Below are 57671 nucleotides of genomic sequence, written 5' to 3' on the forward strand. Positions count from 1 at the left end.
TCCTGATATTTGGAAAGCGGTATCGCGTCGCGTCCGTTCAGAGACGCGAAGAGGCTTTTTTCGGGCGGCTCCAGTTTATCGAGCGCGTCTAACGCCGATTGCAGCGCGGCTGCATTGTTTTCAAATCTTGATTTTGCCGGGACGGTATCCATCTTGGCAAAAACCGTTTCATCCGCTTTGCGGTCATCGATTTCCACGACGCCGCGCCGCTGGATCAGTTCCAGGATCTGTTTACGACGGTTCTTGAGCGCATAAATGCTGATGCGCTTCATAGGCATTACCGCCATAGGGGGATCCCCTCCTTTCGTGTTGGCGCCGCGTCAGCCGGTGATGGCCTCGCGGATAGCGCGGATTACGTTCGCGCTGTTTTGCTGCGCTTTTTTGCGGATATCCTCCGCCAGTGCGGCAGTTTTCTGCTGCGCTGTGCGTTGTTCGGCCGCAGCGGCCGTCTCTGCGCTTTGTTTTGCGGCTGCAAGGTCCGCTTTTGCTTTCTGCATGCGCTCCGTCTTCAGCTTGTCCGCCTTTTGTGCGGCGTCCTGCCGAATGGCGGTGCAGCGTGCAGCGGCCGTGTCCAGAATGCCGGCGGCCTTCTGCTCCGCATCCTTTACGGCGTCCAGAGCTTCTTTTGCCAAAAAATCACCTCCTGCTTCATTATTTTCAAAGAGCGGCGGCAAAAGGGGTAAAGACCTGCTTTTTGCGCCGTAGGTCATAACATAATACGCTTCCATTATAATATTATTTGCGGAATTTTACAAGAGATTTTACAGGAGTTTTCTCGAAAAAGTGCTTTCATATCGATAATAAAATAGACGTTTTGACGAATTCGTCTGCTTTTTAACATTCCGTCCATAAATGGATCTTTTTCTTTGTGTAACCCGCACGTTCTCTTACAAGTTTCTTACAAAAATTCACATTCTGTTTATGATTTTTTTTGAATCCGTGTTATAATAGAAATAATCACTTAATATGGATAACGGGCCGGTGCGGCCCGCGAACTTACAGGAGGCAGTCAAAATGAAAGCAAAGTCCCTTCACTTTTCCAAGAGCGGCAACGTACAGCCGATCGCATCCGAAATCGGCAGAGTTATGCAGTGCGTATGTGACCAGATCCCCCCGGCATACCCGTGCGAGGGCGAGAAGGTCGTTTTTATCGGCGTTGAAATGAACGGCAAGCTCCCGGGCGCAGTCGATCACTTCTGCAAGGATCTCAACCCCACCAGAGCAAAGGGTGTCGCATTCTATGTTCTGAACAGCAACGGTAACACGGACGGTCTTTCTTCCATCATCGATACGATGAAGAAGAACGGCGTCGAGACCTACGGTGAGCCTCTGGGCATCGCTGTCAAGGGCGGCCTCTTCAAGAAGGGCATGCCGACCGACGCAGACACCAAGAAGGTTCTCGAGTGGGCAGACAAGATTGCAAAGATGTAATTTCTTTGATAAAACAGCCTTTATAATTTTTCATAAAAAAAGGATGGCGCATGCTGTCCTTTTTTCTGTTTTTACGGGATATACAAACCCCGCTTGCGGTGGTAAACTGTATGAGAAATCTTTGAATGTTATTTTTCCCGTAAAGGTGTGAAATTTTCAGTATGACAAAAGAAATGACGAGCGGTTCGCCCATGAAGCTTATCCTCGGGTTCTCCATCCCGCTGCTTTTCGGCAATTTGTTCCAGCAGTTCTATTCCATGGTCGATACCATGATCGTCGGGCGTGTGCTTGGCACGGGGCCGCTTGCAGCCGTTGGCTCCACCGGCTCCATCACGTTCCTCATCATCGGCTTCTGCCTTGGTCTTTGCAGCGGCTTTGCCATCCCGGTGGCGCAGCGCTTCGGCAGCAGGGATTATAAAGAGCTTCGCCGCTTCATCGGCAACGCCGTATGGCTGTGCGTCGGTTTCGGCTTCGTCTTAACGGTGCTCACGGTCATTTTCTGCCGCAATATCTTAGAGCTCATGGGCACGCCGGCGGATATCATCGACGACGCTTACGCGTACCTTGTTGTCATTTTTGCCGGTATCCCCGCAACGTTCCTCTATAATATGCTTGCCGGCATCCAGCGCGCTATCGGCGACAGCCGCACGCCGGTTGTCATCCTCGTCATCGCGTCCATCATCAATATTGTGCTCGATATCGTCCTCGTTGTTTTCATCCCCATGGGCGTCGCAGGCGCGGCGGTCGCAACGGTCGCTTCACAACTCATCGGCGGCGTTGTATGTCTCCTCTATGTGAGCAAGCATTATGAAGTCCTCAAAATGACCCGCGAGGATTTCAAAATCAACGTGCCGTGCATCAAGCGCCTTTTAAGCATGGGTCTGCCCATGGCATTGCAGACGTCTATCACGGCTATTGGCAGCGTTATTTTACAGGCATCCGTTAACTCCCTCGGCTCTACGGTCGTCGCCAGCATCACAGCGGGCAGCAGGCTCTATATGTTCTTCGCCTGCGCTTATGATGCCATGGGCGTTACCATGTCTACATACAGCGGGCAGAACATCGGTGCGCGTAAAATTGACCGTATTGGGCAGGGCGTCAAAGCCTGCAACATCGTCGGCATCATCTATTCCGTTCTGGCACTGCTCATCATCGTGTTCCTCGGCAAATGGATGCTTCTTCTGTTTGTCGATGCCGGTGAGACCGCCATTATCAACTCTGCCTATTGGTATCTTGTGTGCAGTGGCCTTTTTATGATCCCGCTGACATTTGTCAATGTGCTGCGCCTTACCATTCAGGGCATGGGGTACAGCCGCCTCGCGCTCTTTGCCGGCGTGTTCGAGATGATCGCCCGCGGCGGCGTGGGTCTGTTCCTCGTGCCGCTGTTCGGCTTCAACGCCGCCTGCTTCTCCGGCCCGATCGCATGGATCTTAGCCGATAGCTTCCTCATTCCCATGTATTACCACGTCATCCACCGTGCAAAACGCGGCGAGGGTATTTAATAAACAAAACCAAAACCGTCCTGCACGAACAAAATATGCAGCACGAAGAGCTTTTAGCCTGCTACCCGGAGCATTGGTCCCGGCTCGTCAAAGCCATTATCGATTGAATTCCAAAGCAGCTGTTTTCGACAAGCTAAAAATCCCGTTCACCGAAATTGAACCGCACCAGATTATGCGGACAGCACTAAAAGCCCCCATGTAGGATATTGAGTTTTAAGCGGAGTGGCGCAGCGACAGCGGTGCCACTCCCGTTTTTGTTTGGATGCGTTCGTGGTTATAGAAGTAAATATACCTGTCGATCAGTTCGTTTGCTTCTTGGAACGTCTTTGGCTTGTGGCGGTAGATGCACTCTGTTTTCAGAATGGAGAAGAAATTTTCTGCCATGGCATTGTCATAAGGATTTCCTTTCCTTGACATGGACGGCGTTATGCCGTAAGATTGTGTTAGCTTGAAGTATGCTTGCGATGTGTATTGAAAGCCTTGGTCGCTGTGGAGCTGCAACTCCGCAGCGACTTTCTCTTTCTTCATTGCCAGACGAATCGTGTCCAGAACAAGATTCACAGTCTGCCGACTTGCAGTCTTGTAGGCCACAATACTGTTGTCATACAGATCTCGGATCATGGACAGATATAAAATGCCTTCTTTTGTGTGGATGTAAGAAATGTCCGTGACCCATTTCTCGTTTGGCCTGACCGCCCGGAACTGTCTGTTCAACAGATTTTCGTATTTGTGTACCTGCTGACCAAGATTTACCCATTGGCGGCGTCGGCGAACCTCAGACAATAATCCATATTTTTTCATGATTCTGAGCACAGTCTTCGGATCTCTTTGAATATTTCTGCCTTTTAACCACTTCCATACACGTCGATAGCCATAGGTCTTATCTGTCCTGCGCTGACATTCCTCGATTTCCTTTGCCACAACAGCATCGCGATCCGTCTCTCCCAGACGCTTTTTAAAGCAGTAGTAACCACTTCTGGATACCCCGAAGAATTTGCACATAACAGATATTGGGTATTCTCCCCGGTGACGGTGAATGACGGCGTACTTTGCCTTTGGCCTCACTTCCTTTCTGTGGACTGCAGAAAATCCTGCAGTAATTTCACTTCCATCTTGAGCCGCTTATTCTCATACTTATATTCCTGCAGCGTCTTTGCAGGCTTCCTGCCACGAAACTTCGGCGCACCCTTGGCGGCTTTTTTGCGTTGCCGCTTCAGCAGATTGTGAACCGGACGGTCTCCCTCCAAGCCAAGTTCCGCTTCGATTTCCCTGTGGTTCTTCCCTGATTCTAACATCTTTTCTATGGTCGGTAGTAGAACCTGCATATTGGTGTATCTTCGTTTGCTCATAATGAATCCCCCCTGATGTACTTATTATCCTACATCAGGGGGGATTTTGTCTATTGTCCTGTTTTACTGGTTCTGTTCAAAAGTGAACGGGATTTTTAGCTTCCTGTTATTACGCGTTCTCTTTAAGCCACTCCACCGCGCAATGCGCCATGCACGCCGCGCCGATGGGGAGGACGCCCTCGTTGAAGACGACCTTCGGGTTGTGCGCGGTGTACTGTCCGCGCTCGTCCATGTAGCCCGCGCCAAGGTACATCATTGCGCTCGGCACACGTTCGGCCACAAGGGCAAAGTCCTCGGAGCCTGTCGCCGAAATGCCGCCGTACGGCGTAAAGTTCGGAATGTTCAGCGCGCCCATGTAGCGCAGCATGTCGTCCGTCACCGATTTGTCGCACACGAGCGGGCACACTTCGGAAAGCGTCCTGATCTCCACTGTCGCGTTATACACGGCAGCCGTGCGCTCCGCCGTCTCGCGCATGCGGCGTACAAGCAGTGCGCGGGCCTTTTTGTCGTTCGTGCGAATGGTGCCGCGCAGCACGGCCGTGTCCGGGATGATGTTCGCAGCGGTTCCGGCCATAAACTGCCCGATTGTCAAAACGCACGTCTTTGTCGGGTCGCTTTCGCGCGCGATGAGCTCCTGCAAGGCGAGATGAATGTGCACGCCTACGTTGATGGGGTCAATGGCAAGGTTCGGGTTTGCACCGTGCGAGCCGTGCCCGTGAACCGTAATCTCAAATCCGTCTACGGATGCCATCATCACGCCCGAGTCGTTATACATCACAAAGCCTACGGGCGATTTGCCTGCCGCCACGTGGTACGCGAGCGCCGCATCGACCGGCGGGTTTTCAAGCAATCCGTTTTCCAGCATATCGTGCGCGCCTTCGAATGTCTCCTCCGCGGGCTGGAACATCAATTTCACCGTGCCGCAAAGCGCGTCTTCGTTTTCTTTCAGCATTTTCGCCGCCGTCAGCAGCATCGCCGTGTGCATATCGTGTCCGCAGGCATGAGCCGTTTCGCCGGTGGGGCAGGCAAACGGCTCGCCGCTCTCCTCTGGCATCGGCAGCGCGTCCATGTCGGCGCGCAGCAAAAGCGTTTTACCGGGCTTGCCGAGTGTCGCTGTCACGCCATGTCCGCATTCTGTCGGCTTTAGGCCGTATTCGCGCAGCTTTTCCATCACAAACGCCTTTGTGTTCGGTAGGTTCAACCCCACCTCGGCGCTCTGATGAATATGTCTGCGGTTTTGGGTGATCTCGTCTTTCAGTTCCTGTGCCCGTTTCCAAAAGTCCATAGTCTTGTCCCCTTTTAAAAAATTTTGTAAGCAAAAAGGCAGCATGAAGCAATACCCATGCTGCCTTTATTTTGTGATTTACTCAGCGGAAGATTCAGAAGAAGTCTCACTCGTCTCGGAAGAAGTTTCGGAAGATTCCGCACTGCTCTCCTCGGAAGAAGCGCTTTCGTCGCCGCTTTCGGAAGCGACGGAAGACGTGCCGTTCTTCGTGGCATCCGCAAACATAGAGGGCTTGTAGCGGTTCAGTACCTTCTGGTTCCATTCCACGCCCTCAAAGCTCTGTGCAGCCGCACTGACAGCATCGGCGTATTCGGTATTCTTCAGCTCAAGCAAAAGCTGCGAGCGGTTGTCACTGCTCTCCAGCAGCGTGTCTTCGTCCTCCTTGATCGGCAGACGGTGCAGAACGATCATGTACTTTGTCGATTCCACGACCTCCACGTCGCCTTCGTTCATCTCCTTAATCGCAGAGATGAACGCGTCCGGCATGTAGCTTGACTGCATACCGTTTTCGTCCTTGATGCCGGTCTGGTAGGTGGAGTCCTGCTGTACTTTGAGCGCATAGTCCGTTGCAGCGTCGTTTACGGTCATTGCACCGGATTCGATCTTCGTCTTGTATTTTTCCAGTGTCTCCTTGAGGTCGGCCTTTTCCTCGTCGGTCAGGTCAACAGATTTATTGTCATCATCCGTCTTCGTCAGCGGCGCAGAGAAATACTCGTAGTCGTAGTAATCGTCCTCAATGTGCTGGCGCAGCTCGCTTTCCGGCACTTCGTTTTCGCCGCCCTCGCCGTACAGCGCGTTGAAGACCTTAAGGTACATTCTGTTATACTGGGAATACGCAATGTCAAAGGAGGTTTTTGCGATGCCGAACTTTTCAAAGCTCGTGCCGAAGTAGTTCCAGTAGCTCTCGGTGGTCTGGAGGCATGTGCTGTAATCCTCGTCGGTCATTTCAAGGCCCAGACGCTTCATTTCGTTCTGAATATAGAAATACTGGTTCACATACTCATCCGCGCGGTTTTTGATCCACGTCTCGGCCGGCGTGCCGTCGATTTCGCACTTCAAGACCTCGTCTTCGGTAGAGACCTTGGAAGCCGCTTCATTGTACGCAATGGAGAGGTAGTAAATGTATGCGCCGGCAGGCAGCTCGGTGTCGTCGTACTTTGCGGACCAGTTCAGATCCTCATCGTAGCAGCCCGCAAGGCTGAAGCACATGGCAACGGCCAAAAGCAGCGCCACGGTAATCTTTGCGATTCTTTTCATGGTGTTTGTTCCGTACCTTTCTTAAATATTGCGGACAAAATGCCCACAAAGGTTTGCTGTTGTTCATTATACCGCCGATACGGCAAAATGTCCAGTTATTTTGTAGCGGGTTTCGGCGCTTTCGCGTCCTCATCGCCGCAGAGAACTTTCAAAACGTCCTCCAAAACGGTGAGCGGCGCCTTGCCGCCCAGCGCCACGCTGATGTACGGGCGGCTGCCGGCGGAGAGCATCACCTTGTTCGGCATACCTTGAATCAGGCGCTTCACGCGCTCCATGTCAAACTTATCTTTGTAGAGCAGAAGCGCGTTTGCCTGCTGCTTGACTTCCGTAATGCCAAGCTGTGTCGCGCGGTTGCGCAGCAAAGCAATGTCGATAAGCCCATAAACGCTTTCGGGCGGCTCGCCGAAGCGGTCAATGAGCTCATCCACAACATCGCTCGAATCCTCATACGTTTTAATGTCTGCGATGCGGCGGTAAACGTCCAAACGCAGCGCGGTGGAATCGATGTAGCTTTCCGGGATATGCGCCTGCACCTGCATGTCCACGGTGCATTCCTCCACGGGGTTCTCGGGCGCTTCGCCTTTCATCATGGCCACAGCTTCGTTTAAGAGCTTCAAGTACATGTCATAGCCCACGCTTTCCATGTGCCCGTGCTGCTCACCGCCGAGGATATTGCCTGCGCCGCGAATCTCGAGGTCGCGCATCGCAATCTTAAAGCCGGAGCCGAACTCCGTAAATTCGCGTATCGCCGCCAAACGCTTCTGCGAAATCTCACTCAAAACCTTGCCGCGTGTAAACGTAAAGTACGCGTAAGCGCGGCGGGTGCTGCGGCCCACGCGTCCGCGCAGCTGGTGCAGCTGCGAAAGTCCCATGCGGTCGGCGTTGTCGATGATCAGGGTGTTCGCGTTTGGCACGTCCACGCCCGTCTCAATGATCGTCGTGCAGACGAGCACGTCAATTTCATGCTCCATCAAACGCCGCCAGACTTCGGAGAGCTCCTGCTCGCTCATTTTGCCGTGGCCGATGCCGATCCTCGCCTCCGGCACGCGCTCGCGAATACCCGCCGCCACGCGCTCAATCGATGCTACGTCGTTGTGCAGGTAATACACCTGCCCGCCGCGGCGCAGTTCTTTTTTGATGGCGTCGGAGATGACGCCCGGGTCATATTCCATCACGTATGTCTGCACCGGGTGACGGTCGTGCGGCGCTTCTTCAATGACGGACATATCGCGTATACCGGAAAGCGCCATGTTCAAGGTGCGCGGGATCGGCGTTGCGGAAAGCGTCAGAATATCGGCAGATTTACACACGTCTTTCAGCCGTTCTTTCTGCTGCACGCCGAAGCGCTGCTCCTCGTCGATGATGACAAGGCCGAGGTCTTTAAACTGCACGTCTTTCGAGACCAGTCGGTGTGTGCCGACGATGAGGTCAATGCTGCCGCGTCTCAGCTTTCTCAGAATTTCGTCCTGCTGACGCGGCGTGCGGAAGCGGGAGAGCAGCTCCACATCCACGGGGAAGCCCTCCATACGCTTTAAAACGGTCTGGTAGTGCTGCCACGCCAAAATCGTCGTCGGCACCAAGATGGCGCACTGCTTGCCGGCGGTGATGCACTTAAACGCCGCGCGCAAGGCAACTTCCGTCTTGCCGAAGCCCACATCGCCGCACAGCAGTCTGTCCATCGGCGCTTCACGCTCCATGTCGTTTTTAATCTCGTTGATGCAGCGCAGCTGGTCGTCCGTTTCGTTGTATTCAAAGTGCGCCTCAAAATCGTGCTGCCATTCGTTGTCTTCGGGGAACGCAAAGCCCTTCTGCTTCATGCGTTGAGCGTATAAAACAATAAGCTCCTTTGCGATGTCCTTTACGGCGGCGCGTACGCGCGCTTTCGATTTCTGCCATTCCGTGCCGCCAAGGCGGTGCAGCTTTACGCCGGAGTCCTCACGCGGACCGATATATTTCGCAACTAAATCGAGCTGTGTCACCGGCACATATAAGGTGTCGTTTTTTGCGTACCGCAGCTTGATGTAGTCCTTCGTGATGCCCTGCATGTCGATTTTGTGGATGCCCTCAAAAATGCCGATGCCGTGCGTTGCGTGCACTACATAATCGCCGGGGGTCAGCTCGGCAAGGCTGTAAACGGCCTTGCTGTTTTTGTCCTTTTTTTTCGCTTTCGGCTGGCTGCCCGCGCTCATGCGCCCGTGCGTGATGAGCGTAAATTTCGCGTTCGGGTATTCAAAGCCTGCGGAAAGCGTACCCGCCACAACGGCTACCGTGCCCGGCGTGATGGCGGAAAGGCTCTCAAAATAGCCCGCAGGCAGTCCGGCGGCCTTTAAATCTGCCGCCACGTTCATCGCGGCGCGCTCCGTGCCGGCTAAAACAGCACAGGCATGCCGGTTGTGCAGCGCAGCCGTCAGGTCTTCGGCCAAAAGCTGCGTGCTGCCGCCCCAAACGGAAAGCTGCCGCACCGTCATGTTCACAAGCGCCTTTGTCGGCGTGTCGTAAGAGCCGCGTGCAAACGCGTCCATATAAACGCTCGCCGTGTCCTCCGCACGCTTTAAGGCGTATTCATACGTCTCGGTATACATGTCAAGCCCGCGGCACAGCACGCCCTCCGCGAGCAGTCCGCGTACGTCCTCACCCCACTGCCACAGCGTCGTGCGCATGCGTTCCTTTAGTTTCGAGCCTTCGGAGAACACCAGCAGCGCATCCGTGTCAAAATAATCGAACAGCGTTGCGACTGTCTCGTAAACGAACGTGTAATATTTGTCCATGCACCCAATGTGCAGGTCGTTTTTCAGTTTATCCGCCTCGCGCAGCAGCACTTCCTTTGCGGCAGGCGCCGCCTTGCCGCGCAGCGTTTTTGCATGTGCCTCGAGTTTTTTTGCAAGGATACTCATGCTGTCCGGCACGACCTCCACGGCAGGGGAGATGGTCACCTCCGTGATCTGGTCGGTGCGGCGCTGCGTCTCCGCGTCAAAATACGAGATGGTGTCGATCTCGTCGCCCCAGAATTCCACACGCACCGGTGCTTTTCCGCCGGGGGAGTAGAAGTCCACAATGCCGCCGCGGCGCGCAAACTGACCCGTGCCGTCAATCTGATCGGCGCGCACATAGCCACAGCGCACCAGCGCCCGCACAATCTCATCCACCGAAATTTCTTGTCCGGCAGAGAGCTTCACCGTGCGCTCTTTCAGCTTTTTTGGCGGCAGAACATACTGCAATGCCGCGTCGATCGTCGTCACAATGCAGGTGCACTGCCCGGTTTGCAGCAGCGTCAGTGCTTCGATGCGCTGGCGCTCATATTCATGCGAGCTGCCCTCCGTGTCGCGCAGGCTGAAATCGCGCAGGGGGTAAAACGCAGAAGTCACGCCCATCGCGTTCAGGTCTTCCAGCATACGCGTCGCTTCCGCTTCGTCGCCCGCAATAAACAGCGCTTTTTTCGACATGGCAGAAAGCAGCGTGTGCAGAATATTTGCTTTGTGGATGGAAGCCAAACCCGTCACGGCCACCGGCGTCTTGCGCTGCCGCACAGCGTTTTCGATCGCGCGGTATTCCGGCACGCGCCCGAGCGCGTCATTCAAAAAATTCATACGCATAGTAGTGTTCCTTTCGGGGAGCCGCTCAGGAATTATAGCGGTTCATCGCCTTGTCCGGCGCGCCGGAGAGGAGCAGCTCCACGGCGCTCGTTACGTTTTCGGAAACGGTTTTTAGCGTTTTCATCTCGTCATTTGTAAAGCGGGAGAGTACCCAGTCCGCAAGGTCCCAACCTTCGGGCTTGCTGCCTACACCGATCTTCATGCGCGGGAACAGGTCGCTGCCGCTCAGATAAATGATATTCTTCATGCCGTTGTGCCCGCCTGCACTGCCCTTTAAGCGGATGCGCATGCGCCCAACGTCAAGCGAAATGTCGTCGAATACAATCAGCGTGCGCTCCGGCGGAATGTGGAAAAAGCTCATCGCTTCCGTTACGGACTGTCCGCTCAAATTCATAAAGGTGGAGGGCTTTAAAAGTACGGCGCTCTGTCCCGCAATGGTGCCCTTGCCGTAAAGGCCCTTGAATTTCACGCGGCGCACCTCAATGTTAAAGTGCTCCGCGATGGCGTCCAGCATTAAAAAGCCGGCGTTGTGGCGTGTCATCTCATATTTCGGGCCCGGGTTGCCGAGTCCCACGATCAGCCAGTCCGCGCCGCCCGAAGTTTGATCGTTTTTAGAAAAAAGCTTCATGGAATGTTCCTTTTTACATCAATGTTTTTGTCTTCTTTTTCGCACCGCCCGTTTTCGGGAATGCCGAAAGGCACGCAGAAGCCGCACAGCCGCCGAAAGGGGGAGACCCTTCGCCGCTGCGCTTTTCTCTGCGTGTGTGTTTTTGCGGGCATGCCCGCTTTTCAAATATATTATATTATGCCACCCGCAAAAGGGTTTTGCAAGCCTATTTTGTCCGAAAACGCGGGAAAACCCGCCTTAAAAAATCGTTTTGCGGCGCAAAAATCTGTCTAAAAGAAAAATTCTGCGAAAAATTTCCGAAAACAGACGATTTCTCGAAAAAAGGTATGGAAATTCGCAAATATATTTGGTATAATAGAGTGCGGCGAAACAGTGGATAAGTTTTTTACGCCTTTTTCGCTGAAAAAAATCAGTTAATACTCGGTTTAACCGTGTAAATTTTCAAGGAGGTAGTTTCCAATGAGCAAAAAGTATGTCTATTTGTTCACAGAAGGCAACGCGAGCATGCGCGAGCTTCTCGGCGGTAAGGGCGCAAACCTTGCTGAGATGACGAACCTCGGCCTGCCCGTTCCGCAGGGCTTCACCATTTCCACCGAAGCCTGCACCCAGTATTACGAAGACGGCCGCCGCATCAACGATGAGATCCAGGCTGAAATTATGGAGTACATTGAAAAGATGGAGCAGATCACCGGCAAGAAGTTCGGCGATCAGGAGAACCCGCTTCTCGTTTCCGTCCGTTCCGGTGCACGCGCATCCATGCCTGGCATGATGGATACCATCCTCAACCTCGGCCTCAACGAGGACGTTGTTGAAGTTATGGCTAAGAAGTCCGGCAACCCGCGCTGGGCTTATGACTGCTACAGAAGATTTATCCAGATGTATTCCGACGTCGTTATGGAAGTCGGCAAGAAGTACTTCGAGCAGCTCATCGACGCGATGAAGGTTAAGAAGGGCGTAACGCAGGACGTTGAGCTGACCGCTGACGACCTGAAGGAGCTCGCAAATCAGTTTAAGGCTGAGTATAAGGAAAAGATCGGCGAGGACTTCCCGTACGATCCGAAGGAACAGCTCATGGGCGCTATCAAGGCTGTTTTCCGTTCCTGGGACAACCCGCGTGCAAACGTCTACCGCCGCGACAACGATATCCCGTATTCCTGGGGTACCGCTGTTAACGTGCAGATGATGGCATTCGGCAACATGGGCGAGACCTCCGGCACCGGCGTTGCGTTTACCCGTAACCCGTCCACCGGCGAAAAGGTTCTCACCGGTGAGTTCCTCATGAACGCACAGGGCGAAGACGTTGTTGCAGGTGTCCGCACCCCGCAGCACATCGACCAGCTCAAGGAAGTCATGCCGGAAGTTTACGAGCAGTTCGTAGGCATCTGCAACACCCTTGAAAATCATTACAGAGACATGCAGGACATGGAGTTCACCATCGAGGACAAGCACCTCTACATGCTCCAGACCCGTAACGGCAAGAGAACGCCGGCTGCTGCTCTGAAGATCGCTTGCGACCTCATCGACGAAGGCATGATCGACGAGAAGCAGGCTGTTCTCATGATCGAGCCGAGAAACCTCGACGCTCTGCTGCACCCGCAGTTCGACGTTAAGGCTCTTAAGGCTGCTACCCCGGTCGCTAAGGCTCTGGCTGCATCTCCCGGTGCTGCTTGCGGCAAGATCGTCTTCACCGCTGAAGATGCAAAGGTTTGGAACGAGAAGGGCGAAAAGGTCGTCCTCGTTCGCCTTGAGACCTCCCCGGAGGACATCGAAGGCATGAAGGCTGCACAGGGCATCCTCACCGTTCGCGGCGGCATGACCTCCCACGCAGCTGTTGTTGCGCGTGGCATGGGCACCTGCTGTGTTTCCGGTTGCTCCGCTATCACCATGGATGAAGAGAACAAGAAGTTCGAGCTCGCTGGTAAGACCTACCACGAGGGCGACTGCATCTCCATCGATGGCTCCACCGGCAACATCTATGACGGCCTCATCCCGACCGTTCCGGCTTCCGTCGATTCCGGCGACTTCGGCCGCATTATGGGTCTCGCGGACAAGTTCCGTCAGATGAAGGTTCGTACGAATGCCGATACCCCGCAGAACGCTATCGATGCAAAGCGCCTCGGCGCAGAAGGCATCGGCCTCTGCCGTACCGAGCACATGTTCTTCGATCCGGACAGAATCGCAGCTATCCGCGAGATGATCTGCGCTGACACCGTCGAAGGCAGAAAAGCTGCCCTTGCTAAGCTCGAGCCGATGCAGCAGGGCGACTTTGAGAAGCTCTACGAGACCATGGAAGGCGAGCCGGTTAACATCCGTTTCCTCGATCCGCCGCTGCATGAGTTCGTTCCGACCGAAGAAGCTGACATCGAGCTGCTGGCTAAGTCCACCGGCAAGACTGTCGAGCAGGTTAAGGCAATCATCGCCGGCCTCCACGAGTTCAACCCGATGATGGGTCACCGTGGCTGCCGTCTGGCTGTCACCTATCCGGAAATCGCAGAGATGCAGACCTCCGCAGTTATCAAGGCTGCGCTGAATGTCTCCGCTAAGCACCCGGATTGGAACATCGTTCCGGAAATCATGATCCCGCTCGTTGGCGAAGTCAAGGAGCTGGCATACGTTAAGGGCGTTGTCACTGCAACGGCTGATAAGCTCATCGCAGAGGCAGGCTCTTCCATGACCTACAAGGTCGGCACCATGATCGAGATCCCGAGAGCTGCTCTGACGGCTGACGAGATCGCGAAGGAAGCAGAGTACTTCTCCTTCGGTACGAACGACCTTACTCAGATGACCTTCGGCTTCAGCCGTGACGACGCAGGCAAGTTCCTCGGCGCTTACTATGATAAGAAGATCTACGAGAACGATCCGTTCGCAAAGCTCGACCAGATTGGCGTAGGCAAGCTCGTTAAGATGGCTTGCGAGCTCGGTAAGTCCACCCGCCCGGACATCAAGCTTGGTATCTGCGGCGAGCACGGCGGCGACCCGACTTCCGTCGAGTTCTGCCACAACGTTGGCCTCACCTACGTTTCCTGCTCTCCGTTCCGTGTACCGATCGCTCGTCTTGCTGCGGCGCAGGCTGCCATCCGCAATCCGCGCCAGTAAAAAGTTGACGCAGTAGCGTAGGCAAAACAACCGATATAAATACGGTCACACAGTCCATTTGGATTGTGTGACCGTTATTTTTTTGCCCATTTTCAGTTAAATACACCGCAAATCAAGCCGCTGGTTTCACTACGAAATCAGCGGTTTTTTTCATTCCCAAAAAAATTTTTGAAATTTTTTCGTTTAGGGGGTCTATAAATGAGCCTTCTCGCTGCCTACCTATTGAGGGACAAAACGAATTCCCTCGTGAACCTTGAAAACCGAATACACATTCAACAGGTACATTCCTGATTGGGGGCGAAAGCCCCAGCCGGATGAAGGTGCGCCACGAACTTCCTGCCCATAAGGGTTATCACGGAAAGCGTGGATAAGCGTGAAAACGAAATCGTCGGCAATTCGCGAGCTTTTCGAGGAGCTTGGCGTGCACGCGAAAGCGGAAGACTTTGTGTACTGCGGCACGCGCCGCGTGGTGTATGACGGCGAGTTTTGCGGCAAGCTGTTTCACGACCGTCAGGTCTCGAAGGTGTTCTACCTTTGGTTCGACGCAGATGAAAGCGCTTTTAACATCGACCCCGCCGAGGTAGACCATGTTTTATGGATGAATTTAGATGCGTGCATCGACGGTGTGCGGCATAACACGTTTCCGCACTGCATCGAAATGGACGAGCTTGAAATTTTATGCAGCGGCTTAAAGGTCGATTTTGCATAAGTTTTTTACCGCGTAATGACCTGCACCGTGGTATCGGCATAGTCGGAAAGCAGGGAAAAATCCTCTTTCAGTCCGTCCGTAATGTAGACCGTGCCGTCCGCTGCAATGAAAATCGCTTCAAAGTCGCTGCTTTCTGCCCAGAGAGCAGCGGCTTTTTCTAAGCCCATCACAAAAAGCGAGGTGGAAAGCCCGTCGCACACCGCGCCGTCCTCGCCGATGACCGTCACGGCAAGCAGGCCGCTGTCTGCCGGACGTCCGGTCTTCGGATCCATAATGTGCCAATAGGTCTTGCCGCCCTGTTCAAAATAACGTTCGTATCCGCCGGATGTGACAACGGCTTTGTCGCGCACGGAGACCACCATCATGGGCTCTTTATTGTGAGGGTTTTTCACGGCAATTTGCCATGCGCCGCCGTCCGGCTTGCTGCCGATGGTCTGCACGTTGCCTCCGAGATTCAAAAGTGCGGAGGTGACGCCCTTTTCGCGCAGAAGTTCCGCTGCCTGTTGACCGGCATAGCCCTTTGCAATGCTGCCGAGGTCGATTTCCATGCCTGCAGGCAAGATCACTTCGCCGGTGACTTCATCGTACTGCACATTCGTGTAATCGACCAGCGGCAAAAGGGAGGTGAGCTCCTCCTCGCTCGGCACCTTGTAGCTGCCGGTCGTAAAGCCCCATGCGCGCACAATGGGGTAAACGGAAATATCCAGTGTGCCGTTTGTGCGGCTGCACATCGCAAGTGCCTTTCCCATCAGGTCGGCGGTGCTGCCCGTAACGGTACCAGAGCCGTTTTGGTTGATCTGCGCGATCTCGCTTGTGTCTTTCGTCACAGAAAGCTCGTCTTCAAGACTGTTTATCAGCGCCTCCGCGTCGTCAACGAGCGAAGCGCTGCTGTATACGGTAAATTCCATGGTGGTGTTCATGGCGTAGAATGTCTTTTTTTCGGCTTGTGGCGTGCGGGAACACCCCGTGCACAGTGCAAAAATCAGCACAAAACAGCCAAAAACGGATAAAACTTTCTGCATAGTGGTCTCCTTTTGAGAAAAAATCATAGAATATTAAAAATAGATGACAGATATTTAAAAAATGAATACCGTTTCCGGTTGACAACAAAGGAAATTTTTGGTAGCATACTGTGTGGAGGTTAGAGCTATCTAACTCTATATACACCGTAAGAGCAGAGAACGTAATCCTTCGCGTGAGGGATTGAAAGCCTTTTGCGGCGCATAAAGCTTGGGGTGCTAACACTGATTTTTTCAGTGCAAGTTAGATGCATCTAACCCACGCGCAGCATTATACCACGGAAAAGCGCGCCTTTCAACCATTTTAAGAGATTTTGTTGAAAGCTGTCCGTGGAAATATCCGAAGCGGCGGAGAAGCCGCGACAGAAAATGAAGGAGGCAGCATGAGAAACATTTACAAAAAAGCAGCGTCTTTGCTTTTGGTGACAATGATCCTCTTATCCATGGTCGTGACCGGCGCAGTGGCAGAGGCAGCAGCACCGACAGAAGTGAAAAGCTGCGAAAAAAGCGGGTTTTATACAACCGTTTTGAATTTTGAATTCAGCGATACCACATGGCTGAATGCAGTGAACGGCGTTACCGTAAACGGTACAGCGTTCACAGGCCAGACGATCAACAGCTTTTCAAACGATACCGGCATTTGGTGTGTCGGTGATGCAACGGGTGCATACGGCAGCTATAAAGCCTTACAGCTTGCCATTGAGAACGACGCTTCGTTCCCGCTGACCGTTGAAGTTACGGCTGCAGGCTACAATAAGCTGACGATGGAAGTCGCAAAGGCAACGGTCAGCTATAACGATGTCTACACCGCGACCGTAAAGATTTCGGAGACCGAGCCGACCACTCCCCCAACGGAGCCGACCAAGGAGCCGACGCCGGTAGAGGATACGGATCCGCCGACGAGCTTTACGGCAAGTTCTAATTTTGGAAGCGACTTCAATTTAACATTCAGCGGTGCGTATGATTGGTTGAATTCGATCACCGCCGTTCAAGTAAACGGCACTGCATGGGAAAAGGCATCGTCTTCCTTTGGTGTGAGCAGAAATAGCAATTATTATGTCAGACCCGGTAACGAATACGAAGACGGCTATCTTTACATCGGTGAAGGCTTTGATACAAATCCCGCGACCTGCATTATCACCGCAAAGGGATATAAGCCGTTAACGCTTACGTTGGATAAGTCAAACTACAAGGTCACCATCGGTGCAGTGGAAGAAACCACCTACAAGGCTTACGTAGCGAAGGCCGAAAACGGAAGCGTCTCTTTGAGCGCTTCCGAGGTCATCAAAAAGGGCGAGACAGTTACAGTTACCGTCACCCCGAATGTGGACTATGAGCTTGATACACTAACCGTAAAGACGGAAAGCAAAGAAGTGGAGACCAAAAAAGTTTCCGAAACTTCCTACACCTTCGCGATGCCGGCTGCAAACGTAACCGTTACGGCAAAGTTCAAGGCATCCGCACTGAAAGTTGTAGATATCGACAAGGTCACGCTTACGAAAGATACTTTCGGAAACGATTGGCATATCAACTTCTCCGAGCCGAGCGATTATGTGGAAAACGTTACCGGTTTTAAGGTGAATGGCATTTCTTGGGAAGAAAAGTCGTATAACGTTTCCTCCGGCGGCGCATACAGAAAGTATGCGGATGATAACTACATCCAGATTGCGCAAAAGAGCTACTCGGCTTCCGAAAATAAAGTACCTGTCAGAAGCGGCGATGTCATCACCATTTCCGCAAAGGGCTATGAAGATCTGAACCTCAAGTTCGTTGTAGATAAGGACGGCAAGGCGTCTCTCGTGGCAGACGACGGCAAAGGCGACCCGCTTGAACTGCACGTAAAGATCGAGGGCTCGTTTGAAGCCGCCATCGTCGGCCAGAAAGATTATGACGGCGTTTCCGGCGCAAGCACGGGCGGTTCCACATCGAACAACAACAGCAACGTTACCGTTTACGGTGCACTGGTTGAAAAAGACAAAGAGCCGACCGACGACGATTGGCAAAAGCTTGATAATAACTCCGAAATCAATCTCAACGGCAGCAAGTGCAAGGTCAGCATCGTGCCGGATGTCGAAAGCGGCACCGCGGAAGACGCAGACAGTGGTATGAGCGGCGTTTATATGCCCATCAGCAGTGACCTTACGCTAAGCGGCACACCGAAGGACGCAGGCAAATACCTCGTCTCGGTTTCCATCGAAGACAATCAGGGTAGAAAAGCGACCAGCAACACGCTGCCCTTTATGATCTACACCGGCGAAGAAACGCTCGCCGAGCAGATCAAGATCGAAAACCTCAAGCAGTATGCAAACGGCCTGTATGCTTGGGATATCATGGAGCCGTGGGCCATCAAGAACTTCGGCAGCAATGTGGACGGTGAAGAAGAAAGCGTCCGTGTACCGGCTGACCTCGAAGTCTGGTTCGGCTCGCATGAGAGCGGCACATACGGCTACCTCGGCTATGACCTTGCTTGGGACGAGGTAGAAGCGGGCAACATTCCGCAGACACTGTACATCCCGGCCGGCTGCAACTTGACGCTCACCAACATGAAAATTCTCAGCAGCGTGCGCATCGTCGTCGAAGACGGCGGCAAATTAACACTGGACGATTCCGTTGTGCAGGGCATCATCGACGTTCAGGGCGGCGGTACGTTCTCCATGAATTACAGTGCTTACAGCGGCGACTTCAAGACGGGCGCTTCCGTTTGCGGCCAGATCCGCCTTGCAGACGGCGCAATTTTGGAAAACGCAGCGATCTATTCCCATGCTAACTACCTTGCAAACGGCGATTTAACAGGCCGCACCACGTCCGAGCCGGTCGTTGTCACAAACGGCAATGTGGCCGTCAAGGGGCAGGTCTTCATTGAAGGCGATGATGCCGGCAATGAGATTGGCCAGACCGCTCTGCAGGTCAACGGCACCCTGACGCTTGCAGACGGCGCAACGCTCGTTGCATACGGCGGCGGTGGTATGACCTATTTTGCAGGCGGCACTGCAATCGATTTGAACGGTACTATCACCGGCAACGGTAAGCTTGTTGCCATCGGCGGTGCACCGCTCTTCGGTGACGGTGGCACGGCAATTTCCGGCAGCGGCACCATCTCCACAAGCGAAACCTTCCTTCAGGGCGGCACGGCATTTACAAGCCGGGATGCAAAGCCCGGCAAGGCGCTGAACGGCGACATTACGCTCACAAGCCAAAGTCGCCATGTAAAAGACGGCACACTGGAAGAAACCGGTACGGACGATCCGCTCAAGGCGCTCTACTGGAATACCGGCATTGAGCTTATCCCGCCGCTCGATATGTTTACCACCGAGCAGCATACGGATGCCGTAACGGATACAACTGTGTGGAAGTTCGACGAGAACACCCACTGGAACCCGTGCGACGACGTGACCTGCAGCGTACATGTAAACGAAGCGGCACACACCTTCGTTTGGGTCAATGACGAAGCGGAAAGCGACATCAGCACTCGGAGCATAGAAGCCAGAACAAAGCACGAGGAGTGCACCGTTTGCGGCTATACGCGCAATGAAAACACACCCATCACGCCCGATCCGGTCGTGACTCCGGAGCCGTCTGCCAAACCTACGGCGGAACCGACCACGGCACCTACGACAGAGCCATCGGTTACCCCGGCACCCACAACGGAACCCACAGCAACACCGGCACCGACCACAGAGCCGACCACAACGCCTGCGCCTACGGCAGCGCCTACGGCAGCGCCGAGCGCAGCGGCTACCGTTACCCCGGTTCCAAACAATAACAACGGATCAAATACCCCGAAAACCGGCAGCGATTACATTGCCGTCATCTTCAGTATTTCCCTCCTCACCGTTTCCGGCGCAGCCATTGCCGCACTTGTGTTTTTGAGTAAAAAGCGAGGTAAGCACGTCGCAAAGTAAACTCGTTTTTTACGAAACAGAAAATATTTTCTCCCTGATAAACACGCCCCGGTGGACAATTTCCAGTCCGCATGGGCGTGTTGCTCATTCTTTTACAAAAGCAAGACCGAAGCAGCACCTGACGCTGCTGCGCCTGTACTTGATGCGGTCCAGTACTATAAGGATCACAAAGATCTCGGAGCACGTGGATGTGCAGAAAATCTCGGCATCGGATACGAAGCCATTCGTCACAGTAGAACGAAAAACGGTGCCGGGAGTTTGTGTCGGGAATTGGTTTACCATTGACCAGCGCCGCTTTGCACTTGTTCACTTTTTCCTTGGCCTCCCGATAAGTCTTGCCGTAGCAGAAGCCATACTCAATTTTTTCGGAAGCTCGTATCCTTTGATATAGCGCGCTTCCCATCTGCCGTTCTTGCGTTTGAAAATATTTTCACCTTTTGCCATCTTAAGAACCTCCTGATTTTAAAAAAATTGTGTTAACTTACATTCTACCAACAGCACCAAGCTGGTTCAGACTGCGCATTTGACTGCGATAAACCGTCAGCCAAACGTGTCAGCAGCAGGAATCGGGCACATAATTTCAGTTTCACATCCGCGCCCCGATGCGTTCTGAAATGACCCCAAAAAGTCTGGAAAGGGAGACACCGGAGAAATTCGGTGTTTTTCGCATTTTGTGGGAAAATTGTGTAAAGTTTTCTTTACTTCTCTGAGTTAAAGTAGTATACTAATACGTATATATTCGAAAAGTGCGGCAGTTTGGCTTTTTGGGTATAGCAGGTATTTTACGGAGGAGTGTATAGGACTATGGAGAAAAAAACAAGCAATTTTTCCGGGCAGCTCGGCTTTGTGCTGGCGGCGGCCGGCAGCGCGGTGGGCGTGGGCAATTTGTGGCGCTTTCCGTACCTTGCGGCAAAGGACGGCGGCGGACTGTTCCTCATCATTTATCTGGTGTTGGTGCTGACGTTCGGCTTTACGCTGCTGACTTCCGACATTGCGATTGGCAGAAAGACGCAGAAAAGTGCCATCGGCGCATATGAGGAGATGCACCCGAAGTGGAAGTTCCTTGGTGTGCTGACGTTTTTGGTTCCGGTGCTCATCATGACGTATTATGCGGTCATCGGCGGCTGGATCACGAAGTACGCGTGCGTGTATCTGACGGGGCAGGCTTCGAGCGCGGCGCAGGACGACTACTTTACGTCGTTTATCACGTCGCCGGTGTCGCCTGTGGTGTTCGGCCTGCTGTTTATGGCGGTAACAGCGTTCATTGTGTATAAGGGCGTTGAGGGCGGCATTGAGAAGGTATCGAAATTCATGATGCCGGTGCTGCTGGTTCTTGTTGTTATTATTGCGATTTACTCGCTGACGTTAAAGCACGAGGACGCGGACGGCAACGTGCGCACGGGTTTACAGGGCTTCCTCTACTACATCACCCCGCACTTTGAGGGGCTGACCGTGGAGCGCTTTTTGCAGATTTTGCTCGATGCAATGAGCCAGCTGTTCTTCTCGCTGAGCGTTTCGATGGGCATTATGATCACCTACGGCTCGTATGTGAAGCCGGAGGTTGACCTCAACAAATCCGTTTCGCAGGTCGAGTTTTTCGACACCGGCGTGGCGCTGCTTGCAGGCGTGATGATCATTCCGGCGGTATTCGTGTTCTCCGGCACGGACGGCATGGGCGTAGGCCCGAGCCTGATGTTTGTGTCTTTGCCTAAGGTGTTTGACGCGATGGGCCCGGCGGGCACGGTGGTCGGTGTGCTGTTCTTCATCTCCGCAATTTTTGCGACGCTGACTTCCTGCATTTCGGTTTTGGAGTCTATCGTTGCGAACTGTATGGAGATCTTCCACACGGACAGAAAGAAGACGACGCTTGTGCTGGCGCTGATTTACCTCGCAGCTTCCGCGGTGATCGCGCTCGGGTATAGCGTGTTCTACTTCAACGTGACGCTGCCGAACGGCTCGAGCGCGCAGCTTCTGGACATTATGGACTATGTCAGCAACAGCGTTATGATGCCGTTGATCGCGTTGCTTTCCACCATTTTGATCGGCTGGGTGAAATCGCCGAAATATGTGGCGGACGAGATGGAGCGCGGAGGGTATAAGTTCCGCCGCAAGCGTATGTATTACGTGATGATCCGCTACGTAGCGCCTGTGATGATGCTGGTGCTGTTCTTACAGTCTACGGGCTTGCTTTCGATGATATTTAAGTAAATTTATTGGTGAATTTCCGCGTGAGCGGTTTAAGGCAGTGCCGTGCGGAGTTTTGCGGCGCTGCTTTGCTATTTTAAAAATGAAAGGTGATACTTATGAAATTTCCCGAAATGCTGACCGGTGTGCAGCACATCGGCGTGCCGACGAACGATTTGGAAAAGACCGTTGCGTTTTACGAGACCATCGGTTTTCAGCCGGTTTTAGAGACCGTAAACGAGGCGGCGAACGAGCGCGTGACGTTTTTGCAGCTCAAAAATTTAGTCATTGAGACGTATGAGAACCACGCGGCGGTGGGGAAGCCCGGCGCCATCGACCACATTGCGCTCGACACGACAGATGTTGAAGCGGCGTTCGCAGCGGCGAAGGAAGCGGGGCTTACGATGCTCGACGACGAGATTCACGGGCTGCCGTTTTGGGCGAACGGCGTGAAGTTTTTCACCGTGGAAGGTCCGAACGGTGAAAAAGTGGAGTTCTGTCAGAAATTGTAAGCGATAATTAGAATATAGAATTTCGGCGGCTGAATTGCGTTTTCGGATGCAGTTCGGCCGCCTTTTTTGCTGCCCGAAGAGGGTTGCTTTTAAGCGGTATTCCCTTTGAAATATAAAAACGCCCCATTTCTTAAACAGTATACCATACTGTCCAACAAATGGGGTGCAGTTCATTTGAGGCGTGCTTCCTTTTTGATCATTCACTTTTCGGCGGCGAGGATCATTTTTTCGAGCTCTTTGGCGGCGACGCTCAGGGGTTGGCCTTTCCGTTTGATGACGACGACGTTTCTTTCCGGTATTTTCTCTTCCAAATCGATGCGACAGACATTTGACCATTTTTCCAAGAATTCTTCCGGCACGAACCCGATGCCGAGGTCGGCTTCGACCATGGGCAAAATTTGGTCGGCAGTGAACGCTTCGATATCCGGGTGGTACGGCAAACCGTGCGCGGCGAAGAACCCGGAATAGAACTCGAACGATTTGGTATCGGCGCCGAGCGAGATGAGCGGGAATTCTAAGAGCTCCTCAAGCTTTACTTGGCGGTTTGTGAGCGTTTTGAAAAACGGTGAACATACGGCATACTCGTGGATGGGTCGGACAGGGGTTTCGGCGAGCGAGGCGGACGGTGCGGTGGGGGTGGTGACGACGGCAATATCGGCTGTGCCCTCTTTTAACGCGGCGATAGCCTGCGGCGTGGAGTGGTTGCTGATGCGGATATGGATGCCGGGGTGGAGAAGGCGGAATTTTTTGAGCACGGGCAGCAGCAGGCAGCGCAGCGCGACCTCGCTTGCGGCGACGTACACGGTGCCGGTTTGCAGCGTGCGGCTCTCGGTAATCTCCGCTTCGCCGGCTTCGATATGCTCGAACGCGATGCGCACGTGGGCGTACAAGCGCTCGCCCTCCGGCGTCAATTTCATGCCGCGGTTTGTGCGCAGAAACAGTGGGCACCCGAGTTCGGCTTCCAGGTTTTTGATGGCGCGCGTCATGTTCGGCTGGTTATTTAAAAGCTGCTTTGCAGCCTGCGAGAGGTTACCGTATTTTGCAACGTAATAAAAAATTCGATAGTAATCATAACTGATGTACATGTTGGCCCTGTTCCCCTTGCTATATCATAACGATATTTTAGATATATGGATTATAGATTTTACACATGAATATAAGAGTATTATAATGGTAATGCTGTGGGAAGTCAAGATGATTTCGCGCAGATTTTGTGCTGAAAAGCGTAGATAAAAAGCGGCGTTTCAAGGTTTTGTGCGCCAAACGAAGAAGGTATAAAATGGAAGCGGTAGTTTTTGAAATCATTATGGGTATTTTCTTTGACGCAGGTATGCTGGCAATGGTGGTGCATGCAGCGCAGCACATCGGCGAGGATACCGGTCGCGTTCGCTTTACGGCGGCTGTATTTGCGATTGGCTTTTTCCTTGGGATGATTGCAAAATGCGTTGTGGGCGGCAGCTACATTGCGCTCGCCCTGTATGCGCTAGGCTTTGTGCTCTCGTACACGGCGGTCGTTTTCACTGTGCCGGAAAAGGAGCACGCCTATGAAGGTCGCTGAGCCGTTTCATCTGCACGGACAGATGTCCGACAGCTTCCGCGCGGCAGTGTTCATCATTCTCTCCGGCGGATTTCAGGACGCATATACCTACTTTTGTCGCGGCGAGGTTTTTGCCAACGCGCAGACGGGCAACATTGTTTTTTTGAGCACGGCGCTGTTCCAGAAGGACTGGCCGAACGTGGTGAAGTACCTTATCCCGGTGGTATCGTTTTTGATCGGTACAGCGGCCGCGGAGCTGATACACATTCGTTTTAAGACGTATGAGAAAATCCACTGGCGGCAGATCATTTTGTTCTGCGAGATCGTGTTTTTGCTTGTCGTCGGCTTTTTGCCGGCATACTTTGAACCGCTTGCGAACGCGATGGTCTCGTTTGTATGTGCCATGCAGGTGCAGACGTTCCACAAGGTGCGCGGCCACGCGTATGCGAGCACGATGTGCATCGGCAACATGCGCTCCGGCACCGAGGCACTGTGCGCGTATTTCAGAACGCGGGATAAAGAGATTTTGCAGAAATCGCTGACGTATTTCGGTGTTATTTTTGTGTTCGGCATCGGCGCCGGCCTTGGCAGCCTGATGAGCGGCCTGCTTGGGACAAAAGCCATTTGGTGCTGCTGTGTGTCTTTGCTCGTTAGTTTTGTAATGATGTTTGTCCCCGAAAAAAACGGATAACCCATCTTCTGCGTTTTCCCCTTGCAGAGAAGTTATAACCCCACCGTGCTATACGGGCCCTGAAAGCTCCCGTGTGGTGCGGTGGGATTTTTATAAGTAAAAATCTTGTTAGGTCGTGTATGATTTGGTAGGATGCAGTGAATCGCGGAAACGGTTCGGGGATTTGTCAAGCGGTGGATTGGAATCGAGCATAGCAAAAGAGCTGTCTCTTTAGAGACAGCTCTTTTTTGGTGGAAACGCGCGGGCTCGAACCGCGGACCTCCTGCGTGTGAAGCAGGCGTGCTATATAGTGTAGATAAGGAGCAACCGAAAGGTTGCTCTCTTTCATATCTCAATTTCATATTTCTGACGGAAACCGGCAATGTTGCCGGTTTTTTATATTTCCCCGGTTTCGGGAGTTTTAGGAGGCTCATTATGAGACAAATCAAGAAAATCGCAATTACAAACGAAAAGGGCGGCGTTGGCAAAACGATGACGGCAGTCAATCTCTCCGCGTGCTTGGCACAGCGCGGCTACCGTGTGCTGTTGATCGATGCAGACCCGCAGGGCTATGCTACGCTCAATTATGATGTGGCCGTATCTCCGTCCTTACTTGAGGTGCTGCGTGGGCAGGCGACTTGCACAGAGACCGTACAGACAACATGCTTTGGCGTAGATGTGCTGCCGTCTGACCGAACGCTGAGCATAATTGAAGAAGATTTGATTCGTCAGAAAATGAATGGTGCGCCTTATCTGAACACGTTGGAAAAAGCACTGGAAGATCTTGCGGATTATGATTTCGTCATCATCGACTGCCCTCCGCAGGGTGGCAGGCTGATGGATATTGTACACTATTATGCGGATGCGATCATCATGCCGATGTTTGCCGAAGACTATGGCATCCATGCGCTGACGCTCAAAGCGGAGGCTATCGCGGATATTCGCCGCACGATAAATCCGAATTTGAAAATTCTTGGCGGGCTTATTACGATGGATGAGCGGCGCGGTTTGCGTAGTGTATTCCGCGAAGTCCTTTTGGGACAGGATTTGCTGCCGATGTTCAACACGACGATCCGTCGTAATGTGGCACTGATCCGTGCGGTAAATGCACGTGAGCCGATTTGCGTTTTTGATAAGCGGAGCAACGGAAATATGGATTATCAGAATTTGACCGATGAGTTTCTCGGAAAGGTTGGTGCGTAAGCATGAAAAAGCTAAATTTAGGTAATATCAACGCCGGGTTAAATAGTTTGAAAGCAGCAACAGATAACGCCGCACAGAACGGCAGATTTGAGCTGATCGATACGGCGCTGATCGATTTTGCGGCGAAGAACTCTTACGCAGCCGATGACAATGAGGAATCCTACAAAGAGCTTGCGGCGAATATCGATGAAGTCGGTTTGCTCACACCGTTGGGCGTAATCGTAAACGGAAACCGTTACACACTGTTCTCCGGTGAACGTCGTTTTAGGGCAATCACTACGTATCTGCATTGGACGAAAGTGCCGTGCTATGTGTTTGAGACAAAATCTGTACGAAAGGCGCAACTGATGCTGCATCAGGCCAATGCAAGCCGCGAATACACACCGCAGCGCAAATTGCAGCTTTACGAAGAATATCGAGAACTGCTTGAAGAAATGAAAGAAGCCGGTGAGATAAAAGGCGGTATGCAGGAGCATCTTGCAAAGCTGATGGGCGTTTCTGAACGCTCTGTGCGCTATTATAAGCAAATGTCTGAGCAGCTTACACCGGAAGAAAAAGACGACGTGGCAGAGGGACGCTTAGACATTAAAGAAGCCCGTGAACGTGCTGTGGAGCGCGGACGGGAAACCGGCAATATTGCCGGTTCTGGCGAGAAAGAAGAAAAGAGTGAAAAGTCGGAAAAGCCGAAGCAGGACAAGCTTGAACAGGCAATTTTAAAAGTTCTCAAGCTTGCGGATAAGGAAGACCCTGAAAAAGTCACGGCTTTACTGAATCGGTATTTGAGAGGGTACATGGGATGAAATTCAGAAAGATCAATGTACACCCGCTGCGCGGTTCTGACCCAAGGCTCCGCGCAGTCGCAAATATCTTGACGGCAGACGGATATGCGATAAACGGCATCCGCGTCTATGAGGATAAAGGCAAAATGTATGTGCGCTTTCCGATTGTCCATTCAGAAGCACGTGCGTGGAAAGCCGGGCGTGCAGCAAATTTTGCATTTACGCCCTGTACACATGCTGCTCGCAGAGAAATTGAAGGAGCAATATTAGAAGCGTACAAAATGAAAACCGGCAATGTTGCCGGTTTTGAACAAAGGAGCGTGCAGTAATGGTGTTAATTAGAACATCAACAGAAACATGGAGCGCAGAATATACCGTACAAGGTAACAGAGACGCACAAATTGTGCGTATTAAATCGCGTTCAAGTATTACAGTTGTTATTGCAAAAATCATGGAAAACCTACCCTTAGTCGGTACAACGGTTACGTATTACATATCCGTGCCGAATTACGGCATAGCCCTCCCGGAAATCGAGAGCTTGAATGAGTCAGCATGGATCGTTGATAAACTTCTCGTGCGAAATATGCCGCGTGCGGATGCAGTTACGATTGCTCAGGTGCTGAGAGATGTTTTGAAAAACGAGGTGAAACAAAATGACAACGAAATACAGAGTTTATAATGAGTTATCGGAGGATGAGAAGGCCCAAATCGCCACTGAGAAACAGTGGCATAAGCGAGGATATTGTCCCGTAGAGAACGAGGGCGAACTCATGTACTGCAATCGCTCTTGGTCTAAGGCGGTATATTTTCGAGCTGACCAAGTGCGGAGAATGTCCGAAACGGAACTCGCATTGATCCGCGCCGAGAGAAGTGCCAAAGACGCGGCAAAGCGTGCAAAGGAAAGGGCGGTTGCATTGGCTGAACAAGAAGCACAGCGTAAACGGGAAAATCTAAATATCTATCGGCAAAAATGCGCTGCTATTTGTGCGGCTGTGTCTAAGCGTCCGACAAACCTCAAACTCGTTTTTGATTTGGAAACAACCGGCTTGAATTTTGCTGAGGATGAAATCCTTGAAGCTGCGATTACGACGGTAGACGGTGAGGTACTTTTTGAATCTCGATTTAAGCCTGCATATACCAAAGAGTGGTCGGGTGCGCAGCGCGTGAATGGTATTTCACCAGAGGACGTTGAGGATGCGCCGGGAATCATCGATAAAATCGGCGAAATGGCGGCGCTGCTGCAAAACGCCGAAACGGTTATTGCCTACAACGGCAAGCAGTTTGATATTCCATTTCTCGAGCGTTACGGTATTCGACTCCGACCAGATGCCGTGATTGATGATCCGATGCTTTACGGTGCGGTCGTATACGGAGAACTGCGTGGTGAAGGTGAGGACGTGAACTATAAATGGAAAAAGCTTGCGGTATTGGCGGACTATCTCGGGTACAAAGGTGCGAATTGGCACAGCGCGGCTGCCGACTGCATTGCCACGGCTTATGTGTGGCGACAGTTGCAGGAGTCGGACATGATCGAAAAGTACAATGAGAATTTGGCAAAGCTTAATGAGGTGTCGGAAGAAACCGACACCTCATTTTAGACCTATTGCAATTTTGCAGAGCACAAAATATAATGAGATACACAAGAGAATCAGAAACATGAAAAGGAGCGGTGCAGAATGAAGGCAATGTACGGAGTTGTGTTGTACACAGAAGGTATGGCGATTTGCGAGGACGACTGGGAAGATCTCTGGTGCGCCGAGATGCCGGAAGAGTTTGTGACAGAAGGAGACGGTATTGAAATCGACGGATTGACACCATTAGAAGATCTTCCGATAGAGCAGCAGACACGGATTAAAAATGAGCTGGACGCACTACCAGAAGAATATCTGGATGTTCTGCGTAATTACGGAGGAAAAGAAAAATTTAACCTGTCTTGAAATACAGGAACCGGCAATATTGCCGGTTTTCTTGCTTTTCAACTTAATAGGAATTATAATGAAACCAATGAGGAGTGAACGACTATGAAGAAAAAGATCACAGCAATATTGATGGCGGCGGCGCTTACGGTATCGCTTGCGGCGTGTGCGGGCAGCAATACCGAAAGCGCCGTAACGGAAAGCTCCACATCCAGTGCGGTAAGCAGTACGGTATCGGAAAAGAACGATGCGAGCAGCAAACCGGCTGCAAGCTCGAGCACCGCGAGTGCAAAACCCACGGCGACACCGGGTGCAAAAACAGAAAGCAGCAAAACCGAGAGCTCAAAGGGAAGCAGCTCGTCTGCCTCGTCTAAAACGGAGAACAGCACAACGAGCAAGCCGTCGTCCTCGAGTTCTTCCGGCAGCACAGTATCGAAGCCGAGTGCAACCGCAAAACCGTCTGCCACAACGAAGCCCAGCTCCGGCAACAATGCTGTGAGCAAACCGTCTTCCGGCAGCAGCGCGACGGCCAAACCCTCGGCCACTGCAACGCCGAAGCCTACCGTAAAGCCGACCGCTGCACCGACAGCAAAGCCTACTTCTAAACCGTCTGCAACTGCGACGCCGAAGCCTGCTGCAACAGCCAAACCGACCACCGCTCCGACGGCTAAGCCTACGGCAGTTCCTACATCCAAGCCGACTGCTGCGCCGACGGCAACTCCTGAACCCCAGAAAGTTTGGGTTGTAGATGTTCCGGCAAAAGAAGAGGTTGGTCATTGGGAAGAAGATGGGTATTGGTGGAGTGATGTAGTGTATAGATGTAATGAGTGTAAAGAGACTTTTTCGACAACAGATGCCTTCTATGAACATGTAATCCCTCTTGTCGAAGCAGGAAAGCATTCAATGGGAAGTTATACAGAAGTTCCGGGAGAATCTTATTGGGTAAAAACAGGTCAGCATTGGGTTGTTGATGAGCCTGCGCAAGAAGAACAAGGTCACTGGGAATACAAATAAAAAATTGAATATTGCAGCATGAAGCATCCGTTTTATCGGGTGCTTTTTTACTGCAAAAATTCAAGCCGTACTTTTTGAGTGCGGCTTTTTTCATATAAAAATCTAACGAAAGGAATGGCAAAAAATGAAGAAAGCAAAACGGATTTTGGCTGGAGCGCTTGCGGCGTTGATCCTTACGATGTCACTGCCGTTAAGTGCTCTGGCGGATGAAGCCGATGTGCCTGTGGAAAGTCCGAGCTTTGAAGTTTCGTTTGATGTAGATACCGGGCAGGAAGAAATTTCGGAAGATCTTCCGACCGAGGTTGAAGCGACACCGGAGCCTACCCCGGAATCTACCACAGAGCCAACGCAGGAGCCAACACCTACGCCGGAAAGCACCGCTACACCGACCCCGACGGCAGAACCTACCGCAGCGCCCACGGCTGCACCCGAAGTTACCGCAACGCCGACGAGCACGCCGGAGCCGAGTGCTGCCGCATCTCCTACGCCCGCTTTACCGAGCGCATCCCCTACTGTAACGCCGACGCCTACGCCGTCACCGCAGCCGGTTACAAACCCAATAAAGCTTGAGCACGAGGTCTTAACGGACTATGAGACCGGCGGACTTTACCTGTTCCCAGTTCCCGACGGCGACGAAATTACGCAGGAATACAGTGAGCAACACAAAGCTTGGGATATAGCTGCTGTTACTGGTTCTGCTGTGGTGGCAGCCGAAGAAGGCACTGTAACTTATGTGCAGATTTGGGACGGATCGTATGACACCACCGGCATGATGAGCTACGGGCACATGATTCAGATTGAACATCCAGATGGAAATACCACACTGTATGCACATCTATCTGAAATTAACGTGCAGCAAGGCGAAAAAGTCGTGCGTGGGCAGCGCATCGGGCGCGTCGGCAGCACTGGCAATTCTACTGGCCCACATTTGCACTTTGAGGTCATGAGTGAGACTGGTAAAAAGGAAAACCCTGAACCGGTATTAGAATACGGAGTATCCACGCTACTGGATGATTACACATGGAGTTGGGTCAATCAGTATCTTAATCGACCTAATGGGACGAAAACAATATCTGATTACGGAGTAACAAGAGACAAAGTTGTAGCTGAACTTACTTCGCATCAAAGTGATAACTACTATTTGGGTACTACATATGTAGGCGGGGATAGCCAGTCTCCTAAAGGAGATACAAGCTACAATGGCAGCGTGGGTATGAACTGTGCTGGCTTTGTCAGCTATGTGCTTTGTAAATTGGGGTTAAATGCGGGTACGTCTGACTTGAATAATCATACTGCGTTGCCTGCGAGCTCGGTTCAGGGGCTTATGACTAAGGCGGTCGGTGGTCGTTCTGCAGATTGGTACAGCTCGTATAAAAGCCGAAACCTTTTGGCAGGTGCATCAAACTATTGCTTCTGGATTGCAAACGGTGATCTTAAGTCATATGCATTCCAGTCAAAGAGCGATATGCTTTCGTCTGGTGTGCTTGAAAAAGGTGACATTATTTTAATGTTGCCGACAACAGCATCGGCCAGTGACCGAGATACGCATATTGGCTTTTTCTGGGGAAACTCCTCCAGCGAAGATAATATGTGGCATAGTTTTGGTTCCAATAACCATATTTCGACCATAACACCTAAGACCAGCCCTTCTTATTACGTGGTTATTAAGTACGCACCGTCTGAATATACACTGACGCTCAATAAGACAAGCTCTAATCCCTCGTTGACAAACAATAACAGCAATTACAGCTTGTCTGGTGCAGTGTACGAAGTTTACGGTAACAAAACCACTTATACAACCTCAACAGTCACGTATTACACCGTAAATGCAAGTGGTGGCCTTAATTTGCGTAGCTCTGCCAATACAAGCAGTTCTGTGTTGATAACCATGACCAATGGAGCAAGCGTAAAGTATCTTAGCACATCAGGATCGTGGTATAGGGTTGAATATACCCATTCAAACGGTACGACCTATACAGGATATGCTTCATCGACATATCTTACGAATAAAACCACGCAAACTATTTATACTCCAACAGTAACATCGAATGCATTACTTGGTACGCTTACAACTAACTCGTCAGGATCGGCGAGTCTTGTTGTGCCTGCGGGAACAGTGAGCGTAAAGGAGAAGACCGCACCGAAAGGATTCTCCGTTGATAATGAAACTCATACAGTAACGATGGACGGTAATAAGACACTCAATGTCTCCGATACACCGATTATCTATGAGTACAATATCAACCTCACAAAGACGAGTGCCAATGTCTCAATCACAAACGGCGACAGTGGGTATAGCCTCGCCGGAGCAGTGTATAAAATCTATAACAGTTCAGGCACGGAAGTTGCATCCATCACCACAGATTCGTCTGGCAAGGGCACTTCAAATGTGAAACTCAAAAACGGCACATATACCGCCGTGGAATCCAAGGCTCCTCCGGGGTATGCTTTGGACACGACAAGGCATACCGTTAGGATCAACAATGCTGACGCGACTCTGAATGTCAGCGATGTGCCTTTGATTAAGACGGTGACACTAACCAAAACGAGTGCTAACACGTCGATCACGGCAGGTAACAGCAATTACAGTCTTGCCGGAGCTGTGTACGATGTGTACGAAGGTAATTCTGCTACGGGTACGCCGGTTGCATCGTTCACAACTAACTCGGCGGGCGTTGCGACGTTAAGCCGCAAATTATACCCAAATAGAACATATACAATTTTAGAACGAACTCCGCCTCCCGGATATGTAAAAGATACGACGCCACATTCGTTCTATCTTGCTTACAACTCGGCAACAATGGATGTTGTGGATGACCCACAATATGTCAAGATCATGGTAAAAAAGAAAGATTCTGGAACTAACACAAATGTAGCTGTTGGTAACGCATCACTTGCGGGTGCTGTATACGCAATTACGTATAAAGAAAACGGTGTAGATAAAACCGTTCAAAAAACGACCAATAGTTCAGGAATTCTCTATTTTACCAACGTGCCTTTGGGCGAGATAAAAATTCAGGAAATCTCAGCTCCGGTCGGCTACAAGCTTGATTCAACGGTGCATACGTACAATGTTACGTCGGACAAAGTAACTTCTGCCGTATACGAAATGGAACCCGAAGATTTCACCGAAGATGTCTTTAAAGGACGCATCCGGATTACCAAACAGATTGAAATGCTCGGCGCGGAAACACAGCTTGAGCAAGGCGCTGAATATCAGGTGTATCTCAAGAGCGCAGGCAGCTACGATGCCGCAAAGGATACAGAACGAGATTATCTTGTAACCGGGGCGGACGGCAAGTCTATCACCAAAGACCTGCCCTACGGCACATATACGCTGCATCAGGTCAAAGGCGTCCCGGGGCGAGAATTTAAAGACATGGATGTTGACGTCCACGAAAACGGCAAAACGTATGAGGTGACGCTCACAAACGAGCTCAAGTATGCTTCTTTGAAGATCGTGAAGACCTCCGAAGACGGCAATGTTGCCGGTTTTACGTTTAAGGTCACGAGGCTTGCGGATGGCGCATCAGCAACATATACCACCAATGCAGCCGGTGAGATCATTACGTCTCAGTTCCCGGTGTATGTCGATGCAAATGCCACCCAGAAATTCGAGTACAAGATTGAAGAAATCAATGTGCCGGATAAATATCGCACGCCGGATGCACAGACGGTAACACTTACCTATGGGCAGACGGCAGAGGTTAGCTTCTATAACCAAATTGCACGTGGCTCTTTGGAAATCCTCAAAGTGGACCACGACGGTGTGACGCCGCTTGAAGGCGCGAAGTTTGAGGTTACAGACGATAACGGCAATGTAATTGCAACCGAAATTTCCGGGCCGGACGGAAAAATCAAGGTAGAATCGATCCTTTACGGACAATACCACTGGTCAGAAGTGGAAGCGCCGAAAGGCTATGACCTTGATGATACCGTGCATGATTTTGCAATCGAGCACGATGAGCAGGTAATTGAGATCACGCAGGAAAACACTCCGAGTGTGGGCTCCATTACAGCTAAAAAGATCGATGCCGATGGCAACGTCATGCCGGGCGTAGAGTTTACGCTCGAGTACAGCACTGACGATGGCGCGACTTGGGCCCCGGTGGAAGCCCGCGCAGAAGACAGCAAGCCTTCCATCGGGGGCTGCACAAGTGCAGTCGTTGACGGCGCTTTGGAGACCGATGAAAACGGCGTCGCTACCTTTAATGGGCTTCAGATCAATAATCAGACTGTGACGATCCTTTACCGACTGACAGAAACCGCCACTAAGTCCGGCAACACTCTGCTCGCAGCGCCGATGTTTATCGGCAGCTTACCGCAGGTGCTCGACGACGGAACAGAAATCGTCGATGTGACTGTAACGGCGGTCAACAATCAAAACTACACGCTGCCGTCTTCTGGCGACAACGGCATGACGAGCGTGCCGATTGGCATTGCTCTCGCACTGATTTCCGCATCTTGCCTTGCAACATGGCTGCGGAAGAAAAAGTTATTTTAAGAGAGCATCTACACTCTCTCAAAATAAAACAAAATAAAATGAAAGGAATGTAGAAAAATGGCAAAATCCAAATTACTCTCTCGCATTGGTGCTTTGGCTTTAGCAACAGCTCTGGCCTGCACCTCTCTGATCTCGGCCTCGGCGGCTACTATCGATAAAGCTACTATCGATATGGACGCAAAGGCACAGCTGTCCATTTATAAGTATGACTTTACGAACGCCAAAAAAGATGGCGTGTGGAACGAAGGCAGCTACGTTTCTACCGGCCAGTACGACGCAAAAGTAAATCAAGTTCTTGGCGGTACAACGCGCACCGGCGCGAACAGCGCATCTTCCGCCCTCGGTAATGGACAGGCAAGCAACGGTTACGCGATCAAAGGCGTCGAGTATACTTACCTCAAAATTGCGGACATCACGCAGTTTTCGGAGTCTGCAAAGGACGGCGGTCGTACCGACAGCCACATTGAGGTGCTGTATGCAATCGATAAAGTCAAAGGTGCAGACATGCTCGCTGCTATCGGCCTTGCAGACGGTGCACAGAGCTACGATAATGCAAATGCACTTGATGCAAACAACTGGTATTACCAGTCGGATAAGCTTAATGCAGCACTTAAAGCTGCTCTTGAAGCCAATTCCACGACCGTAAAAAACTCTCTCGAATCCTACGTTAAAAACAACGGCGGTACGGCAATGCCCGAGACTAATGAGGACGGCTACAGCAATGTAACGGGCCTCCCCGTAGGTCTCTACCTGCTGGTTGAAACCCGCACGCCGGAAATGGTGACAGGCACGACAAATCCGTGCTTCGTCTCGCTGCCCATGACCACGGTTGATGGTGGTATGGCAGACGGTTCGGGCAACCAGATCACGACCGGCGGTCACGATTGGAACTATAATGTTGTGCTTTACCCCAAAAACGAGACTGGCATTGTCACATTGGAAAAAACCGTACGTGAAGCTGTTAAGGATACCGGCAAAAATAACGCGTCCGATGTTATCACCGATGGCTTTAAGCACAATGCAACGGCATCCGCAGGCGATACGATTGAGTATCAGATCATCTCCACACTGCCGACGATCACGTCTGCAGCAACCAACATCAGCGAATATACTTTCCGTGATGTTCTCGCTCGCGGCCTCTCTTATGTAGGCGGTACGAACAGCGTTACACTCGAATTCTTCACCGATGAAGCCTGCACCAACAAGGTAACTACATGGAAACAGGCAGACGGCAAATTTAAGGTCACACGCGAAGAAAACAACGACGGTACGCATACGATGACGATCTCCATGACTGCTGACGGCCTTGCTGAGATCAACACGGCCAACACAGCTTACGACAACGACAACGGCGAGCTCTATGCCGGTTATTCCAACTATACCCTTCGCATCCGTTATGACGCAAAGCTCAATTCCGACGAAAGCCTTGTTTACGGCGACAACGGAAACGAGAACGAAGTCGTATTGACTTGGAAGCGTACCAATGACACCTACTACGACACGCTCATCGACGACGCGCATGTTTATACATACGCGATTGACATCACGAAGACCTTTAGTGATGGCAAAGAAGAACAGACGATGTTCGATAACGTCCTCTTTAAGGCGCAGAACGCATCCGATGGCTACTATGTAATTGCACAGCTTAATGAGGCTGAGGGCATCTGGTATGTGACCGGCCATACGACCAGTGAAACCGCCGCAACAGCAATGCACCCTGTCGATTGGAATGGCAAAAAGGGCCAGCTTATCCTCAAGGGCGTCGAAGACGACCAGTACATCTGGACGGAGCTCGAGACGGCTAACGGTTATACGCTCCTCAAAAATAACATCGACGTAACGATTACGTCCGTCGATGATGCAAACCGTCCGTGCGACATTTACAATCAGGATACACTCGGCGTCGTGCAGAATGACCCGCGCTATGGTTTTGACAGTAATCTCGATCTGCACCTCGCGAACATCCCGCAGACGCAGCTCGCTCATAACTACCAGACTGCATCTGCAACGGTTGACGGCAACGACGTCACAATGCTCGACGATGAGATGGATACTGATTCTACCAACGCAATTGCGCCATTGACAGTTGTGAACACAAGAGTTTTCATTACTCCGATGACCGGTGATAGAGGTACGCAGGCGCTTGCTATCGGCGGCGTACTGGTTGCTTGCCTCGGCACTTCTGCATTTATTTTCTTCTTGGTTTTCAAGAGAAGAAAAGAGCAGGAAGATAAGTAAGAGTACACCAAAATTTTGAATTAGGTTTACCTCGCAGGGAGGGCTCAGTGACAGCACTGAGCCCCACCCAAAGCCTGCAACATTGTGTGTAGGCTTTGGGTGAAAAGGAAAAATTGAAGAAGGTGAAAACATGCCCCAAAAGCGAACGTACAAAGGTGCGCAGGTCATAGCCATCATCATCGCGATTTTACTGCTGTGCGTCGCGGGATTTTGCGCGTATCTGCTTATTGATAACCAACAGCAAAAAGCAGAGCAAAAGGAACTGTTTGCAACCATAGCCGAAAAAGTAGACGCAGCGGAAAACGAATTGGGAGACTTAGAGCAAATTAGCACGGTGGAAGATAAACGGGTGGCGCAGCTGCTTGAAGTTTATGGGGAACTGCACAACTACAATTCCGATTTTGTAGGCTGGATACGCGTGCCGGGCACAGAGATCAATTACCCGGTGATGCAGTCGCCGGATAGCCCTAATTATTATTTGCGTCGAAATTTTGAGAAAGCGTACAGCAACCTCGGCACGCCGTATTTACAGGAAAACTGCGATATACGCACGTGCGATAACTTGATAATTTACGGCCACCACATGCTTGATGGCGGGATGTTCAGCGATCTTGAGCTCTATAAAAAGAGAAAATTCTTTCAGCAGCACAAATACGTGCGTTTTGACACATTAGACGAGCTGGGACTATATGAGGTCATGGCGGTTGTCATCACAACGGCCTACCAGTCGGATAGCTTTCAATACTACAACTACGTGGAGAACAACGAGCTGATTTTTAACACATACGTACAGGAGTGTAAGCAGCGTGCCTTATATGATACGGGCATGGATGCTGAATACGGAGATAAATTAGTTACTCTATCGACGTGCGAATACAGCAGCGATAACGGCAGGCTGATCGTCGTTGCCAAAAAGATTGGAGGGATCAAAAAATGAGCAAACGCAAAAACACCATCATCATTATCTGTTTTATCCTTGTGATCCTGCTCGGTGCGGGTGCGGCTGCGTACCCGTTAATTGCATCGATTAACAACGAGCACACGCAATCGCTCGTACAGACGGAATACGAAGAAAAGCTTCAGCAGCTTGACACTTCGGAAATAGACGCCGCGTTGGAGGCAGCACGGGAGTATAACAAAACAATCTCTACTGTGCAAATCGAGGACATTGATAAAATCAAAGCTGACCTGCCTCCATACGAAGATCTTCTGAACCTTGCCAATAACGGCATCATGGGGTATATCGAGATACCGGCTATTAACATAGACCTGCCTATATATCACGGCACGACCGGTACGGCGATGGAAAAGGGCGCGGGTCACATGGAAGGTACGTCGCTGCCGGTGGGCGGTATCGGCACACACGCCGTGATCTCTGCACACTCCGGCATGGCAAGCGCAAAGCTTTTTACCGACCTCGATAAGCTTAAGTTTGGAGATATGTTCTTCATCACGGTATGCAACCAGAAATTAGCTTACGAAGTGGACAACATCGCAGTGGTGGAGCCCACAGACATTGATTTGATCCGTATCGATACGCAGCAAGATTACGTCACATTGCTCACCTGCACACCGTATGGCGTCAACACGCATCGGCTGCTTGTGCGCGGCCACAGAGTGGAAATGGCCGAAGAAGCGATAGCAGAAGTCGAAGAAAAGGCAAAACCAGAGGGCAGCACGTGGATAGAAAAATATGCGGAAGGGCTTGTGATCGGCCTCATAACTTCCTTTGCGGCGATGCTGTTGCTGCTGTTGATCTTGCTAATCCGCCGCAGACAAAAAAAGAAAACCGGCAACATTGCCGGTTCTGAAAGGAAATGATAGAATGCCAAACACTTATATAGAGCTGATTGATAGCCTGATTTTGCGGCGGCGTGCGCTTAAAATATCGCAGCGCGAATTAGCTTCTACCGCCGGAGTTTCGTGGACGGAGGTTGCACTCATGGAGCAGAAAAAGCACATGGTGCAGCTCCGGGCACTGCTGCGGATAGCAGCCGCGCTAAACTGCAAACTGGTGGCCGTGAGTGTCGAATAAAAATCTTGCCATATAATGCCAAATTTGGTAGAATAAAAACGAACTGCAATATGCGGTTCGGGTGCTGCCATAACGGTGGACGGTTCAGCCCTCAGATACACTTCGGTGTACCGTACGAGGGAACATTTCTTGGATATGAAAATATCCCTCAATCCAGTACGGAGAGAGGGATGACGCTTATGAAGCTCGAGCTGAACTTTAGTGATCTGTGTCAGTTGGCACTCGTCATTATCGCACTCATCGAACTATTTTGTAAACGCGAACATAAAAAGAAGTGAGCCGCCCTCGCCTAAGGATGCGGCTCATTTCTTTGAGTAACACTGAGGGCTAACCGTTCATCGGCAGCACTCTTTCTATTTCTAATTATAGACGCTTTTGAAGTTTTGTCAAGCGCGAAAAGCGGCAATGTTGCCGGTTTTGCACTTGATTTATTTTTTCTCATTTATTATAATCAAACTAAACAGGGAGTGAAGACTATGAAAAGAAAAATCACAGCTATTTTAATGGCGGCAGCGCTTACGTTATCGCTTGCAGCGTGTGCAGGCAGCAACACGGCCGAAAACACTGCTGCGGAAAGCTCTGCATCCAGCGCAGTGAGCAGCACGATTTCTGAAAACGCTAAAGAGAACAGCACGTCAGGAGCAAGCAGCAAGCCGAGTTCTGCCACAAGCTCCACGGCCGCAAGCAGCGCCAAGCCGAGTGCATCGGCGAAGCCTACGGCTACTCCCTCTGCCGGTGCTGCGGCAACGGTCAAGCCTACCGCAACGCCGAAGCCGGAGAGTAAAACCGAAAGCAGCACGGCAGGTAAAGCGAGCGCGACGGCTACACCGAAACCGGCAGCAACCGCAAAACCGAGCAGCTCCCATACTTCTAACAGCAAGCCTTCCGGCAGTGCGGCCAGACCTACGCCCGCACCGACTGCGAAGCCGACAGCTGCACCCACCGCAGCTCCCACAGCCAAGCCTACGGCAGCTCCTACCGCAGCGCCAACAGCCGTGCCCACTGCGACGCCGAAGCCCAAAGAAAAGGTCTGGGTCGTGGACGTACCTGCTCAAGAAGAAGTCGGGCATTGGGAAGACGTCTACTGGATGGGCAGCGACTGGGTGTATCAATGCAATGGATGCAAAACTATTTTTTCAACAGAAGATGAAGCCGCAGATCACAATATAAATGAGTGTATAAATGGAAATCTTACATGTGGCAGTTACACCATGATAGGCGGAGAACCGTACAAGCATTATACAGGAGAGAAATATTGGGTCGTAGATACTCCTGCGCAAGATGAAGTCGGCCATTGGGAATATAGATAAGGATCAAATAAAGTGAATATTGCAGAATGAAGCACTCGATTTTACATTGAGTGCTTTTTTACTGCTCAAATTCAAGCCGTGTCATTTTATATGCGGCTTTTTTCATATAGAAAAATCTTTGAAAGGAAGCAAAAAAATGAAAAAGAAGCTCAAAAAGTCACTTGCGTGTCTGCTTGCAACGCTGCTGATTTTCAGCGCCGTACCGATGAGCGCTCTTGCCGATGAGGCCGATACACCCGTATCGGTTACGGTCGAAACAAACGCTGAAAAAGCAGTGCAGGACACGGAGCCGGATGCAGAACCTAAACCGGAAATCACGGCAGAACCGACCGCGACGCCGGAGGCGAGCACAACCCCCTCGGCTGAACCGACCGCAGAGCCCTCACCGGAGGCAACAGAGGAACCGACTGAATCGGAGGTCAGTGCAGAGCCGGAAGCAACGGCTGAACCCACTGCTTCCCCCACGCCAAACCCGGAGGATGAAATCAGTTTACTGGCGCTCGGCGATGAGGCAATTACGCGTTACCGCACGGTAGGCATCAACGGTAATTTCAGTTCAAATTATCTTTATGACCTTGGCGAATTTCCACTGTATGACATCTACCGAAACGGTGTAAGTTACCCGGCCTACTGTTTGCAGCACGGTAAGGGTCGTGTGAACAACGGAGCATACGTGCAAAGAGACAATTATGGCATGACTGAAGCTATGCGCCGCATTATCGCTTATGGCTACAACACGACAAACTCTCTCGGTAAAAATGATTGGTACAGCGATGCGACCGCAAAGACGATGGTCACACAGCATCTTGTTTGGCTGGCGTCCGAAGGCTATATTACCGTAGACGGTACAAACTGGTCTTGGGGTACTGGCATCGATACCGATGTTGAGCGCATGGCAAATCTGGCGTATAACGGTTCTGTTGTACGCAGTTACTACGCAGAGCTTAAAGATCGTCTTTTGCGGTCGGAAATCGTCCCGTCCTTTGCAGGCAAAAGCAGCGACGGCAGCGATGCACAGGAAATCGCTTTGCAGCTTGTGAATGGCAAATATACGGCCACCGTTACCGATACCAACGGCGTGCTGGATTTATTTGATTTTCAAAAAGCAGGCTTTGATATTTCTCGTAACGGTAATACGCTGACAATATCTACGAGCACGCTGCCGGAGCAAGAGACCACGATTATCGGTGCAGGCTACACCGTCGGCGATAAAAACAGCATCGCCGTTTGGGAGGATAGAGACCAGCAGGCCAATATTCAGCACCAAGCAACCTGCCCGGGTACAACGCAGACCATGGCGTATATCAAAATAAAGGTCGAAAAGCCTTCGTATACAATCACGCTCAACAAGACAAGCGCTGATTTGACGATTACTAACGGCAACCCCAATTACAGCCTCAAGGGTGCGGTGTACTATGTTTATAAAGATGTCAATATACCAGATTATCCGTATTGGGATCATGAGCCGTATGCGACCTTTACCACAGACGCAAACGGACATGCTGAGCTTAGCAAGAAATTGCAGCCAGGCAACTATGTAACTTTTGAAGCCGTAGCGCCGAAGGGCTACTGCGCAGACAGCAAAATCCATAAATTCACCATTACAGGAGAAACAACGCTGAATGTTGTGGACGACCCGGGCGTGATTGTTTTAACTGTGAGAAAAAAGGACCGTGATACAAACACCGGCACACCCACCGGTAACGCTTCACTTGAAGGTGCAGTTTATCGCGTATTCTACACACAAAACGGACAGGAAGTATATAAAGATATTACGACGAACAGCAATGGTGTTGCTGCGTTAGCACGTATTCCTCTTGGCTTAGTGAAAGTGCAGGAAATCAAGTCTCCGGTCGGCTACAAGCTCGATGAGCGCGTCCGTACCTACAACATCACAACCGTCGGCAGCGAAGACGTTTTTGAGCTTGAACCCGCCGACTTTACGGAAGAAGTCATGAAAGGCCAGATTGCGCTGCATAAGCAATATGAAACCCTTGATGACCTCGCAGAAGAACAGGGCGCAGAGTTTGACGTTTACCTCAAATCTGCGGGCAGCTTCGATGCAGCCAAAGAGACCGAGCGCGACCATATCACCACCGGCGCGGATGGCATGGCAACCACAAAGGATTTACCTTACGGCACATACGTCGTGCATCAAACAAAGGGTGGCAACGGCCGTCAGCTTGTAGCCGATTTTGATGTTTCAATCTCCGAGGATGGCAAGGTTTACAGCTATGATCTTGTCAACGTACAGAAAAATGCACAGCTCAAGATCGTAAAGGCTTCCGAAGACGGCGTAATCGAAGGCATTCACTTCCGCGTGACGCGCCTTGAGGATAACTATTCCGCAGAGTATGTAACGAATGCCGCAGGCGAAATCCTTACGGAAACACTCCCGATTTACGCGGACAAAGACGGCGCGACCAAGTATCAGTACCGCGTGGAAGAACTCGATACAGAGAAAACCTACGGTTATCAGTTGCCTGACTCGCAGACCGTAGAACTCAGCGAAGGCGAAATTGCTTCTGTAAGCTTCCATAATGTGCCGATTGAAATCGGTACGAAGGCCACCGTTGAGGGAGAAAAAGAAGTTGATCCGCTCGATAAAGTTACGCTGACCGATACGGTATCATACACTGGCCTTGTTCCCGGTAAAGAGTACAAAGTAACCGGCGTACTGATGGATAAAAAAACCGGTGAAAAATTACTTGTGAATGGGAAAGAGATCACCGCTGAAACTACCTTTATCGCAGAAACAAAGAATGGCAGCGTAGACGTTACCTTTATCTTTGATGCAACGGGCTTGCATGGCAAAGAGATCGTCGTTTTCGAGGATTTGTACCGTGAGAACGTGCTGCTTGCTACCCATGCGGACATCAACGATGAAGGGCAGACGGTAAAGATTAAGAATCCTGAAATCGGAACAAAGGCAACAGCAGACGGCAAAAAGGAAATTACAGCGGATAAGATCACGATTACCGATGTTGTGAGCTATAAGGATTTGACCCCCGGTAAAGAATATAAGCTTACCGGTGTGCTGATGAACAAAGCCACGAACGATAAGCTGCTTATCGATGGTAAAGAAATCACGGCAGAAGCTACCTTTACGCCAAAAGCTACCACCGGCGAAGTTGAGATGACCTTTAGTTTCGACGCGCGTGAGCTGACAGCCGAAACTGAGGTCGTAGTTTTTGAAACGCTTTATCGCGATGACCTTGAGTTTGCGGCACATGCTGATATTTCCGATGCTGATCAGACCGTTAAGATTTTGCCGCTGCACGGCTCCATCAGCACGATTAAGGTCGATGCAGGAGACTCGCAGCACCGTCTTTCCGGCGCTGTGTTCGGCATCTATCGCGATGTAAACGGCGATGGACGTTATACCGAAGGTGTAGATACCTTTGTCGGTCGGATGGTAGAGAAAGACACAGGTTTCCATGAATTGGATGGACTGCTTTATGGCAAGTATCTGATTCATGAAGAACAGTCTCCGTCCGGCTACTCACAGGATAAAAACTATTACAGTTTCGAGATCACAAGAGACGGAGAAAAGGTGCAGTTTGGGGTTAAGCCTGGCATGAATTTCCCGAACAGCGCATTTCCAAAGACCGGCAGCAGTAATCACGGTGTTTATGCAGCACTGCTCGCTCTTGCGGTTTCCGGCCTCGGTTTAGGTGCTGTGATTTTTCACAAAGTCAAAAAAGCAAGTAAATAAGTAAAACCGGCAATGTTGCCGATTCCTAAGCTGCCCGTGCAGAGTGAGAAAGCTCATTACCGTTTGGTGATGGGCTTTTGTAATGCAGAGCGCCGGTCACAATCCCGGCGGGGCCTGTAAATAAAAGGAAAGGAGCAAGAAGCTGCGCCGGAGTTCCGGCAAACAAAACTGTAAACTTATATTTTCGGCAAAGGAGAAAGGCAAAATGAAAGAAATGTATGGTGTTGTGCTGCTGTACACAGAAGGCATGGCAATTTGTGAAGATGACTGGGAGAACCTTTGGTGCGCTGAGATGCCAGAAGAATTTGTAACAGCAGGAGATGGCATTGAAATCGACGGATTGACGCCATTAGAAGATCTTCCGATGGAGCAGCAAGTGCGTATTAAAAATGAGCTGGCTGCACTGCCGGAAGAATATCTGGACGTGCTGCGTAATTATGGTGGAGGTGAGGAGTGATGCCCGGTTACGGAAAATATCGTTCACCAGAGGAAAAAGAAGAATTTGTAAAGCAACTGGGTGCAGACGCCAAGCAGCGCGTTATTGACCTTGCGGAAAACTGGGAAGCAGATGCAAAAGATGTTGCGGAATTTTTGATTTTTTCAAGTCGGTTCCCAGATTACAGCGTCCGCAACCAGATGCTGATCTACAAGCAAAATCCGTATGCTATGTTTACTGCGGGATATAATCAATTTGAAAAAATGGGCTATACCGTACAAAAGGGCGAAAAAGGTATGCGTATATGGGTACCCCATAATATTACCTATTATCGTGGCAAAGAAAGTGAACCATGGAAGAGGCTGACGAAAAGCACACCAAAAGCAGTACGGGACATGATAAAAGTCGGAATGCTTGAGACACGTGAAGAATTGCAGTTCTATCGTTATGGAGTGGTCTTTGATATTGCACAAACGAATTGCCCTGCGGAAGATTACCCTAAATTAGTCGGTCTCGGCTGCGCAGATGAGCTGCACGCAGCGGCGTTTGACATTATCAGCGAATACAGCAACCGCTGCGGAATGCCGGTGCGGACGATTGATTTAAAGAGCGTTGCGCTGCGCGGATATTACGAATCAGAGACATGCAACATTACGATTAACAGCCGCCTTGCTGATACACAACGATTATCGACGCTGCTGCATGAGATGGCGCACGGCATGTTGCAACACGGTATGGATACCGGCAAAAGCCGTGCACAGCGTGAGTTTGAAGCAGACGCTTTATCCGTTATGCTTGAATCCGCCATGGGTCTGCCAATCACTGACACACGTAAGGAGCACATGAGCGTGGAGTATAAGAACTACATAACCGAGCTTAAAACGGGCAAAACGGATGAAGAAAAAGCGGAAATCAATGAGCAGATCGATAAGGTTTTTAAACCAATCGGTGATCTATATAAGCGCCATGCGCCGCAGATTTTGGCAGCACTGCGCTTATCAGGCATTCAGCCGCAGCCGATAAAAACAGCGCAGGCAGCACCTGAACAGGAAGAAAAGACGCCGGAGCACATTATGGACAAGCCGAAAAGAAAAATGAATCGTTCACTGTAAAGAGAAATGAACGTAGAAAGGAGTGAATTTTTTGGCAATATCGAGAGATCAGGTTGATGAGATCAAAAGCCGCGTGAGCATTATAGATGTTGCAGCAGAACGTGTGAATCTATCGCGGCACGGTTCAACCATGTCGTGCTGTTGTCCGTTCCATCAGGAAAAAACACCGTCATGCGTATTGTATGAGAAGACCAATTCCTTTTACTGCTTCGGCTGCGGCACGAGCGGCGACGTCATATCTTTTATTCGCGGTACGGATAATCTCAGTTACGTGGAGGCGGTGCAGCAGCTCGCCCAGCGTGCCGGAATAACGATTGATGCCAAAGGCGCACAGCTCAATCAGCGTGAGCAGGAGCTCAGAGATCGTATTCGTGCGTGCAACCGAGAGGCGGCACGTTACTTCTTCCGTTCGCTTACACAGGACGATGAAGGCAGTGTCGGGCGAACTTATTTGCTGAATGAACGCGGTTTGAGCATGGCCGCTGTACGACATTTTGGTTTAGGTTATGCGAAGCCGGAAAGCTTTGGGCTTGTGAATTATCTGCGCGATAAAGGCTTTACGGATGATGAGATGATAACCGCAAATCTTGCGTACCAAAGTAAAACCGGGCACGTTATGGATCGGTTCCGAGACCGAATCATGTACCCGATTTTTGATACAGTCGGCAATGTAATTGCGTTTGGTGGACGCGCCCTGAACAAAGAGGACAAGGCAAAATACATAAACACCAACACCACGCCGGTATTCAGAAAGTCCAATAATCTGTACGGATATAACTTCGCACGCAAGGCGCACAGCGACCATTTGATACTCGCAGAAGGGTACATGGACGTGATCGCGCTGCAAACAGCGGGCTTTGCTGGTGCGGTCGCTTCACTCGGTACATCGTTGACGGAGGAACAAGCAAAGCTGATTGGGCGGAGCTGCAAGGAGCTTACTATTTGTTATGACAGCGACAGTGCGGGCATCAGAGCAACGCAAAGAGCTATACAGGTTTTGCGTTCTGCGTGCCCGGAGCTGCGCGTCAGCGTAGCTTCCTTGGGCGAAGGTAAAGACCCGGATGAGTTCATAAAGATGCACCCGAAGGACGGAGCAGAACGCCTTGCTGAGGCTTTTAAGGCAGCAATAAGTGATACCGAATACCGGCTGCAAATGTGCAAAAACGGGCTGGATATGAACGTGAATAAAGACCGTCTGACCTATGCCGTTGAAGCAGTACGTGTGTTGGCGACAGTCGAAAACCCGGTTGAGCAGGATTTATTTGCGGCACAAATTGCAGCAGAGGTCGGGGTTGGACGTGAGAGTATCTTAGCACAGGTGCAGGCAGCTGCGGCAGACCCGGCAAATAAAACCGTGCCGGAAGAAATTAAAGACGAGGAAATTTTTGAGCCGGAAGAAGAACCTACGCAGCGTTATCATGCGTTTATTCGCCCGGTTTCTGCCGCAGAAAGTGAAGTGGTAGCCTTTGCGGATGTCATCATCAATGAGGATTACCGCATCAACGGCGTGCGTCTGGTGTTGGATGAGCACAATCGATTTTCGGTTTTGATGCCCGCGTATCTCGCTAAAGATAGGCGTGAATGGGTTCCGTATGTTGAGCTGAAGCCGGAGATTGAAAGAGAAATGACGGCGTTCCTTGCACGTAATTTTGATTTTAACTCGGAGGTTGAAGTCATTGGTGGCGGTACGGCGATAGACGTCGGAGAGACAAAACTCACGCTGCGAAAAGCTGCGAACCGCAATACGGTTAAAGCGTATGCCGAGCTGCAAAACGATGTGTTTGCACTCAAATATGGCAAGATCATGGAGGGCAAACGCGGGTATTTCTATTCGCCGCCGAGCATGGGAACGTACACAGATCAGAACGGCAATAAGCAATATCAGTATGCGTATGGGTTTGCTTCCGCACCGGAGCGCACAAGAATTTCGGGAGAAATTAAGAAACAATACGAGCTCATGTGCCGAAAAAACAAGCAGGTCTATGAAGCGAAAATTAAATAGCGAGGTGAGAATTTGCAGACGATTTATTTAGTTACCGGGCTTCCGGGCGTTGGGAAAACGAGCTTTTTGCAGGTGCTTGAAGGCTTAAAGCTACTGCCGGAGTACAGCGTCACGCCGCAGAAAATCGCACGAATTTACAACAGTTCTGAAACGTATGCGATGCAAAAGCTTATTGACGACGGGCGCAGTTTTCTTTGTGAGCTACCGCTCGAGCAAGAAAAAATGGAACAGTTTTTCGGTTTACTTGAGGGCAAAACGTATGCGATAAACTGCTATTGTATGGGTCTGCCGGACGCAGCAGAGGCTATAGCGCGGTTGGTGCGGCGAGACCATACGGGTGTTTCAGCTGCGAAAGTCGTGGCAGATTTTGAGCTGTTTCCGTCCAATATCTGGGAACTTTCAAAGCGCGTGGAGAACATTAAGTTCTTCGATAATACACACGGATTTTGCCTGACCGGCTATTTCAGTGCGGGAAAATTTATGCTTTCAGATGCCGGTCATTGCGTGCCGTGGATGCAAACCGTTAAAGCTGCACTGCTTCCGAATGAGCAGCAAATTACGCCGGAGAGTGTGTGGCAGACAGAAATTTTTGAAAGAAAGGTAAAAGAAAATGAAGAAAAATCAGATGGAAATCGTGGTGAAACTCAGCGTAAGCGCGGAAAAAAGAAAGGCGCTCGAGATGTACTGCGCGGACTTTGCGGGCACACTGCAAAAGGATTTGCAGGCAGCAGCGGAACAGATTTTAACGCAAAAATATAACAAGTCCGTGCCGAAAGCCGTGCGCGAATACGTGGAGTTGTGCAGTGCAGGCGAGGAAAATTCTTCCGCTGCGTCAAGCGAAAAGTAATCCACTTTTTCGCAAAACGCGGTGAAAAACTGCGGGAAACCTTCTCCTTAATCAGCAAATTTCTGCGTCTGTCGGACACATTTTTGCGTGCGGCGGCGCAGAATTTTGGGCGAACTCCGTTCGTTTTTTTGCTATCAGCAAAAAAGATTTGCGGCGAAAGCCGCCCGGGCAAACTGAAAAAGTGCGAAACGCACTTTTTCTGTTTGCTTTCGCAAGCATACCATTCTTACGTAAGAATGGTAGATCGGTGAAAATCACCGATTTTTTAGGGACACCCTAAAACCCGTCATGCAGAAAGAAGTGAGACCAATAAGAAAAGGCGAATACAAATACCCTTACCGTTTAGAGCTGCGCTTAAATGAAACACAAATGGCACGTCTGCAATCCTTGGCGAGCAAATCCGGTTTATCCATGTCGGCGTACGTGCGGCAGCTTATCGACGGTGTGCTTCCGCAGGAACGCCCGCCGTTGGATTTTTATAAGATGCTGACAGAGCTGCGTTATATTGGCAACAACATGAACCAGCTTACACGCATAGCACATGCGACCGGCAGAATCGACAGAGAGAAATTTGAGCGGCTGACCGATGAGATCAAGCCGTTGGCATCTATGCTGTATCGCTACGTTACGGAGCCAATCAAACGCGACCCGATGACTTCGGAGCTCGGAACGTATATCCGTAAGTCCGACCAAAAGGCACTGAAAGAAAAACGGGAGGAAGAACGAAAGTGGCGGTAACAAAAATCTGGAAAATCAACGGCTGGATCGGCGACTGCCTGCTTTACATTGAGAATCCGAACAAGACGCAGAATCCGTTGGTGATCGGTGATCCGAAATTAAAAGAGGAAGAATACCAATCACTGACAGATGTGATCGAGTATGCGGAAGACGGCAACAAGACCGTGCGGGATACTGAGCGTTTTGTGTCCGGCGTCAACTGCGATGCAGAAACGGCGCGGCAGGAAATGATTTTGGCAAAAAATGCGTTCGATAAAAACGACGGCATTTGTGCCTACCACGCCATACAGAGCTTTGCGCCGGGAGAGGTCACGCCGGAAACGGCGCACGAGATCGGTATTCGGCTCGCAAAAGAAATGTGGGGTGAACGGTATCAAGTGCTTGTTGCAACGCATTTAGATCATGAGCATATCCACAACCACTTCGTTAGTGCGCCCATAAGGGGCAGAGTAAATCCGCTTAGCAAGCGGCAGGTGTGAGGTTTCAGGCCTGTGGTCAACGGCTAACCTGGCGGGGAAACCCAAAGGGGACAGCAGCATGACCGTAAAGCTGCAAGTTGGCAAGTTGCCGTGCCACGACTGAGCAGCAAGACCAAAAGTTCATATAAGGATGAAACCTAAACTGGCTGAACGGCAGTCCGAGGGACATTTGTGGTGGTCGTAACGGAAGGCAGCTATACCCGTTACGCTGTGCATCTCACCTGTAGAAACATGAGCAGGATGAGCGAAACCGAATGCACAGTCCGTATGTATCAGCATAAAAGGACGAAAACCGCATCCGACAATGAACAATGCTTTTTTACTCTGCTGCTAAATGGGGATTGCCTAAGTTGGAACGCTCACAAGAGCTATGGGCGTAGGCCCTGAATATCCAATATGGCAACGGAGCCGCCGTAGTAGTCCGAGCGTATTAATGGCACGCACATGGCGAAGGGCGGCAGTTCATTCAATTCAATACAACAGAAAGGAAGGTGCGTGAGGCACTATGAGAGATCCAGAAAATGTATTGAACAGTCTGCAAGAACATTCAGCTCAATCCGGCTATGTCTATGACAGGTTGTACCGCAACCTGTTCAATCGGGAATTTTTCTTACGGGCATATCAGAATATTTATGCCAGTCAGGGAAACATGACCGCAGGCACAGACGGAAAAACCATCGACGCAATGAGCCTTGAAAGAATCGACAGGCTTATTGCAACCCTGAAAGACGAATCCTACCAGCCCAAACCGTCCAGACGGACATATATCCCTAAGAAGAATGGAAAACTCCGTCCTCTGGGTATTCCGTCCATTGACGACAAGCTGGTACAGGAAGTTGTCCGTATGCTGTTGGAATCCATCTATGAGAACAGCTTTGAGGACGCCTCCCATGGCTTTCGGCCTGACAGAAGTTGTCACACAGCTTTGAGGATGATTCAAAATCGCTTTACCATATGCAAGTGGTTTGTTGAGGGTGACATTAAAGGATTCTTCGACAATATTGACCACAATGTCATGATTGGCATCCTTCGCAAGAGAATTAAAGATGAGCGTTTTCTGCGCCTTATCCGTAAATTTCTCAACGCAGGATATATGGAAGATAACCAACTGCATCAAAGCTACAGCGGCACTCCGCAGGGCGGCATCATTAGTCCCATTCTAGCCAATATCTATCTCGACCAGTTCGACAAATATATGGCTGAATACAAGAAACGGTTTGACCGTGGGAACAAGCGAGCCGTCAATGTGGAATACCATAAGCTGAGCGCAAAGAGAATCCGACTCAAAAGGAAGCTGGCAAAGGCACAGTCTGAGGAAGAAAAGCAATCCCTTTTGGAAAGCATCCGGGAACTGGATAAGGTACACAAATCCATCCCCTGCAAAAATCCAATGGATACAAATTTCCGCAGACTGCAATACGTCCGTTACGCTGACGATTTTCTTATCGGTATCATCGGAGCCAAAGAGGATGCACAGGCTGTTAAGCAGGAAATCGGCGTATATATCGCCGAACAGTTGAAACTGGAACTGTCGGAAGAAAAGACGCTGGTCACTAAAGCAACAGACCGTGCAAAATTCTTGGGATTTGACATCAGGGTCACACCGCAGAGCAATCACACCAAAAAGACAAAAAGCGGTTCCACAGCCCGAAACTACAGCGGCCATGTAATGCTGGAAGTTCCGACTTCTGTCATTCAAAAAAAGCTGCTGGAACTGGGAGCCATGAGAATTGATGTTCGCAATGGAACAGAGATTTGGCAACCCACGTATCGTGGAAAACTTGTCGGACGAACAGACCTGAGTATCCTAGACCAGTACAATGGTGAGGTGCGGGGATTCTGTAATTATTATGCGATTGCAAACAATCGCTCTAAGCTGCACAAGTTCCGCTATATCATGGAGTACAGTTTCTATAAAACCTTGGCCTGTAAATACCGTACAACCAAAGGCAAAATTATTGCTCAATATCGTATTGTCAAGGACATCGGGGTAAAATTCCAGGACAAGCATGGAAATGAGCGCATCCGACTACTGTGGAAGGACAGTCTTGCAAGAGACCCCTATCCGCTGGGAAAAGAAGCAGATATTATCCATAAGCCGAAAGGCATCCTGAAAAAGCCCAGTCTCGGCGCACGATTAAAAGCAAATCGGTGTGAATGGTGCGGAAAAGAAACTTCAGCGTTGGTAATGCACCAAGTTAGAACGCTGAAAGAGCTGGATGAAAGCCAACCGTGGGCAGTTTTCATGAAGAGGATTAACCGAAAAACTTTGGTGGTCTGTGAAAGTTGTCACACGAAAATTCACGGTGCAGGCTGTGAATGAATAGAGAGCCGGATACAGCGAGAGTTGTAAGTCCGGTTCGGGGGCGAGTGCCTGGAAACCTACCGCAGCAATGCGGCAAGGCGCTGGGTACTTAGCCTACTCAACTCGGTTTCGTTTCTGGACGGCAAACGTCTATGGAAAGAAAAGAATTATTGGCAAATGCGAACAGTTTCGGATGCGCTTTGCAGAGAGTACGGGTTATCGCTCATCAAGCCGGTACGCCGAGGTATGCCGTATGCAGCTTGGCAGGCAGAGAAAGAAGGAAAGCCGAACCGGCGTAAAGCGCTGCGCGAAGACATAGACCGCATACTCGCAAATGAAAATATAGAATCGCTCGAAGCTTTTTACGATACGCTGCGAGCGTACGGGTATGCCGTTATGACAGATCGAAAGTATGTTGCGATTTGTCCGCCGGGCGGTGAACGAAATATTCGTTTGCAGTCGCTTGGAGAAAACTACGAGCCGGAAGCGCTGCACTTGCGCATTCTCCGTATCAAAGCAGACCGGCTGCTCGGCAAAACCAAAGTTATAGAGCAGCCGACGGTGCAAAAAAGAAAAATGCGCTTGCGAGGAACGGTATGTCGGAAATCTAAAGCGCATGGAATACGGGCGCTTTATTATAAATGGCTTTATTATCTCGGCGTTTTTAAGCGGCGTCCCAAAGTATACGGCAGTGCATTTACCACGGCGCGTTGGCAGCTGAACGCGTACATAAAGCAGTTCGATTATGTTGCAAAATATAATCTTAAAACTCGCGATGACGTAGAGCAGCGGTTACGCGTAGTGCAGCACGAAATCTCCGGGCAGATCGACGAGCGGGAAGAAGTAAGAGCAGTGCTGCGGCGTTTGGAGATGGGCGATGCTGAAATACAGGAGCAGCTTGAGAAGATTGAGAAGATCAACGCGCAGCTCAAAAAGCTGCGCTCAGAAGCAAAGCTCTGTGCGCAAATCCTCGAGCAGCAGCCGCAGATCAAATCCAAAATCGACAAAGCACATGAAGTAAAAACATTTGAAACAGAAAGGGGAAAAGAAAATGGACGAACAAGCGATCATCACCTTGAGCATCGAAGGAACGAAGCTGCTCCTACGCGGGAGCAAAGAAGTTCTGGCAGCGCTCGTAGCGGCGATCCGATACAGCGCAGATAAAATGATCCCGGCGCGAAAATGCCGAGATTTTTTGACGAGTACATCAGAGGTGCGCTTTATCTCGATGAGCGATGAAGCTATCGAAACATTTAAAAAAGCTGTACGGCCCTATGGCTTGCGGTACTTGCATTTGCACGACAGCAACGGCGATGGGTTATCGACCTTAATGGTGCGCGGCGAGGATGCAGCAGTTATCAACCGTCTGATCGAGCGCAATAAACTGGCTGTGCTGACGGACGTTACACAGGCGGAGATCGAACGTGATCCGTCTAAGGCTGCGAACATCAACGAACCGATTCCGGAGGTTGTGATTGGAAAAGATCAAGTTCGAGTGCAGGATGCGGTTAAAGAGGCACGCGGCAGCGCACAAGACCTTTTAAAGCCGGAGCCAAACCCTACGAAAGGACAGACGGAACGGAAAAGCCGTCTGTCCTCCGACGACTTGAAGACATCCGTAACGGAACAAGAGGCTGAAGAAATTTGGGCAGATGTTACGGCTTCTATCGATAAAGACTTTGCAGAGCGAATCGAAGAAAAGCGTCAGCACAATTTTGAACTTTATAACCAAGACGACCCGCTGCTCGGCGAGAAGGTTGTGAAAACCAAACGTACTGTGCCGGTACAGGACAAGCCATCTGTTATGAAAAAGCTGGAGGCTGCAAAAAACGTCAACACGCAAAAAGAAGCGAGAATTGCGGAAGCTGTGCGCCAGATGCAGGCAGGTGGACGTACTTCAAATACCGATAAGGTCATTCAGAAGACGCCGAAGGTAAAGCCGCAAAGGCTGACAAGAAAGTAAGGCGGAGTGTATGGCGATTTCAAAAGAAGATATAAAGCCTTTAGCTTGGTCGGCTGATGATGAACCGACATTCCTCAAGGACGACGAAAAAAAAGACGGAAAAAACGGCAATGTTGCCGGTTCTGTGGATACGGTTCTGCGAGCGCGCCGTACTTTCAAAATGAAGAAGGGTTCCGGCGGCAGAAAAAAGCAATCATGGAAAGCGCTGAATACACGTTGGGTAAGGGCGCGGGATGAGATGTTCGTCAACGAGCGCTTTTTGGAGAAAGTGTTGCAGGTTATGGGACGTATGCGGTTTGGCGTTAAAAACGCTATGCTGATCGCATTGCAGAATGAGAAGGCAACACGTATTGCAACGGCTGCATCATGGCGCGGCTTAGGCGTGCAGCTTCTGCCGGGTGCAGAGGCAAAACCAATATGGTTGGATGCAGGAGCAGACACGCAGCGAAAAACCATAGTACCGAGCAAATGGTATGACATTACGCAGACAGATGCCGGAGAAAAACTGACGCTGAAAGGTACGATCTATAACACGCTTGCCATTTGCAGGATCACTCTAAATCAGATCGACGAGCTGAAAATCGTCGAACAACAAGGTGTGACGGGCATCCACTATGACCGTGAAGCCCGTGCGTACCTTGTGCAGTCGGGGCAGATGGAAAGAGCTATGCTTTGCTACGCCGCGCTTGAAGCATTGGCCGAAAAAGATTTTGCGCTGGTTTTTCAGGAGAATGAGAAAACAGCGCTGCCGGATACACCGGCAAATGAGATCATTGCAAAATGTGCAGCGTATATTGTATGCGTACATTTTGGCGTTTTGCCGCAGGAAGTGTGTGTGCGCGTCCCGACGGCGCTCGGCACAGATAAAATTGAAAATCTGCTGCGAGCGTTATCCACAGCGCAGAGCATCGCAGCACAAGAAATTATGGTGATCGAAAATCGACTTCGGTCAAAGAAATGGAGGACAATATGATGAAAAATGAAAAAGAATTAGCGGCAAGAGGTTGCTTGTGTGTGGAACCGAGTTCACCGGAATGCAGCGTACCTTATATCGTTACAGACCCCAAAGGCGAGTTGCGGCATTATGAGGAAAAAATAAAGGAAAACGGTTATAAAATAATTGTGAGCGAGTTCAAAAGATGAGAGGAAAAAATACATTAACGGCTTGGATCATGGCAGGCATCGGGGCGGTATTTGTGCTTTGGCTTGCGGTGCTGATCGCGCCGTATGCAGAGGGCGGCTTGCCCGGGATTTTGCTGAACATGAATGAGATCACTGCACATCCGTTTCGGTTGGAATTCTGTGCCGATACCGGAAAAGCCGTGGGCATATTTCTGGGCGGTTATGCGTTAGTGCTTTTATACATATTTAGCTCACAGAAGAATTTTCGCCACGGCGAAGAACACGGCTCAGCGAAATGGGAAAATGTGTACCTGCTGAACCATCGGCTCCACGACAAAGAACACCCGGATGAAAACCGCATCTTATCCAGACATTTGAGCATCACAACGGATCAGCGCAAGCTGGATAAAAACCTATTTACGCTTGTTATCGGTGGCTCCGGCTCACGCAAAACGCGAGCGTATGTAAAGCCTAATTTACTGCAATGTAACTCATCTTATATCATCATGGATCCGAAAGGAGAGCTGTTGCGCGATATTGGCAATGTATTTAAGGCAGAGGGCTACAAAATCCGTGTCTTTGACCTAATTGACATGCTTAGTAGTTTTCGGTATAACCCATTCATTTATTTCAAACGAGAGAGTGACATACAAGGCTTTATCACAAACCTATTTGCAAATACCGAGGATAAAACGAAGCATGGTGGTGATGCCTTTTGGGACAAGACGGCGAAAATGATGCTTTCGGCGCTCATGTATTACGTGTGGTATGAATGCCCGGAGACGGAAATGAATTTCGGAACAGTTATGGAGTTGATCCTTGCCGAGACCGTCGAAGAAGGCGATGAAGCCGGTATCTCTGCGACACAGGTGCTCATTGAGGAACTGCGTGCCAGAAGCCCGAGGCATATAGCGGTGCGCTACTTTGATGCTTACCGTAAGGGTGCAGGGGAGACGATCATGAGTATTCAGGAATCGCTTCTCAGCCGCTTGGAAAAGTTTTTGCTTGAAGACGTGGTAAACCTAACGACCGGTGATGAATTGGAACTCGAAAAGATTGGCGAAGAAAAAACGGCGCTGTTTATCCGTATGCCGGACGACAACAGTTTCCATTTTCTGGCATCGGCGCTCATCACACAGCTTTTTCAGCTTATGATGGCACAGGCAGATGCACGCAGCACCGGCAGCTTACCCGTGCCGGTGCATTTTGTGCTCGAGGAAGCGCGAAATATTACGTTGCCGGACAGCTTCCAAAACTGGGTTGCGACGATGCGTTCGCGCAACATCACATTATCGATTATTCTGCAAAATATATCGCAGATCAAGCGTATGTTCCCGGACGACTGGGAGTCCGTGTCCGGCATGTGCGATGAGATACTATATCTCGGCGGCAACGAGCAGAGCACACACGAATGGATTTCCAAAGCGATGGGACAGGAAACGATCGATAACCGTAGCTACGGTACAACGCATAGTTGGACGAGTGGCAGCAACAGCACCAATGAGCAAAACAGTGGCCGCGCTTTGATGGATGTAACAGAGGTACGTCTAAAAAACAAGCTACTGAAAGGCAAAATTGGCAGCGTAATTATGATCTTAGCCGATGAGCGGCCGATAATCGACGAAAAATACGACCTGAACCGGCATCCGAGAATTAAGCTTTCGGCCGACGGCGGTGCGCCGCAGTATTCTTATGTTTCGTCAGAGCTTTTGCCGGAAACGAACACAATACAGATCAACGAAACAGACGTTGATGAAGACGAGGTGGATGGTGTGTTTACCTTTGACCTTCAAAATGTCGAACTAAATTAAAGGAGCGATTCACATGAGAAAGTTTAATTTGAACCGAGTGGGAAAATACGCACGGTACGCATACTTTGCGGTGGCAAGCGCAGTGCTGCTTGCTATCCCCTGCTTTGCAAGCACCGGTGTGGCAGAGATCGACACACCAATTAGCAATTTGTTGACGATGTTTTTCGGGCTGCTGAAAGTAGTAGGTATATTTGTAGGCTTATTTGGTCTTGTGCAAATCGTCATGGCAGGATTTAGCCACGATTCTACGAAGCGCATTATAGGTGTTACGTGTATTATCGGTGGATTTACCCTTTGCTTCGCACAGCAGATTCTGACGTTCCTCGGTATGACAACAGCATAAAAGGGAGTGAACTGCTTTGTATGAACTTGTGCTGCAATTTTTAACACAGATATTCGGATTGATGTACTCGGTGCTGACGGAAGATCTCTCGGATTTTAGCCCGCACGCATACGAGTATATTTCAATTCTGAATACGATATTGAAAGGGTTTGCATCATCACTGATGCTTGTTGCATTTTGCGTAGGGTACATACAATCTGCCGTGTCGCTGATCGAGCAAAAAACGCCGATTGCAATATTCAAAACCTTGGCGCGGCTCGTGATCGTCAATGCTCTGGTGGTACGCGGTACGGATATAATCCTCATGCCGATGTTCTCCGTTGTCCGCAGCTTAACAAGCCGCCTGATTGAGGCGATGGGCGGACAAGCCGGACTTCTTCCCAATATAGACGAAAGCTCACCGGGCGGTATTGCCGGTGCGATAGGCGAGCTGCTGTCCATTAACATCCTGACCGGTATTTTATATATTGCGGTCATTATCAGCGGTCTGGTTTTACTGCTGACGGTGTTCGGGCGGTTTCTCAAAGTCTATGTCTATATGTCGATAGCGCCGGTTCCGTTGGCGTTTTTTGCCGGTGGAAATGTAACCGCCATGTATGGCCGCAACTATATAAAAAACGTGTTCGGAGTTTGCATGGAAGCCGTTACGATGGTAATCGCCATACAGCTGTTTTGCGCGATAGCGGATGATGCTGTGATGACACAGGTAGGCGGGATGTTGGGCTTTCTGGGTACGATGGCGAAACCGGTCATGCTGCTTCTGTACTTGTCGTCTCTCAGCGCTATTATAAAAGGTGCCGACAACATGACGCATAAGCTGTTGGGATTTGTGTAAGGAAGGAGCGAAAAGAGTTATGCAAATCAAAGTAAACCAAGAAATACGAGATATTAAAGATGAGTTCCTATCCGGTTTATCTGTGCGTCAGACTATTTGGAGTGCTGCAGCGCTATGTGCGGGCTTTATCACTTTTTGGAATGTATATACGCGTTTCGGCAGTACCGATATGGCATCGTTCCTTACGTTATGCGCAAGTGCGCCGTTGGCCTTGATAGGCTTTTTTAAGTGGCATAAAATGTCCGCCGAACGTGTGGCGTTATGCTGGCTGCATGCGCTCTTGATGCCTC

51 protein-coding genes and 1 tRNA gene (2 of these 52 running past the window's edge) are annotated in these 57671 nt (G+C 50.6%); 37 read left to right on the forward strand and 15 right to left on the reverse strand.

The genetic code is table 11. The annotated features are described in order from the left end of the window. Together ACLTX1_RS05635 and ACLTX1_RS05640 are read right to left on the reverse strand one after the other, a co-directional pair. Positions 1-287, reverse strand: partial view of a V-type ATP synthase subunit I gene (locus tag ACLTX1_RS05635; RefSeq protein ID WP_412330595.1) — the beginning only. The gene continues 1729 nt to the left of window position 1, outside the view; only the first 287 of its 2016 coding nucleotides appear in the window; its start codon is at positions 285-287; the stop codon falls past the left edge of the window. Between the two features lie 33 nt (positions 288-320). After that, positions 321-632: a hypothetical protein gene (locus ACLTX1_RS05640; protein ID WP_308449865.1), complete on the reverse strand. Its 312-nt coding sequence runs from the start codon at positions 630-632 to the stop codon at positions 321-323. A gap of 382 nt (positions 633-1014) precedes the next feature. Here ACLTX1_RS05640 and ACLTX1_RS05645 point away from each other — a divergent pair, with 382 nt between their 5' ends. Together ACLTX1_RS05645 and ACLTX1_RS05650 are read left to right on the forward strand one after the other, a co-directional pair. Further along, positions 1015-1431 carry a hypothetical protein gene (locus ACLTX1_RS05645; RefSeq protein ID WP_176821146.1) on the forward strand — a complete coding sequence of 139 codons (417 nt, stop codon included), beginning with the start codon at positions 1015-1017 and terminating at the stop codon, positions 1429-1431. Positions 1432-1592: 161 nt separating this feature from the next. Further along, positions 1593-2933, forward strand: a complete 1341-nt coding sequence (locus ACLTX1_RS05650) for an MATE family efflux transporter (protein ID WP_412330596.1) — start codon at positions 1593-1595, stop codon at positions 2931-2933. Between the two features lie 213 nt (positions 2934-3146). Here the strand turns inward: ACLTX1_RS05650 and ACLTX1_RS05655 are convergent, their stop codons facing one another. The 6 genes from ACLTX1_RS05655 to pth all read right to left on the reverse strand — a co-directional run bounded on the left by ACLTX1_RS05655 (position 3147) and on the right by pth (position 11045). After that, complete coding sequence (locus ACLTX1_RS05655; RefSeq protein ID WP_395507468.1) at positions 3147-3998, reverse strand: IS3 family transposase; 852 nt, start codon at positions 3996-3998, stop codon at positions 3147-3149. Then, entirely contained in the window at positions 3995-4282 is a 288-nt protein-coding gene (locus tag ACLTX1_RS05660) for an imidazolonepropionase (RefSeq protein ID WP_395507467.1), read from the reverse strand. Before ACLTX1_RS05660 ends, ACLTX1_RS05655 begins: the two co-directional genes overlap by 4 nt. Positions 4283-4391: 109 nt before the next feature. Continuing rightward, on the reverse strand, positions 4392-5567 hold the full coding sequence (locus ACLTX1_RS05665) for a M20 family metallopeptidase (protein ID WP_308449993.1): 1176 nt from the start codon (positions 5565-5567) through the stop codon (positions 4392-4394). 78 nt (positions 5568-5645) lie between these two features. Further along, the gene (locus ACLTX1_RS05670; protein WP_308449994.1) at positions 5646-6824 is read right to left on the reverse strand and encodes a hypothetical protein; all 1179 of its coding nucleotides are present in this window, start codon (positions 6822-6824) and stop codon (positions 5646-5648) included. 95 nt (positions 6825-6919) lie between these two features. After that, positions 6920-10417: a transcription-repair coupling factor gene (mfd, locus tag ACLTX1_RS05675; RefSeq protein WP_308449995.1), complete on the reverse strand. Its 3498-nt coding sequence runs from the start codon at positions 10415-10417 to the stop codon at positions 6920-6922. Between the two features lie 25 nt (positions 10418-10442). After that, positions 10443-11045 (reverse strand): aminoacyl-tRNA hydrolase, encoded by a 603-nt coding sequence (pth, locus tag ACLTX1_RS05680; protein ID WP_308449996.1) that lies wholly within the window; start codon positions 11043-11045, stop codon positions 10443-10445. 459 nt (positions 11046-11504) lie between these two features. Here pth and ppdK point away from each other — a divergent pair, with 459 nt between their 5' ends. Beyond that, positions 11505-14141 (forward strand): pyruvate, phosphate dikinase, encoded by a 2637-nt coding sequence (ppdK, locus tag ACLTX1_RS05685; RefSeq protein WP_412330597.1) that lies wholly within the window; start codon positions 11505-11507, stop codon positions 14139-14141. A 373-nt stretch (positions 14142-14514) separates the two neighbouring features. Beyond that, entirely contained in the window at positions 14515-14850 is a 336-nt protein-coding gene (locus tag ACLTX1_RS05690) for an NUDIX domain-containing protein (protein ID WP_308449998.1), read from the forward strand. A 5-nt stretch (positions 14851-14855) separates the two neighbouring features. Here ACLTX1_RS05690 and ACLTX1_RS05695 read toward each other — a convergent pair whose 3' ends face one another. Then, positions 14856-15872, reverse strand: coding sequence for an FAD:protein FMN transferase (locus tag ACLTX1_RS05695; RefSeq protein ID WP_308449999.1), 1017 nt, complete (start codon positions 15870-15872; stop codon positions 14856-14858). Positions 15873-16252: 380 nt separating this feature from the next. Here ACLTX1_RS05695 and ACLTX1_RS05700 point away from each other — a divergent pair, with 380 nt between their 5' ends. After that, positions 16253-19771 (forward strand): InlB B-repeat-containing protein, encoded by a 3519-nt coding sequence (locus tag ACLTX1_RS05700; RefSeq protein ID WP_308450000.1) that lies wholly within the window; start codon positions 16253-16255, stop codon positions 19769-19771. A gap of 306 nt (positions 19772-20077) precedes the next feature. Here the strand turns inward: ACLTX1_RS05700 and ACLTX1_RS05705 are convergent, their stop codons facing one another. Continuing rightward, positions 20078-20215 carry a hypothetical protein gene (locus ACLTX1_RS05705; protein ID WP_308450001.1) on the reverse strand — a complete coding sequence of 46 codons (138 nt, stop codon included), beginning with the start codon at positions 20213-20215 and terminating at the stop codon, positions 20078-20080. 360 nt (positions 20216-20575) lie between these two features. Between ACLTX1_RS05705 and ACLTX1_RS05710 the strand changes: the two genes are divergently transcribed. Continuing rightward, entirely contained in the window at positions 20576-21979 is a 1404-nt protein-coding gene (locus ACLTX1_RS05710; RefSeq protein WP_308450002.1) for a sodium-dependent transporter, read from the forward strand. A gap of 95 nt (positions 21980-22074) precedes the next feature. Then, positions 22075-22467 (forward strand): VOC family protein, encoded by a 393-nt coding sequence (locus ACLTX1_RS05715; RefSeq protein WP_308450003.1) that lies wholly within the window; start codon positions 22075-22077, stop codon positions 22465-22467. A 200-nt stretch (positions 22468-22667) separates the two neighbouring features. On the opposite strand, the gene ACLTX1_RS05720 is transcribed toward ACLTX1_RS05715, so the two are convergent. Next, the gene (locus ACLTX1_RS05720; protein ID WP_308450004.1) at positions 22668-23552 is read right to left on the reverse strand and encodes a LysR family transcriptional regulator; all 885 of its coding nucleotides are present in this window, start codon (positions 23550-23552) and stop codon (positions 22668-22670) included. Positions 23553-23746: 194 nt separating this feature from the next. Between ACLTX1_RS05720 and ACLTX1_RS05725 the strand changes: the two genes are divergently transcribed. Together ACLTX1_RS05725 and ACLTX1_RS05730 are read left to right on the forward strand one after the other, a co-directional pair. Then, positions 23747-24025 (forward strand): hypothetical protein, encoded by a 279-nt coding sequence (locus tag ACLTX1_RS05725; protein WP_176821081.1) that lies wholly within the window; start codon positions 23747-23749, stop codon positions 24023-24025. After that, positions 24012-24695 carry a YoaK family protein gene (locus tag ACLTX1_RS05730; RefSeq protein ID WP_308450005.1) on the forward strand — a complete coding sequence of 228 codons (684 nt, stop codon included), beginning with the start codon at positions 24012-24014 and terminating at the stop codon, positions 24693-24695. The genes ACLTX1_RS05725 and ACLTX1_RS05730 overlap by 14 nt, the downstream gene beginning before the upstream one ends. 228 nt (positions 24696-24923) lie before the next feature. On the opposite strand, the gene ACLTX1_RS05735 is transcribed toward ACLTX1_RS05730, so the two are convergent. After that, a tRNA-Ser gene (locus ACLTX1_RS05735) sits at positions 24924-25080 on the reverse strand. 29 nt (positions 25081-25109) lie between these two features. Between ACLTX1_RS05735 and ACLTX1_RS05740 the strand changes: the two genes are divergently transcribed. The 6 genes from ACLTX1_RS05740 to ACLTX1_RS05765 all read left to right on the forward strand — a co-directional run bounded on the left by ACLTX1_RS05740 (position 25110) and on the right by ACLTX1_RS05765 (position 28593). Then, positions 25110-25877 (forward strand): ParA family protein, encoded by a 768-nt coding sequence (locus ACLTX1_RS05740; protein WP_412330598.1) that lies wholly within the window; start codon positions 25110-25112, stop codon positions 25875-25877. A 2-nt stretch (positions 25878-25879) separates the two neighbouring features. Then, positions 25880-26677 carry a ParB/RepB/Spo0J family partition protein gene (locus ACLTX1_RS05745; RefSeq protein ID WP_412330599.1) on the forward strand — a complete coding sequence of 266 codons (798 nt, stop codon included), beginning with the start codon at positions 25880-25882 and terminating at the stop codon, positions 26675-26677. Then, entirely contained in the window at positions 26674-26985 is a 312-nt protein-coding gene (locus tag ACLTX1_RS05750) for a septation protein SpoVG family protein (RefSeq protein WP_412330600.1), read from the forward strand. The genes ACLTX1_RS05745 and ACLTX1_RS05750 overlap by 4 nt, the downstream gene beginning before the upstream one ends. After that, the gene (locus tag ACLTX1_RS05755; RefSeq protein ID WP_412330601.1) at positions 26985-27335 is read left to right on the forward strand and encodes a hypothetical protein; all 351 of its coding nucleotides are present in this window, start codon (positions 26985-26987) and stop codon (positions 27333-27335) included. Before ACLTX1_RS05750 ends, ACLTX1_RS05755 begins: the two co-directional genes overlap by 1 nt. A 151-nt stretch (positions 27336-27486) precedes the next feature. After that, entirely contained in the window at positions 27487-28254 is a 768-nt protein-coding gene (locus ACLTX1_RS05760; protein WP_412330602.1) for an exonuclease domain-containing protein, read from the forward strand. A gap of 78 nt (positions 28255-28332) precedes the next feature. Next, the gene (locus ACLTX1_RS05765) at positions 28333-28593 is read left to right on the forward strand and encodes a hypothetical protein (protein ID WP_412330603.1); all 261 of its coding nucleotides are present in this window, start codon (positions 28333-28335) and stop codon (positions 28591-28593) included. 53 nt (positions 28594-28646) lie between these two features. Here ACLTX1_RS05765 and ACLTX1_RS05770 read toward each other — a convergent pair whose 3' ends face one another. Further along, positions 28647-29219 carry a hypothetical protein gene (locus ACLTX1_RS05770; RefSeq protein WP_412330604.1) on the reverse strand — a complete coding sequence of 191 codons (573 nt, stop codon included), beginning with the start codon at positions 29217-29219 and terminating at the stop codon, positions 28647-28649. Between the two features lie 38 nt (positions 29220-29257). Further along, positions 29258-29680 (reverse strand): hypothetical protein, encoded by a 423-nt coding sequence (locus ACLTX1_RS05775; RefSeq protein WP_412330605.1) that lies wholly within the window; start codon positions 29678-29680, stop codon positions 29258-29260. 30 nt (positions 29681-29710) lie between these two features. On the opposite strand from ACLTX1_RS05775, the gene ACLTX1_RS05780 reads away from it, so the two are divergent. The 5 genes from ACLTX1_RS05780 to ACLTX1_RS05800 all read left to right on the forward strand — a co-directional run bounded on the left by ACLTX1_RS05780 (position 29711) and on the right by ACLTX1_RS05800 (position 38363). Next, positions 29711-34090 carry a SpaA isopeptide-forming pilin-related protein gene (locus tag ACLTX1_RS05780; protein WP_412330606.1) on the forward strand — a complete coding sequence of 1460 codons (4380 nt, stop codon included), beginning with the start codon at positions 29711-29713 and terminating at the stop codon, positions 34088-34090. 57 nt (positions 34091-34147) lie between these two features. Continuing rightward, positions 34148-36328 (forward strand): SpaH/EbpB family LPXTG-anchored major pilin, encoded by a 2181-nt coding sequence (locus ACLTX1_RS05785; protein ID WP_412330607.1) that lies wholly within the window; start codon positions 34148-34150, stop codon positions 36326-36328. Between the two features lie 130 nt (positions 36329-36458). Then, on the forward strand, positions 36459-37265 hold the full coding sequence (gene srtB / locus ACLTX1_RS05790; protein WP_412330608.1) for a class B sortase: 807 nt from the start codon (positions 36459-36461) through the stop codon (positions 37263-37265). Further along, positions 37262-38149, forward strand: coding sequence for a class C sortase (locus tag ACLTX1_RS05795; protein ID WP_412330609.1), 888 nt, complete (start codon positions 37262-37264; stop codon positions 38147-38149). Before srtB ends, ACLTX1_RS05795 begins: the two co-directional genes overlap by 4 nt. A 4-nt stretch (positions 38150-38153) precedes the next feature. Beyond that, complete coding sequence (locus tag ACLTX1_RS05800) at positions 38154-38363, forward strand: helix-turn-helix domain-containing protein (RefSeq protein ID WP_412330610.1); 210 nt, start codon at positions 38154-38156, stop codon at positions 38361-38363. Between the two features lie 451 nt (positions 38364-38814). On the opposite strand, the gene ACLTX1_RS05805 is transcribed toward ACLTX1_RS05800, so the two are convergent. Further along, a complete protein-coding gene (locus ACLTX1_RS05805) occupies positions 38815-39324 on the reverse strand; it encodes a hypothetical protein (protein WP_412330611.1) in 510 nt (169 codons plus the stop codon). Between the two features lie 76 nt (positions 39325-39400). Here ACLTX1_RS05805 and ACLTX1_RS05810 point away from each other — a divergent pair, with 76 nt between their 5' ends. From ACLTX1_RS05810 to ACLTX1_RS05890, 17 genes are all read left to right on the forward strand, one after another. After that, positions 39401-39673, forward strand: a complete 273-nt coding sequence (locus ACLTX1_RS05810) for a hypothetical protein (RefSeq protein ID WP_412330612.1) — start codon at positions 39401-39403, stop codon at positions 39671-39673. A 136-nt stretch (positions 39674-39809) separates the two neighbouring features. After that, a complete protein-coding gene (locus ACLTX1_RS05815; RefSeq protein WP_412330613.1) occupies positions 39810-43388 on the forward strand; it encodes a VaFE repeat-containing surface-anchored protein in 3579 nt (1192 codons plus the stop codon). Between the two features lie 205 nt (positions 43389-43593). Continuing rightward, on the forward strand, positions 43594-43845 hold the full coding sequence (locus tag ACLTX1_RS05820) for a hypothetical protein (RefSeq protein WP_308449033.1): 252 nt from the start codon (positions 43594-43596) through the stop codon (positions 43843-43845). Then, positions 43845-44936 carry an ArdC-like ssDNA-binding domain-containing protein gene (locus ACLTX1_RS05825; RefSeq protein WP_412330614.1) on the forward strand — a complete coding sequence of 364 codons (1092 nt, stop codon included), beginning with the start codon at positions 43845-43847 and terminating at the stop codon, positions 44934-44936. The genes ACLTX1_RS05820 and ACLTX1_RS05825 overlap by 1 nt, the downstream gene beginning before the upstream one ends. A gap of 31 nt (positions 44937-44967) precedes the next feature. Beyond that, positions 44968-46938: a DNA primase gene (gene dnaG, locus ACLTX1_RS05830; RefSeq protein WP_412330615.1), complete on the forward strand. Its 1971-nt coding sequence runs from the start codon at positions 44968-44970 to the stop codon at positions 46936-46938. 12 nt (positions 46939-46950) lie between these two features. After that, positions 46951-47697 (forward strand): hypothetical protein, encoded by a 747-nt coding sequence (locus tag ACLTX1_RS05835; RefSeq protein WP_412330616.1) that lies wholly within the window; start codon positions 46951-46953, stop codon positions 47695-47697. 376 nt (positions 47698-48073) lie between these two features. Continuing rightward, positions 48074-48523 (forward strand): plasmid mobilization protein, encoded by a 450-nt coding sequence (locus ACLTX1_RS05840; protein ID WP_412330617.1) that lies wholly within the window; start codon positions 48074-48076, stop codon positions 48521-48523. After that, positions 48514-49002, forward strand: coding sequence for a relaxase/mobilization nuclease domain-containing protein (locus ACLTX1_RS05845; RefSeq protein WP_308449038.1), 489 nt, complete (start codon positions 48514-48516; stop codon positions 49000-49002). The genes ACLTX1_RS05840 and ACLTX1_RS05845 overlap by 10 nt, the downstream gene beginning before the upstream one ends. Before the next feature lie 505 nt (positions 49003-49507). Further along, entirely contained in the window at positions 49508-51325 is a 1818-nt protein-coding gene (ltrA, locus tag ACLTX1_RS05850) for a group II intron reverse transcriptase/maturase (protein ID WP_412330618.1), read from the forward strand. A gap of 159 nt (positions 51326-51484) precedes the next feature. Next, the gene (locus tag ACLTX1_RS05855; protein WP_412330619.1) at positions 51485-52471 is read left to right on the forward strand and encodes a hypothetical protein; all 987 of its coding nucleotides are present in this window, start codon (positions 51485-51487) and stop codon (positions 52469-52471) included. Position 52472: 1 nt separating this feature from the next. Then, a complete protein-coding gene (locus tag ACLTX1_RS05860) occupies positions 52473-53270 on the forward strand; it encodes a DUF3801 domain-containing protein (protein ID WP_412330628.1) in 798 nt (265 codons plus the stop codon). A gap of 10 nt (positions 53271-53280) precedes the next feature. After that, positions 53281-54243 (forward strand): hypothetical protein, encoded by a 963-nt coding sequence (locus ACLTX1_RS05865; protein WP_412330620.1) that lies wholly within the window; start codon positions 53281-53283, stop codon positions 54241-54243. Further along, positions 54240-54413, forward strand: a complete 174-nt coding sequence (locus tag ACLTX1_RS05870; RefSeq protein ID WP_308449042.1) for a hypothetical protein — start codon at positions 54240-54242, stop codon at positions 54411-54413. The genes ACLTX1_RS05865 and ACLTX1_RS05870 overlap by 4 nt, the downstream gene beginning before the upstream one ends. Positions 54414-54442: 29 nt before the next feature. Then, positions 54443-56203 carry a VirD4-like conjugal transfer protein, CD1115 family gene (locus tag ACLTX1_RS05875; RefSeq protein ID WP_412330621.1) on the forward strand — a complete coding sequence of 587 codons (1761 nt, stop codon included), beginning with the start codon at positions 54443-54445 and terminating at the stop codon, positions 56201-56203. A 13-nt stretch (positions 56204-56216) separates the two neighbouring features. Further along, the gene (locus ACLTX1_RS05880) at positions 56217-56546 is read left to right on the forward strand and encodes a hypothetical protein (protein WP_412330622.1); all 330 of its coding nucleotides are present in this window, start codon (positions 56217-56219) and stop codon (positions 56544-56546) included. Between the two features lie 16 nt (positions 56547-56562). Then, positions 56563-57381, forward strand: coding sequence for a hypothetical protein (locus ACLTX1_RS05885; protein WP_412330623.1), 819 nt, complete (start codon positions 56563-56565; stop codon positions 57379-57381). A gap of 19 nt (positions 57382-57400) precedes the next feature. Next, a protein-coding gene (locus ACLTX1_RS05890) for a PrgI family protein (RefSeq protein WP_395590928.1) crosses the window boundary here: on the forward strand, positions 57401-57671 show its 5' portion. Its footprint extends 221 nt past the window's final position; only the first 271 of its 492 coding nucleotides appear in the window; the start codon lies at positions 57401-57403; its stop codon lies beyond the right edge, outside the window.

Origin of the sequence: Hominenteromicrobium sp. (assembly GCF_046974225.1) — a bacterium.
Lineage (GTDB): Bacteria > Bacillota > Clostridia > Oscillospirales > Acutalibacteraceae > Hominenteromicrobium > Hominenteromicrobium mulieris.

Bases quoted from the DNA above. Each gene is read 5' to 3' on its own strand.
- ACLTX1_RS05645 (WP_176821146.1), top strand. From the start codon at position 1,015: ATGAAAGCAAAGTCCCTTCACTTTTCCAAGAGCGGCAACGTACAGCCG.
- ACLTX1_RS05650 (WP_412330596.1), top strand. From the start codon at position 1,593: ATGACAAAAGAAATGACGAGCGGTTCGCCCATGAAGCTTATCCTCGGG.
- ACLTX1_RS05660 (WP_395507467.1), bottom strand. From the start codon at position 4,282: ATGAGCAAACGAAGATACACCAATATGCAGGTTCTACTACCGACCATA.
- ACLTX1_RS05665 (WP_308449993.1), bottom strand. From the start codon at position 5,567: ATGGACTTTTGGAAACGGGCACAGGAACTGAAAGACGAGATCACCCAA.
- ACLTX1_RS05670 (WP_308449994.1), bottom strand. From the start codon at position 6,824: ATGAAAAGAATCGCAAAGATTACCGTGGCGCTGCTTTTGGCCGTTGCC.
- mfd (WP_308449995.1), bottom strand. From the start codon at position 10,417: ATGCGTATGAATTTTTTGAATGACGCGCTCGGGCGCGTGCCGGAATAC.
- pth (WP_308449996.1), bottom strand. From the start codon at position 11,045: ATGAAGCTTTTTTCTAAAAACGATCAAACTTCGGGCGGCGCGGACTGG.
- ppdK (WP_412330597.1), top strand. From the start codon at position 11,505: ATGAGCAAAAAGTATGTCTATTTGTTCACAGAAGGCAACGCGAGCATG.
- ACLTX1_RS05695 (WP_308449999.1), bottom strand. From the start codon at position 15,872: ATGCAGAAAGTTTTATCCGTTTTTGGCTGTTTTGTGCTGATTTTTGCA.
- ACLTX1_RS05700 (WP_308450000.1), top strand. From the start codon at position 16,253: ATGAGAAACATTTACAAAAAAGCAGCGTCTTTGCTTTTGGTGACAATG.
- ACLTX1_RS05705 (WP_308450001.1), bottom strand. From the start codon at position 20,215: ATGGCAAAAGGTGAAAATATTTTCAAACGCAAGAACGGCAGATGGGAA.
- ACLTX1_RS05710 (WP_308450002.1), top strand. From the start codon at position 20,576: ATGGAGAAAAAAACAAGCAATTTTTCCGGGCAGCTCGGCTTTGTGCTG.
- ACLTX1_RS05715 (WP_308450003.1), top strand. From the start codon at position 22,075: ATGAAATTTCCCGAAATGCTGACCGGTGTGCAGCACATCGGCGTGCCG.
- ACLTX1_RS05720 (WP_308450004.1), bottom strand. From the start codon at position 23,552: ATGTACATCAGTTATGATTACTATCGAATTTTTTATTACGTTGCAAAA.
- ACLTX1_RS05725 (WP_176821081.1), top strand. From the start codon at position 23,747: ATGGAAGCGGTAGTTTTTGAAATCATTATGGGTATTTTCTTTGACGCA.
- ACLTX1_RS05730 (WP_308450005.1), top strand. From the start codon at position 24,012: ATGAAGGTCGCTGAGCCGTTTCATCTGCACGGACAGATGTCCGACAGC.
- ACLTX1_RS05740 (WP_412330598.1), top strand. From the start codon at position 25,110: ATGAGACAAATCAAGAAAATCGCAATTACAAACGAAAAGGGCGGCGTT.
- ACLTX1_RS05745 (WP_412330599.1), top strand. From the start codon at position 25,880: ATGAAAAAGCTAAATTTAGGTAATATCAACGCCGGGTTAAATAGTTTG.
- ACLTX1_RS05750 (WP_412330600.1), top strand. From the start codon at position 26,674: ATGAAATTCAGAAAGATCAATGTACACCCGCTGCGCGGTTCTGACCCA.
- ACLTX1_RS05755 (WP_412330601.1), top strand. From the start codon at position 26,985: ATGGTGTTAATTAGAACATCAACAGAAACATGGAGCGCAGAATATACC.
- ACLTX1_RS05760 (WP_412330602.1), top strand. From the start codon at position 27,487: ATGTCCGAAACGGAACTCGCATTGATCCGCGCCGAGAGAAGTGCCAAA.
- ACLTX1_RS05765 (WP_412330603.1), top strand. From the start codon at position 28,333: ATGAAGGCAATGTACGGAGTTGTGTTGTACACAGAAGGTATGGCGATT.
- ACLTX1_RS05775 (WP_412330605.1), bottom strand. From the start codon at position 29,680: ATGAAAAAAGCCGCACTCAAAAAGTACGGCTTGAATTTTTGCAGTAAA.
- ACLTX1_RS05780 (WP_412330606.1), top strand. From the start codon at position 29,711: ATGAAGAAAGCAAAACGGATTTTGGCTGGAGCGCTTGCGGCGTTGATC.
- ACLTX1_RS05785 (WP_412330607.1), top strand. From the start codon at position 34,148: ATGGCAAAATCCAAATTACTCTCTCGCATTGGTGCTTTGGCTTTAGCA.
- srtB (WP_412330608.1), top strand. From the start codon at position 36,459: ATGCCCCAAAAGCGAACGTACAAAGGTGCGCAGGTCATAGCCATCATC.
- ACLTX1_RS05795 (WP_412330609.1), top strand. From the start codon at position 37,262: ATGAGCAAACGCAAAAACACCATCATCATTATCTGTTTTATCCTTGTG.
- ACLTX1_RS05800 (WP_412330610.1), top strand. From the start codon at position 38,154: ATGCCAAACACTTATATAGAGCTGATTGATAGCCTGATTTTGCGGCGG.
- ACLTX1_RS05815 (WP_412330613.1), top strand. From the start codon at position 39,810: ATGAAAAAGAAGCTCAAAAAGTCACTTGCGTGTCTGCTTGCAACGCTG.
- ACLTX1_RS05820 (WP_308449033.1), top strand. From the start codon at position 43,594: ATGAAAGAAATGTATGGTGTTGTGCTGCTGTACACAGAAGGCATGGCA.
- ACLTX1_RS05825 (WP_412330614.1), top strand. From the start codon at position 43,845: ATGCCCGGTTACGGAAAATATCGTTCACCAGAGGAAAAAGAAGAATTT.
- ACLTX1_RS05840 (WP_412330617.1), top strand. From the start codon at position 48,074: ATGCAGAAAGAAGTGAGACCAATAAGAAAAGGCGAATACAAATACCCT.
- ltrA (WP_412330618.1), top strand. From the start codon at position 49,508: ATGAGAGATCCAGAAAATGTATTGAACAGTCTGCAAGAACATTCAGCT.
- ACLTX1_RS05855 (WP_412330619.1), top strand. From the start codon at position 51,485: ATGCGAACAGTTTCGGATGCGCTTTGCAGAGAGTACGGGTTATCGCTC.
- ACLTX1_RS05860 (WP_412330628.1), top strand. From the start codon at position 52,473: ATGATCCCGGCGCGAAAATGCCGAGATTTTTTGACGAGTACATCAGAG.
- ACLTX1_RS05865 (WP_412330620.1), top strand. From the start codon at position 53,281: ATGGCGATTTCAAAAGAAGATATAAAGCCTTTAGCTTGGTCGGCTGAT.
- ACLTX1_RS05870 (WP_308449042.1), top strand. From the start codon at position 54,240: ATGATGAAAAATGAAAAAGAATTAGCGGCAAGAGGTTGCTTGTGTGTG.
- ACLTX1_RS05875 (WP_412330621.1), top strand. From the start codon at position 54,443: ATGGCAGGCATCGGGGCGGTATTTGTGCTTTGGCTTGCGGTGCTGATC.
- ACLTX1_RS05880 (WP_412330622.1), top strand. From the start codon at position 56,217: ATGAGAAAGTTTAATTTGAACCGAGTGGGAAAATACGCACGGTACGCA.